General features: G+C 38.1%; 54 protein-coding genes and 4 pseudogenes (1 of these 58 running past the window's edge). 44 read left to right on the forward strand and 14 right to left on the reverse strand.

The features are described 5' to 3' along the window. The 3 genes and pseudogenes from HMPREF3249_RS04595 to gorA all read right to left on the reverse strand — a co-directional run. The coding region (locus HMPREF3249_RS04595) for a restriction endonuclease subunit S (protein ID WP_306807727.1) at positions 1 to 583 on the reverse strand (583 nt) is incomplete at its 3' end. 266 nt (positions 584 to 849) lie between these two features. Next, a pseudogene (locus HMPREF3249_RS09755) lies at positions 850 to 993 on the reverse strand (cell envelope); the annotation flags it as partial. 342 nt (positions 994 to 1,335) lie between these two features. Continuing rightward, complete coding sequence (gene gorA, locus HMPREF3249_RS04610; RefSeq protein WP_049533697.1) at positions 1,336 to 2,685, reverse strand: glutathione-disulfide reductase; 1,350 nt, start codon at positions 2,683 to 2,685, stop codon at positions 1,336 to 1,338. Between the two features lie 259 nt (positions 2,686 to 2,944). Between gorA and HMPREF3249_RS04615 the strand changes: the two genes are divergently transcribed. From HMPREF3249_RS04615 to HMPREF3249_RS04625, 3 genes are read left to right on the forward strand one after another with little or no spacing between them, the layout of a single operon-like run. Continuing rightward, positions 2,945 to 4,099: an efflux RND transporter periplasmic adaptor subunit gene (locus HMPREF3249_RS04615; RefSeq protein WP_003029240.1), complete on the forward strand. Its 1,155-nt coding sequence runs from the start codon at positions 2,945 to 2,947 to the stop codon at positions 4,097 to 4,099. Further along, the gene (locus HMPREF3249_RS04620; protein ID WP_003029243.1) at positions 4,083 to 4,775 is read left to right on the forward strand and encodes an ABC transporter ATP-binding protein; all 693 of its coding nucleotides are present in this window, start codon (positions 4,083 to 4,085) and stop codon (positions 4,773 to 4,775) included. The genes HMPREF3249_RS04615 and HMPREF3249_RS04620 overlap by 17 nt, the downstream gene beginning before the upstream one ends. Next, positions 4,775 to 6,052 carry an ABC transporter permease gene (locus HMPREF3249_RS04625; protein ID WP_059220836.1) on the forward strand — a complete coding sequence of 426 codons (1,278 nt, stop codon included), beginning with the start codon at positions 4,775 to 4,777 and terminating at the stop codon, positions 6,050 to 6,052. The genes HMPREF3249_RS04620 and HMPREF3249_RS04625 overlap by 1 nt, the downstream gene beginning before the upstream one ends. Before the next feature lie 105 nt (positions 6,053 to 6,157). On the opposite strand, the gene HMPREF3249_RS04630 is transcribed toward HMPREF3249_RS04625, so the two are convergent. Then, entirely contained in the window at positions 6,158 to 6,328 is a 171-nt protein-coding gene (locus HMPREF3249_RS04630; RefSeq protein ID WP_003024081.1) for a DUF3042 family protein, read from the reverse strand. A 77-nt stretch (positions 6,329 to 6,405) separates the two neighbouring features. Between HMPREF3249_RS04630 and miaA the strand changes: the two genes are divergently transcribed. The 9 genes from miaA to recJ all read left to right on the forward strand — a co-directional run bounded on the left by miaA (position 6,406) and on the right by recJ (position 14,963). Next, the gene (gene miaA, locus HMPREF3249_RS04635; RefSeq protein WP_049533706.1) at positions 6,406 to 7,290 is read left to right on the forward strand and encodes a tRNA (adenosine(37)-N6)-dimethylallyltransferase MiaA; all 885 of its coding nucleotides are present in this window, start codon (positions 6,406 to 6,408) and stop codon (positions 7,288 to 7,290) included. Further along, positions 7,283 to 8,521, forward strand: a complete 1,239-nt coding sequence (hflX, locus tag HMPREF3249_RS04640) for a GTPase HflX (RefSeq protein WP_049533707.1) — start codon at positions 7,283 to 7,285, stop codon at positions 8,519 to 8,521. The genes miaA and hflX overlap by 8 nt, the downstream gene beginning before the upstream one ends. After that, positions 8,514 to 9,143, forward strand: coding sequence for an HIT family protein (locus tag HMPREF3249_RS04645; RefSeq protein ID WP_049533709.1), 630 nt, complete (start codon positions 8,514 to 8,516; stop codon positions 9,141 to 9,143). Before hflX ends, HMPREF3249_RS04645 begins: the two co-directional genes overlap by 8 nt. Positions 9,144 to 9,153: 10 nt before the next feature. After that, entirely contained in the window at positions 9,154 to 10,083 is a 930-nt protein-coding gene (rnz, locus tag HMPREF3249_RS04650) for a ribonuclease Z (RefSeq protein ID WP_059220834.1), read from the forward strand. A 35-nt stretch (positions 10,084 to 10,118) separates the two neighbouring features. Further along, entirely contained in the window at positions 10,119 to 10,727 is a 609-nt protein-coding gene (locus HMPREF3249_RS04655; RefSeq protein ID WP_049533711.1) for a histidine phosphatase family protein, read from the forward strand. A 9-nt stretch (positions 10,728 to 10,736) separates the two neighbouring features. Then, on the forward strand, positions 10,737 to 11,492 hold the full coding sequence (locus HMPREF3249_RS04660; RefSeq protein ID WP_059220832.1) for an SDR family NAD(P)-dependent oxidoreductase: 756 nt from the start codon (positions 10,737 to 10,739) through the stop codon (positions 11,490 to 11,492). A gap of 9 nt (positions 11,493 to 11,501) precedes the next feature. Continuing rightward, entirely contained in the window at positions 11,502 to 12,239 is a 738-nt protein-coding gene (locus tag HMPREF3249_RS04665; protein ID WP_059220830.1) for a class I SAM-dependent methyltransferase, read from the forward strand. Beyond that, complete coding sequence (locus tag HMPREF3249_RS04670) at positions 12,217 to 12,633, forward strand: GNAT family N-acetyltransferase (protein WP_059220828.1); 417 nt, start codon at positions 12,217 to 12,219, stop codon at positions 12,631 to 12,633. The genes HMPREF3249_RS04665 and HMPREF3249_RS04670 overlap by 23 nt, the downstream gene beginning before the upstream one ends. Positions 12,634 to 12,728: 95 nt before the next feature. Beyond that, a complete protein-coding gene (gene recJ, locus HMPREF3249_RS04675; protein WP_059220826.1) occupies positions 12,729 to 14,963 on the forward strand; it encodes a single-stranded-DNA-specific exonuclease RecJ in 2,235 nt (744 codons plus the stop codon). A 136-nt stretch (positions 14,964 to 15,099) separates the two neighbouring features. Here recJ and HMPREF3249_RS04680 read toward each other — a convergent pair whose 3' ends face one another. From HMPREF3249_RS04680 to HMPREF3249_RS04690, 3 genes are read right to left on the reverse strand one after another with little or no spacing between them, the layout of a single operon-like run. Continuing rightward, positions 15,100 to 15,897, reverse strand: a complete 798-nt coding sequence (locus tag HMPREF3249_RS04680; protein WP_049533723.1) for a hypothetical protein — start codon at positions 15,895 to 15,897, stop codon at positions 15,100 to 15,102. A gap of 17 nt (positions 15,898 to 15,914) precedes the next feature. Next, positions 15,915 to 16,610: an ABC transporter ATP-binding protein gene (locus HMPREF3249_RS04685; protein WP_003042057.1), complete on the reverse strand. Its 696-nt coding sequence runs from the start codon at positions 16,608 to 16,610 to the stop codon at positions 15,915 to 15,917. A 3-nt stretch (positions 16,611 to 16,613) separates the two neighbouring features. Further along, positions 16,614 to 16,979, reverse strand: a complete 366-nt coding sequence (locus tag HMPREF3249_RS04690) for a GntR family transcriptional regulator (RefSeq protein WP_003029270.1) — start codon at positions 16,977 to 16,979, stop codon at positions 16,614 to 16,616. Between the two features lie 155 nt (positions 16,980 to 17,134). On the opposite strand from HMPREF3249_RS04690, the gene HMPREF3249_RS04695 reads away from it, so the two are divergent. The 7 genes and pseudogenes from HMPREF3249_RS04695 to HMPREF3249_RS04725 all read left to right on the forward strand — a co-directional run bounded on the left by HMPREF3249_RS04695 (position 17,135) and on the right by HMPREF3249_RS04725 (position 25,870). Beyond that, the gene (locus tag HMPREF3249_RS04695; RefSeq protein WP_070867499.1) at positions 17,135 to 20,236 is read left to right on the forward strand and encodes a DNA polymerase III subunit alpha; all 3,102 of its coding nucleotides are present in this window, start codon (positions 17,135 to 17,137) and stop codon (positions 20,234 to 20,236) included. Positions 20,237 to 20,318: 82 nt separating this feature from the next. Beyond that, on the forward strand, positions 20,319 to 21,329 hold the full coding sequence (gene pfkA / locus HMPREF3249_RS04700) for a 6-phosphofructokinase (RefSeq protein ID WP_003042339.1): 1,011 nt from the start codon (positions 20,319 to 20,321) through the stop codon (positions 21,327 to 21,329). Between the two features lie 58 nt (positions 21,330 to 21,387). After that, entirely contained in the window at positions 21,388 to 22,890 is a 1,503-nt protein-coding gene (pyk, locus tag HMPREF3249_RS04705) for a pyruvate kinase (RefSeq protein WP_003024114.1), read from the forward strand. Positions 22,891 to 23,045: 155 nt separating this feature from the next. Then, positions 23,046 to 23,603: a signal peptidase I gene (gene lepB / locus HMPREF3249_RS04710; protein ID WP_003042836.1), complete on the forward strand. Its 558-nt coding sequence runs from the start codon at positions 23,046 to 23,048 to the stop codon at positions 23,601 to 23,603. Between the two features lie 142 nt (positions 23,604 to 23,745). After that, positions 23,746 to 24,387: an amino acid ABC transporter permease gene (locus HMPREF3249_RS04715; RefSeq protein WP_049533853.1), complete on the forward strand. Its 642-nt coding sequence runs from the start codon at positions 23,746 to 23,748 to the stop codon at positions 24,385 to 24,387. A 9-nt stretch (positions 24,388 to 24,396) separates the two neighbouring features. Beyond that, positions 24,397 to 25,026 carry an amino acid ABC transporter ATP-binding protein gene (locus tag HMPREF3249_RS04720; RefSeq protein ID WP_003029281.1) on the forward strand — a complete coding sequence of 210 codons (630 nt, stop codon included), beginning with the start codon at positions 24,397 to 24,399 and terminating at the stop codon, positions 25,024 to 25,026. A gap of 9 nt (positions 25,027 to 25,035) precedes the next feature. Further along, positions 25,036 to 25,870: pseudogene (locus HMPREF3249_RS04725) on the forward strand (amino acid ABC transporter substrate-binding protein). Between the two features lie 260 nt (positions 25,871 to 26,130). Here the strand turns inward: HMPREF3249_RS04725 and HMPREF3249_RS04730 are convergent. Continuing rightward, positions 26,131 to 27,333 carry a cation diffusion facilitator family transporter gene (locus HMPREF3249_RS04730; protein WP_022525000.1) on the reverse strand — a complete coding sequence of 401 codons (1,203 nt, stop codon included), beginning with the start codon at positions 27,331 to 27,333 and terminating at the stop codon, positions 26,131 to 26,133. Positions 27,334 to 27,485: 152 nt separating this feature from the next. Between HMPREF3249_RS04730 and pcrA the strand changes: the two genes are divergently transcribed. From pcrA to radC, 21 genes and pseudogenes are all read left to right on the forward strand, one after another. After that, entirely contained in the window at positions 27,486 to 29,768 is a 2,283-nt protein-coding gene (pcrA, locus tag HMPREF3249_RS04735) for a DNA helicase PcrA (RefSeq protein ID WP_049533733.1), read from the forward strand. 28 nt (positions 29,769 to 29,796) lie between these two features. Further along, positions 29,797 to 30,195 carry an NUDIX hydrolase gene (locus tag HMPREF3249_RS04740; protein WP_059220819.1) on the forward strand — a complete coding sequence of 133 codons (399 nt, stop codon included), beginning with the start codon at positions 29,797 to 29,799 and terminating at the stop codon, positions 30,193 to 30,195. Between the two features lie 24 nt (positions 30,196 to 30,219). Further along, positions 30,220 to 31,119, forward strand: a pseudogene (locus HMPREF3249_RS04745) (helix-turn-helix transcriptional regulator). Between the two features lie 265 nt (positions 31,120 to 31,384). Further along, entirely contained in the window at positions 31,385 to 33,154 is a 1,770-nt protein-coding gene (locus tag HMPREF3249_RS04750; protein ID WP_059220818.1) for an ABC transporter ATP-binding protein, read from the forward strand. Continuing rightward, positions 33,147 to 34,886, forward strand: coding sequence for an ABC transporter ATP-binding protein (locus tag HMPREF3249_RS04755; protein WP_059220816.1), 1,740 nt, complete (start codon positions 33,147 to 33,149; stop codon positions 34,884 to 34,886). The genes HMPREF3249_RS04750 and HMPREF3249_RS04755 overlap by 8 nt, the downstream gene beginning before the upstream one ends. 124 nt (positions 34,887 to 35,010) lie before the next feature. Then, positions 35,011 to 36,282: a DUF2130 domain-containing protein gene (locus HMPREF3249_RS04760; protein WP_059220814.1), complete on the forward strand. Its 1,272-nt coding sequence runs from the start codon at positions 35,011 to 35,013 to the stop codon at positions 36,280 to 36,282. Positions 36,283 to 36,295: 13 nt separating this feature from the next. Beyond that, on the forward strand, positions 36,296 to 39,478 hold the full coding sequence (locus tag HMPREF3249_RS04765; RefSeq protein WP_059220812.1) for an SIR2 family protein: 3,183 nt from the start codon (positions 36,296 to 36,298) through the stop codon (positions 39,476 to 39,478). A 115-nt stretch (positions 39,479 to 39,593) separates the two neighbouring features. Continuing rightward, positions 39,594 to 39,741 (forward strand): annotated as a pseudogene (locus HMPREF3249_RS09545) (GNAT family N-acetyltransferase); the annotation flags it as partial. 43 nt (positions 39,742 to 39,784) lie between these two features. After that, on the forward strand, positions 39,785 to 40,663 hold the full coding sequence (gene truB / locus HMPREF3249_RS04770) for a tRNA pseudouridine(55) synthase TruB (RefSeq protein WP_003042441.1): 879 nt from the start codon (positions 39,785 to 39,787) through the stop codon (positions 40,661 to 40,663). Between the two features lie 25 nt (positions 40,664 to 40,688). Further along, positions 40,689 to 41,621, forward strand: a complete 933-nt coding sequence (locus tag HMPREF3249_RS04775) for a bifunctional riboflavin kinase/FAD synthetase (RefSeq protein ID WP_049533855.1) — start codon at positions 40,689 to 40,691, stop codon at positions 41,619 to 41,621. A gap of 121 nt (positions 41,622 to 41,742) precedes the next feature. Beyond that, positions 41,743 to 42,144, forward strand: a complete 402-nt coding sequence (locus HMPREF3249_RS04780; RefSeq protein WP_003042028.1) for a Spx/MgsR family RNA polymerase-binding regulatory protein — start codon at positions 41,743 to 41,745, stop codon at positions 42,142 to 42,144. A gap of 1 nt (position 42,145) precedes the next feature. Then, entirely contained in the window at positions 42,146 to 42,430 is a 285-nt protein-coding gene (locus tag HMPREF3249_RS04785) for a UPF0223 family protein (protein WP_003029307.1), read from the forward strand. Then, positions 42,414 to 43,187 (forward strand): inositol monophosphatase family protein, encoded by a 774-nt coding sequence (locus tag HMPREF3249_RS04790; RefSeq protein WP_059220810.1) that lies wholly within the window; start codon positions 42,414 to 42,416, stop codon positions 43,185 to 43,187. The genes HMPREF3249_RS04785 and HMPREF3249_RS04790 overlap by 17 nt, the downstream gene beginning before the upstream one ends. Further along, on the forward strand, positions 43,188 to 44,492 hold the full coding sequence (locus HMPREF3249_RS04795; RefSeq protein ID WP_049533746.1) for an RsmF rRNA methyltransferase first C-terminal domain-containing protein: 1,305 nt from the start codon (positions 43,188 to 43,190) through the stop codon (positions 44,490 to 44,492). It begins immediately after the preceding gene. A 105-nt stretch (positions 44,493 to 44,597) separates the two neighbouring features. Then, a complete protein-coding gene (locus tag HMPREF3249_RS04800; protein ID WP_003029312.1) occupies positions 44,598 to 45,464 on the forward strand; it encodes a phosphate ABC transporter substrate-binding protein PstS family protein in 867 nt (288 codons plus the stop codon). Between the two features lie 21 nt (positions 45,465 to 45,485). Next, positions 45,486 to 46,397: a phosphate ABC transporter permease subunit PstC gene (gene pstC, locus HMPREF3249_RS04805; protein ID WP_003042518.1), complete on the forward strand. Its 912-nt coding sequence runs from the start codon at positions 45,486 to 45,488 to the stop codon at positions 46,395 to 46,397. After that, on the forward strand, positions 46,387 to 47,271 hold the full coding sequence (gene pstA / locus HMPREF3249_RS04810) for a phosphate ABC transporter permease PstA (protein WP_059220808.1): 885 nt from the start codon (positions 46,387 to 46,389) through the stop codon (positions 47,269 to 47,271). Before pstC ends, pstA begins: the two co-directional genes overlap by 11 nt. A gap of 11 nt (positions 47,272 to 47,282) precedes the next feature. Then, positions 47,283 to 48,086, forward strand: a complete 804-nt coding sequence (gene pstB / locus HMPREF3249_RS04815) for a phosphate ABC transporter ATP-binding protein PstB (protein WP_003029316.1) — start codon at positions 47,283 to 47,285, stop codon at positions 48,084 to 48,086. Between the two features lie 42 nt (positions 48,087 to 48,128). Next, entirely contained in the window at positions 48,129 to 48,887 is a 759-nt protein-coding gene (gene pstB, locus HMPREF3249_RS04820) for a phosphate ABC transporter ATP-binding protein PstB (RefSeq protein WP_003029320.1), read from the forward strand. A gap of 163 nt (positions 48,888 to 49,050) precedes the next feature. Beyond that, positions 49,051 to 49,704 carry a phosphate signaling complex protein PhoU gene (phoU, locus tag HMPREF3249_RS04825; protein ID WP_003029323.1) on the forward strand — a complete coding sequence of 218 codons (654 nt, stop codon included), beginning with the start codon at positions 49,051 to 49,053 and terminating at the stop codon, positions 49,702 to 49,704. Between the two features lie 86 nt (positions 49,705 to 49,790). Further along, entirely contained in the window at positions 49,791 to 50,471 is a 681-nt protein-coding gene (gene radC / locus HMPREF3249_RS04830; protein ID WP_003024167.1) for a RadC family protein, read from the forward strand. Here the strand turns inward: radC and HMPREF3249_RS04835 are convergent. The 6 genes from HMPREF3249_RS04835 to HMPREF3249_RS04860 form a co-directional block, all read right to left on the reverse strand. Then, positions 50,468 to 51,160 (reverse strand): gamma-glutamyl-gamma-aminobutyrate hydrolase family protein, encoded by a 693-nt coding sequence (locus HMPREF3249_RS04835; protein ID WP_059220806.1) that lies wholly within the window; start codon positions 51,158 to 51,160, stop codon positions 50,468 to 50,470. The two genes, radC and HMPREF3249_RS04835, sit on opposite strands and share 4 nt — an antisense overlap. Before the next feature lie 27 nt (positions 51,161 to 51,187). Next, positions 51,188 to 51,832 carry a redox-sensing transcriptional repressor Rex gene (locus HMPREF3249_RS04840; RefSeq protein WP_003029327.1) on the reverse strand — a complete coding sequence of 215 codons (645 nt, stop codon included), beginning with the start codon at positions 51,830 to 51,832 and terminating at the stop codon, positions 51,188 to 51,190. Positions 51,833 to 52,004: 172 nt separating this feature from the next. Beyond that, the gene (locus HMPREF3249_RS04845; RefSeq protein ID WP_003029329.1) at positions 52,005 to 52,352 is read right to left on the reverse strand and encodes a DUF1831 domain-containing protein; all 348 of its coding nucleotides are present in this window, start codon (positions 52,350 to 52,352) and stop codon (positions 52,005 to 52,007) included. A 5-nt stretch (positions 52,353 to 52,357) separates the two neighbouring features. After that, positions 52,358 to 53,473, reverse strand: a complete 1,116-nt coding sequence (locus HMPREF3249_RS04850; RefSeq protein WP_049533755.1) for a cysteine desulfurase family protein — start codon at positions 53,471 to 53,473, stop codon at positions 52,358 to 52,360. A gap of 9 nt (positions 53,474 to 53,482) precedes the next feature. Beyond that, on the reverse strand, positions 53,483 to 54,442 hold the full coding sequence (locus HMPREF3249_RS04855; protein WP_049533856.1) for a ribose-phosphate diphosphokinase: 960 nt from the start codon (positions 54,440 to 54,442) through the stop codon (positions 53,483 to 53,485). Positions 54,443 to 54,525: 83 nt separating this feature from the next. After that, positions 54,526 to 55,086, reverse strand: a complete 561-nt coding sequence (locus tag HMPREF3249_RS04860; RefSeq protein WP_049533757.1) for a CYTH domain-containing protein — start codon at positions 55,084 to 55,086, stop codon at positions 54,526 to 54,528. A 95-nt stretch (positions 55,087 to 55,181) separates the two neighbouring features. Between HMPREF3249_RS04860 and HMPREF3249_RS04865 the strand changes: the two genes are divergently transcribed. The 4 genes in view from HMPREF3249_RS04865 to pta are tightly spaced (at most 10 nt apart) and all read left to right on the forward strand, a layout consistent with a single transcriptional unit that may run on beyond the window. Then, the gene (locus HMPREF3249_RS04865; protein WP_049533759.1) at positions 55,182 to 55,853 is read left to right on the forward strand and encodes a GTP diphosphokinase; all 672 of its coding nucleotides are present in this window, start codon (positions 55,182 to 55,184) and stop codon (positions 55,851 to 55,853) included. Next, positions 55,837 to 56,655: an NAD kinase gene (locus HMPREF3249_RS04870; protein WP_003029339.1), complete on the forward strand. Its 819-nt coding sequence runs from the start codon at positions 55,837 to 55,839 to the stop codon at positions 56,653 to 56,655. The genes HMPREF3249_RS04865 and HMPREF3249_RS04870 overlap by 17 nt, the downstream gene beginning before the upstream one ends. Further along, entirely contained in the window at positions 56,652 to 57,542 is an 891-nt protein-coding gene (locus tag HMPREF3249_RS04875) for an RluA family pseudouridine synthase (protein WP_059220803.1), read from the forward strand. The genes HMPREF3249_RS04870 and HMPREF3249_RS04875 overlap by 4 nt, the downstream gene beginning before the upstream one ends. Before the next feature lie 10 nt (positions 57,543 to 57,552). Continuing rightward, positions 57,553 to 57,671, forward strand: the start of a protein-coding gene (gene pta, locus HMPREF3249_RS04880) for a phosphate acetyltransferase (protein WP_049533763.1). Its footprint extends 859 nt past the window's final position; 119 of the gene's 978 nt are visible here — the first part of the coding sequence; it begins with the start codon at positions 57,553 to 57,555; the stop codon falls past the right edge of the window.

The raw sequence follows: 57,671 nt of genomic DNA on the forward strand, positions 1-57,671 counted from the left end.
CTTCTACTATGCGTTGTTGTTCGGTAAGTGGGGGTAATAACATAGGAACTTCATATTTTAAAAATTTTATTGAAGCTAAATTTTTTATCGCTGAGCCTATAGAATGCCTTTTTACTGTATTAATCAAACTCATAAACATCCATTTAAAATATTGTGAATCTATTATGTCTGGATTTAACGTAAGTTTTAATAATGCTTGATTTATAACTCCATCATAGTAATTTGAAGGTATTTGAAAGATTTCTCCGATAGTACCTGCACAAGATATCAAAATATCTCCTGCTTTTATTGAAAAATTTTTTAAACGTAGATAGTCACTCTCTTTTAACCAATAATCTCCATAATCTATAGTTTTTCTTATAGCATTGCCTTGTTCATAAACCTTATATGTATTTTCTCCTTTCGGAACAAACATTGACTTTGTTATAGAGCTACCAAAAGGACCTCTTTTTATTGAGCCATCCTCTAATGCACAGATATCTGGTAAATAAACTATAGTCCATCCTTTAGGTATATTATGTTTAAACTCTTTTATACTTCCATCGGCAAACTTCTCATAAGGTTTCTTATGCGCTTCGAATATGTAAAAAGGCGTACAAAATACGCCTTATAGAGAACGGGAATGAAATAGATTTACCATTGGTAGGATTGCAGATGGTTTATTTTTTAATTTTTAACCTCCAACCGAATATCCAAAACCTCCACTTTTTCCGCCTGTAGTTGCTCATTCCAAAATTCAATATCTTCAGGATTTTCCGTTTGGCAACCTCGACAGAAATATTCTTCCGCTCGTTCAGGATTTAAAAATCGACAAGCGTAAACAAAATGGTCGCCGTCTTCATTTATCGGGATAATTGCCTCAAACGTATCTTTCGAAAAAATATTTACAGATGTGTAATTTTGGAGTTCACCAAAGTTAGTGAGCTTGTAGATTTCAATTTGAGGCAGCTTGTTTTCTTGCTCGATATTGTTTTCGAAATTGAATTTTTCCATATTAACTCCTTTAATTTTATTTTTCAGGTCTGATGATAACTCTAAGTCGTAAAAGAGTCAAGGGGAACTTTCGAAAAAAAATAAATAGCGACCGAAATCGCTATTTAGGGGTTATAGGTATGTTTCATTTTGACTGCTACTTGACTGGGGACGGGGGTGGGACTACGAACTAAAAATTTTCGATTTTTAGTTCTGTCCCACTCCCTAGCGGATAAAATGAAAGAATAAGTTATGGAATGAGAAAAAGTTATCGTGTAAACTAAAATAGTCAGAAGCGCTGGTTGCAATTCTGACTATTGAGATAAAGTTGGAAAAATTCGGGGAGTAAGATATTTATGACGCTCAACGCATGGTGACAAATTCTTCTGATCCGGTTGGGTGAATGGCAACAGTCGCATCAAAATCTGCTTTGGTAGCTCCCATTTTAATAGCAACGGCAAAACCTTGAATCATCTCATCAACGCCGTAGCCAATAGCGTGAAGACCAATGACTTTCTCATCTGGTCCAGCTGTAATGAGTTTGAACTTAGCTTGTTGTCGGTGTTGGGTGACAGCTGAATACATGGAAGCAAAGCTAGAAGTGTAAATATGGATATTTTCTGTTCCATATTGTTGGATTGCTTGCTCTTCGGTCAAGCCAACGGTTCCAATCGCTGGATGAGAGAAGACAACAGTTGGAATATTAGAATAATCCATTTTAGCTTCAGTTTTTCCATTAAATAAGCGTTCGGCTAAGGTACGACCTGCTTTGATAGCGACAGGGGTTAATTCTTTTTCGCCTGTAACATCTCCTAGAGCATAAATCCCCGGTGTTGCTGTATTTTGAAATTCGTCAACTGCTATAAAGCCACGAGAATTTAGGGTAATACCAGCCGCCTCTAAATTCAACCCTTTGGTGTTTGCAGTTCGCCCAGTTGCCCAGATGACGTGTTGAGCGGTGTGGCTCGTTCCGTCCTCAAAGGTAATGCGAATCGCTCCGTTTTCAAGTTTTTCAAGCTTTTCTGGTATTTTGTGAGTATGTAGAGTAGGACCTGATTTCTTCATTTCTTCCACAAGACCATCAATGATATAAGAATCAAAGCTGCGGAGAGGACGATCTCGACGAACGAAAAGGTCTGTTTTTACACCCAGAGCATGAAGGAGTCCGGCTAGTTCAACTGCGATATAGCCGGCACCGAGAATGGCAACGGATTGAGGGAGTTCTTCCCATGCAAAAACATCGTCAGAGGTTTCGCCGAATTCTGCTCCAGATACTGCTGGAATATGAGGGTGAGCACCAGTTGCGATGACAATGTGCTTGGCTTGGATAAGCTCGCCGTTGACTTCAACCGTATGATGGTCTATGAATTTAGCGCGACCTTCAATCAGCTCGACGCCATTTCGATTGAAACTATTATTGTAAGAATTGCGGGCACGATCAATATAGGCTTCGCGATTTTTCCGAAGCATCTTAAAGTCAAACTGCTGATTATCCGAAGTAAAACCATAGTCTGGTCCGTAATCTTGAATGGCTTCAGCGATTTGGGCACCATACCACATGATTTTTTTAGGAACACAGCCGACGTTGACACAGGTGCCTCCTAATTTCTTTTCTTCAATAACGGCAGCTTTTGCACCGTGTTCTCCAGCACGATTCATGGTTGCAATTCCTCCGCTACCGCCCCCAATAGCAATGATGTCAAATGTTCTCATACGAGTCTCCTTTTATCTATAGTATGAAATCATTGTAACGTTTTTGGAAAATGATTGCAAAAATCTGCTACAAAAATTGATAAAAGGCTTGATTATTCAATTGTATTATTGTATTATATATTTAATACAATATGAAATAACTAGAAAGAAGGTAGATGGATGTTAAAAGAGTAAAGGATTTCTTATAGATGTTATTTTATTTTTAATCGTATGTGTTATAATATAAAAAATAGACCGTTTTCATCAGGAGGAGAAAGAGATGAAAAAATTGAAAAAGTGGCAGTTGTACAGCTTGATTGGTGTAACTGTAGTTGTCGTTTTAGGAGCGATAGGTACCATGTTATTGTTTAATGGTAATAGTACTGCTGATAAAGATAAAGAAGAAACGATTCAAGTGCAGAAAGCAAAAGAAGGGTCAGTTGCTTCATCTGCTTTGCTGTCAGGAAATGTTGCGGCTAACAATGAGCAATATGTCTACTATGACGGGACAAAGGGCGATTTGGATAATGTTCTTGTAAATGTTGGAGATCAAGTTACAGCCGGACAAGCCTTAGTTCAATACAAGAGTGTTGAAGCACAAGCTACATATGATACTGCTGTTCGTGCTTTAAACAAGATTGATCGCCAAATTTATGATTTGAAAACGTATGGAACAACTGTTGATGTGACGGGTGATGAAGCGGCAGATAATAAAACAACTGCGTCTGCACAACGTTCGGTGGATTCTCAATTAAACGATTTGCAGGACAGTCGCGCAGATGCTGTGGACAATGTCAATAAAGCACAGGCATTACTAGATGCAACGACTGTCACCAGTACAAATAATGGGACTGTAGTAGAAGTCAATCGTGATGTTTCTAAGTCTACGACAGGTACTAATCAAACACTCGTTCATATTGTCAATAACGGCAACCTTCAAGTGAAGGGCGAATTATCAGAGTATAATCTGGCAAATCTTTCAGTCGGGCAAGAAGTGACGATTACGTCCAAGGTCTATCCAGATAAGAAATGGACTGGGAAAATCAGCTATATCTCAAATTATCCAAAAGACAGTCAAAATGCAGCGGCAGCTGGTGCAGGCACTGTAAATTCAGGAGCAAAATACCCTTATACAGTAGATATTACAAGCGAAATTGGTGATTTGAAGCAAGGATTTTCCGTCAATGTTGAAGTAAAAAACAATACAAGAGGGATTTTAGTGCCGGTCAGCAGTGTTGTTTCTGAAAATAATAAAAACTATGTTTGGACATTAGAAAAAGGAACTGCAAAAAAAGTGCAAGTAACACTGGGAAATGCAGATGCTAAAAATCAAGAAATCTCATCTGGTTTGACAAAAGATAGTAAAGTTATCACCAATCCAACAGATAGCTTGAAAGACGGTCAAGAGGTGAAATCGTATGAAGAAACTCATTGATTTAAAAAATGTTAGCAAAAGTTATCGCAATGGAGATCAGGAGCTTCAAGTTTTGAAAGATGTTCATTTAGAAGTTGAAGAAGGTGAATTTGTTGCGATTATGGGGCCTTCTGGCTCAGGAAAGTCAACCTTGATGAATATCATTGGTATGTTGGATCGCCCAACGAGTGGTGAATATTACTTGGAAGGTGAAGAAGTTGCCAAGCTCAGTGAGAAAAAGCTAGCCAAAGTGCGTAATCAGCAGATTGGCTTCGTTTTCCAACAATTCTTCCTCTTGTCAAAATTAAATGCTCTTCAAAATGTAGAACTTCCTTTGATTTATGCAGGGGTTTCTCAATCCAAACGGAAAGCTTTAGCAGAGCAATATCTTAAAAAAGTTGAGTTGGAAAAGCGGATGCACCATTTGCCGTCAGAACTTTCTGGTGGTCAAAAGCAGCGGGTGGCTATTGCGCGTGCCTTGGTCAATCATCCCTCCATTATCTTAGCAGATGAGCCGACGGGAGCCTTGGATACCAAGACGGGTGAGCAAATTATGGAATTGCTGACGGAGCTAAATCGTGAAGGAAAAACCATTATCATGGTCACTCATGAGCCTGAGATTGCAGCCTTTGCAAAACGACAAATCGTTATTCGAGACGGTGTCATCTCATCAGACAGTAAGAAAGGAGAAGCATGATGCAGAATTGGAAATTTGCAATCAACTCCATTATGGGGCATAAAATGCGCTCTTTCTTAACGATGTTGGGCATTATCATTGGTGTTATGTCTGTTGTTGTTATTGTGGCTCTAGGAAGTGGTATGTCCAATGCCTTCACAGATGTTCTAGGTGGTGCCCAGCAAGATGTTTCCTTATTTTACTCACACAAGAGAAGTAAAAACGGTGACGGTGTTATGACGTATCAAGAGATGCGTGATGATGCCGAAAGTGGAAATGGTGATGAGACAGTTTCGACAGAAGAAGAGCCTCAAATCCAAGAAGTTTGGGTCAAGCAAGCGGTTAATGATATTAGCGGAATTGACAATTATTATGTTACAAATAACACAACCGCTACAGTAAATTATGGTAAGAAGAAGGCGGATAATATTCCTATAACGGGTATCAATTCCACTTACTTTACGGTAAAGAAATACCAAATCGTTGCAGGACGTACATTGAAATCAAATGATTATCAAACATTTGCAAGAGTTGTATTACTGGATACGAAACTAGCTGATATTCTTTTTGGAGGTGCAGATAAGGCGCTCAATCAGATTGTCCAGCTGGGATCTAATAATTACCGTGTAATTGGGGTTTATAAAGATCCGAATGAAACGCGAAATCGCTTAGCCAATATGAACAACGGAAATTTATTAATGGCTAACACTCAGTTAGCAGCTGAATACAATGTTGCTGAGATTATGAATGTCGTGGTACATGTTAAAAAATTAGATGATGTGCTGAAAGACGGAAGCGCAGCTGCGCGCTTGATGACAAAATTGTCTGGTGTGATAGAAGGCGAGTACCAGATGTTTGATCAAGCCAGTCAATTGGCTGCTATCCAAAGTCAGGTTGCCATTGTGCAAGTGGTTTTTGGAGCGATTGCCGGGATAGCACTTCTCGTTGGTGGTATTGGTGTTATGAATATTATGCTTGTATCAGTGACAGAACGAACCCGTGAAATCGGTCTTCGAAAAGCCCTTGGAGCAACCCGTGGCAATATCTTGATGCAATTTGTCATTGAGTCAATGGTGTTGACAGCGATTGGCGGTTTGATTGGGCTTGCTTTAGCAGCTCTTATCGTGGCATCTATCGGTCATAGTTTGGATGCATTTTTCGGAGCTCCACCTACCATTACGACTGTGTCTGCTGTCGGAAGTGTGCTTTTTTCTGCAACTATCGGAATTGTTTTCGGTATTTTGCCAGCTAATAAGGCTTCTAAATTGGATCCAATCGAATCCTTGCGTTATGAATAAAAAACTGACCGTTGCAGTATGAGAAAAAACGTGTAAAAAACTCCAACAGATACTCATTTTTCTAGTGAGTTATCTATTGGAGTTTTTATATGAAATGAATGGTTTTTAGTGTGATACACGTTTGCGAGCTGCTTTTTTACGGTTTTCTTCGATGAAAGCTGCTTTCTTTTCTTCAGGTTCAATCACTTTTTTCTTGAATGTATAAACTGCACCTGCAACAGCAGCAACAGTACCAGCTACGCCAGTTACAACACCTTTAACAAATCCTTTAGCCATGAGATTTCTCCTTTTCTGAACTTTATTTATGTTATAATATATAGTAACGAAAAATTAAATTTTTTTCAAGGGAAAAGATGAAAACCAAGATAATTGTAATTGTAGGACCAACTGCTGTCGGAAAAACAGCTCTCAGTATAGACCTCGCAAAACGTTTCAATGGTGAGATTATTAGCGGTGATAGTCAGCAAGTGTATAGAAAACTGAACATCGGAACGGCTAAAGTTACTCCAGATGAGCAGGAGGGGATTCCTCATTATTTGATAGATGTTCGGGAAGTGACCGAGTCTTATTCAGCCTTTGACTTTGTAAAAGAAGCCGAGGCTGCTGTTGAGATGATTGTAGCAAAAGGAAAACTGCCGATTATTGCAGGCGGAACGGGGCTTTACATTCAAAGTTTGCTGGAGGGCTATCATCTGGGCGGTTCAGCTTCTTATGAGGAGATTTTAGCTTATCGAGCTGAACTAGATACCTTGGCTGATGAGGAATTATTTGGCAAAATAGCAGAGCTGGGCATCAAAATTCCCCAGATTAACCGCAGGCGGGCTATGCGAGCGCTGGAAATTGCTCATTTGGGGAATGAACTTGAAAACAAACAGCCTGACTATGAAGCCCTGCTGATTTGTCTGGACGATGACCGAGAAGTTCTCTATGAGCGTATCAATCAGCGAGTGGATCTAATGTTAAAGGCTAGACTTTTAGAAGAGGCGAAGTGGCTTTATGACAACTATCCACATGTCCAAGCCAGCAAAGGAATTGGCTACAAAGAACTTTTCCCCTACTTTGCTGGGGAGTTGACCTTAGAGGAAGCTATCAATAAACTTAAACAAAATACTCGCCGCTTTGCTAAACGTCAGCTAACTTGGTTCAGAAATCGCATGAATGCTACTTTTTATCAGGTTTCAGAGCCGAATGTCAAAGAGCGGATTATGCAGGATATAGAGGAATTTTTGAATGATTGAAACAGAAAAACAGCAGGAACGAGTCATCCTCATCGGAGTAGAATTGCAGGGAATAGAAAACTTCTCTATGTCTATGGAAGAATTAGCCAGTTTAGCAAAGACTGCTGGCGCTCAGGTGGTTTCCTCTTACACTCAGAAACGAGAGAAGTATGACAGCAAGATTTTTGTTGGTGCTGGAAAATTAGAAGAAATCAAGCGTATGGTAGAAGCAGATGAGATTTCAACTGTCATTGTTAATAATCGTCTGACACCTCGCCAGAATATCAATTTGGAAGAAATTTTAGGGATCAAGGTTATTGACCGCATGCAATTGATTTTGGATATTTTTGCTATGCGGGCTAGAAGTCATGAAGGAAAACTTCAAGTTCACTTGGCTCAACTCAAATATCTCTTGCCTCGCTTGGTCGGGCAGGGGATTATGCTCAGCCGTCAGGCTGGGGGAATTGGTTCCCGCGGTCCTGGTGAAAGTCAGTTGGAACTCAATCGTCGTAGTGTTCGCAATCAGATTCATGATATTGAGCGCCAACTCAAAATTGTAGAGAAAAACCGCGCAACTGTACGGGAGAAACGTCTGGACTCTAGTGTTTTTAAAATCGGTCTGATTGGTTATACCAATGCTGGGAAGTCTACCATAATGAATGTCTTGACGAACAAGAATCAATATGAAGCGGACGAGCTTTTTGCCACTCTAGATGCGACAACAAAAAGCGTCAATTTGATAGGTAGGCTGAATGTGACACTGACAGATACAGTTGGTTTTATTCAGGATTTGCCAACGGAATTGGTATCTAGCTTCAAGTCTACTCTAGAAGAGAGTAAAAATGTGGACCTTTTGGTTCATGTGATTGACGCTAGCGACCCTAACCACGAGGAACATGAAAAAACGGTCTTGGCTATTATGAAGGACTTGGATATGTTAGACATTCCTCGCTTGACCCTCTATAATAAAGCGGACAAAGCAGAGAACTTTACTCCAACTTTAACTCCCTATGTCCTGATTTCGGCGAAAAAGGAAAATAGCAGAGCAGTCTTGCAGGAGGCCCTGCTGAATAAGATGAGAGAACTCTTTGTCCCTTTTTGGATCAAGGTTAGCCCTAGCAAGGCTTATAAGTTACATGAATTGGAAAGTCTATCAATCATTGATAAGAGAGAATATCTGGAAGAAAGTGAAACACTTTCTGGCTACATAGCAGAAAAGAATAAATGGAGACTAGAAGAATTTTATGACTGATTATATCAATTTAGCGCTTAAATATGGCGGTTTTACGAGCTTAGACCGTGTTTACCTAGAAAAGGTTTTGGACAAGTTGTCTGATTCGCAAAAAATGACTTTTATCACACCGCCACCTAGCGTTATCAATGCGTATTTTTCGGAACTCTATCAAAAAAAGAGTCCGGAAGCTGCAATGGATTATTTTTTAGAATTAAGTAAAGAATTAGCCCTTTTTAATGACCACCCTAGTTTTGATGAGGAAAAACCTTTTATCCGCCTGAATCTTTCAGGTAAGTCTTATGGTTTTTGCTTTGAAAATGAGGATGAAATTGGCTTGATTTTCTCGGAACATCCAGAGGAAATTGAGTCTAATTTGCTTTTTGAAATTGCTCAGATTTTTCCCCACTATTTGGTTTATGAAGAAGAAAATGTCATTCGGATGATGCCAGCAATTCCTGAAGAAGTAGTCCAAAATCAGCCGCTCTCTGCTCTGACAGATCTTTATAAGCTAGCAGATGGTCGCCTGAAACTGGAAGGGTACAATCAGGAAGAGCTGATTCAGTTGGCTCAAGACTATGCTGGTCAGCTTTATTATCGTTCTAAGAATCGCTCTGCGATGATTTATATTAAAGAAAAATAGAAAGAAAAATATGCAACTACAATTTTTAGGTACAGGAGCAGGTCAGCCGTCTAAGGCTCGCAATGTATCCAGTCTGGTTTTGAAATTATTGGATGAAATCAACGAAATCTGGATGTTTGATTGTGGCGAAGGAACTCAGAATCGTATTTTAGAGACGACAATTCGTCCCAGAAAGATTAGAAAGATTTTTATCACTCATTTGCATGGGGATCATATTTTTGGTCTGCCGGGTTTTCTCTCCAGTCGAGCATTTCAAGCTAATGAAGAGCAGACTGATATTGAAATTTATGGACCAGTTGGCATCAAAAGTTTTGTCATGACAAGTCTGCGTGTGTCAGGGTCTCGCCTGCCTTATCGGATTCATTTTCACGAATTTGACGAAAAACACTTAGGAAAAATTTTAGAAACCGATAAATTTACAGTTTATGCAGAGAAACTAGATCATAGCATTTTTTGTGTGGGTTATCGCATTATGCAGAAAGATTTGGAAGGTACGTTGGATGCAGAGAAGTTAAAAGCTGCGGGGCTTCCTTTTGGGCCTCTCTTTGGTAAGGTAAAAAATGGAGAGGATGTAGTGCTAGAAGACGGAACAAAGATTATAGCAGCGGATTACATTTCAGCTCCACGACCTGGGAAAATCATCACTATTCTAGGAGATACGCGTAAAACGAATGCTAGCGTGCGACTGGCTGTCAATGCAGATGTTTTGGTGCACGAGTCTACTTATGGTAAAGGGGACGAAAAAATTGCTAAAAATCACGGGCATTCTACTAATATGCAGGCAGCAGAAATTGCTAGAGAAGCTGGTGTCAAGCGCCTCCTTCTCAATCATATTAGCGCACGCTTTCTATCAAAAGATATAGGTCAAATGCGCAGAGATGCCAGTTCCATTTTTAAAAACGTTCACTTGGTCAAGGATTTAGAAGAAGTTGAACTATAAAATTTTAGTGAGAATTAGCTAGAGGAAAGGAATTCATGAATCTATTATTTGTCAGACATGGGAAAGATTCTGATCAACACAGAGGCGGCTGGAGTCAGCTCGATTTGCTTCCTGAGGGAAAAAGGAAAGCAAAAATGTTAGCGGATTACTTAGAGCGACACAAAGAAGACTACCATTTTACGAAAATTATTACGAGTGATTTAAAAAGAGCTGAGACAACTGCAATAATTTTAGCAAAGGCACTTCAGCTACCGTTGGAAAAAGAAAGCAACTTACGAGAAACGAATAATGGTGACTTGGCAGGAATGTTAAATAGCGAGGCTGATCAAAAATTTCCTCATCTTTATTTTAGAAGTCTTGCAATGGACGAGCATTATCCAAATGGAGAAAGTCCGAGAGAATTTTATCAACGGATAAAAACTTGGTTTGAACTTTTTTTGAAGGAAAATCATAACTCAGATGAGATGCAAATTGTGGTCACACATGGTGGAGTAATCAACATTATCTATCATTTAGTGAACCAAATAGAATGGACGAATAAAAGCAATCTATTTCACGTCAAACATTGCAGCATTAGTATATTGAATACAAAAACGCTTGTTTTTGAGGTTGAAAACCAAACGGATTTTTTAGAAGAAAAATAAGGAGAACACATGCGAACAATCGTTATTACAGGGGCTAGTGGCGGTGTGGCTCAGGAAATGGTGAAGTTGTTGCCAAATGACCAGCTGATTTTAGTGGGACGCAGTCAAGAAAAATTAATAAAACTTTATTCAAATCATGCGCATTGCGAATTCGTTGAGTTGGATATTACAGATTACAAAGCTTTAGAAGCTTTTAATGAAGAAATTTACCAGAAGTATGCTCAGGTGGATGTTCTAGTCAACAATGCTGGTTACGGGATTTTTGAGGAATTTGACAAGATTAGCAACGAGGATATTCATGCCATGTTTGAAGTCAATACGTTTGCTCTTATGAATCTGTCTCGTCTCTTCGGAGAGCGAATGAAGCAAGCGGGTCATGGGCATATTGTCAATCTTGTTAGTACAGCTGGGCTGATTGCCAGCGCCAAATCCAGTCTTTACTCAGCTACCAAGTTTGCTGGAATTGGTTTCTCCAACGCCCTGCGCTTAGAGCTCATGCCTTACAATGTCTATGTGACTACGGTTAATCCGGGACCAATTAAGACGGCTTTCTTTGACAAAGCTGATCCTGACGGCAGTTATGTTAAGGCAGTTGATAAGTATATTTTAGAAGCAGATGTCGTCGCTAAGCAAATTGTGGACAATTTTGGGAAAAAGAAGCGGGAGCTGACGATGCCTTTTGCCCTGAAAGCAGCCCACAAACTTTACACACTTTTTCCAAATATTGGTGACAAACTAGCTAGTAAAATGTTTAATTATAAATAGGAGAAATTTATGGATGTGACAGCTTACAAGGCATTTGTAAATCAACCATGGGGCAAGCTTTATTATGAGATTCTCTTTGCTCAGCTAGCCCATATAAAAAACAAGAAAGTACTGGATTTCGGTAGTGGTTTTGGTCTGGTAGCAGATTTTTTAGCACAAAACAATCAGGTAACAGCCATAGAGCCAAATGGCGAAATGATTGCAGAGCGGAAGCAGAATTTTCATTATCATCAACTACAAGGCAGTCTGGAATTGTTGAAGGAAATTCCAAGTGCTCGTTTTGACCTGATCGTTTGCCACAATGTTCTGGAGTATGTGGATGAGCCAGCTCTTTACCTAGCTGAATTTAGCAGATTGCTGAAAAAAGGCGGACAGATTTCTCTCATCAAGCACAATGAAGTGGGGCGAATCATGCAGACTGTTGTGTTTGCAAATGATACAAATTTAGCATTGGATTTATTATCAGGTAAGTCCTATCAATCACATACAATGGGGCAAGCAACCTATTATGAAATAGCAGACGTATTACAAAAAGCTGACACTGAACTGACTGTTCAGGACTATCAAGGAATCCGAATTTTCTATGGTCTGCAAGACAATGCAGTGAAGACTGCTAATGACTGGCGGGAAAAGATGCTGGAGGTAGAGCTTGTAGTTTGCCAACAGTCTCCTTATCGAGATATTGCGGCTTTTCAGCATATTTGGCTACAAAAAGGAGGCAAGAATGATTCGTTATTTTGCAAATAGACAAATTACAATTGAAGACTTACTTCCACTTTATCAATCTGTTAGCTGGACCAACTATACAGAACGGTCAGATATGTTAGAACAAGCATTTCAGCACTCACTATTTACTGTATCAGCCTATGATGGGGAACAGTTAGTTGGTCTCCTTCGAGCAGTCGGAGACGGATTTTCTAGTGTTTTCATTCAGGACTTGTTAGTTTTTTCGTCTTATCAGCACCAAGGTATCGGTCGAGAATTGGTTCGACAAACGCTGGAGACATTTGCAGATGTTTATCAGATTCAGCTAGTAACAGAGCAGTCAGACAAAAATTTAGCCTTTTATCGCTCTTTAGGATTTCGGGAACTGTCGGATTTGAATTGCACGGGTTTGATTTATAGAGGTAAAAGCTATTAGATAAATGCTTGTGTATAAAATTGGAGGTTTGGGCTAGTGAAAGCTAGTCTTTTCGTGTTATAATAGACTTTATATTGCAACAGAAAGATAAAAGCATGATTACATCAAAATATGATTGGCAGATTGCCACAAATTTTTCAGATGAGAGCTTTATTAAAAAAGCTAAAAAACTTGGCTTGGAGGCTTCGGTAGCTAATCTGGTTTATCAGAGAGGAATCCAGACAGAAGAAGCGCTGCGAGATTTTCTAGAGCCTAGTTTGGACCAGCTGCATGATCCTTATGAATTACATGATATGGATAAGGCAGTGACGCGCATTCGTCAAGCAATTGAAAATTATGAGCAGATCTTGATTTATGGAGATTATGATGCGGATGGCATGACTTCGGCTTCTATTGTTAAAGAAGCACTAGAACAACTTGGAGCAGAGTGTCAGGTCTATTTGCCCAATCGATTTACAGACGGTTATGGTCCTAACGCGAGTGTTTACAAGTATTTTATTGAAAATCAGGGAATTTCACTCATCGTTACAGTGGATAATGGAGTTGCAGGACATGAAGCAATCGAACTAGCTCAGTCTATGGGAGTGGATGTCATTGTGACGGATCACCATTCTATGCCAGAGGTACTTCCTGATGCTTATGCAATTATTCACCCAGAACATCCGGAAGCTGATTATCCTTTTCAGCATTTAGCTGGCTGCGGTGTAGCTTTTAAGCTAGCAACCGCGCTTTTAGAAGAAGTGCAAGTAGAGTTGCTAGATTTAGTCGCTATCGGAACTATTGCGGATATGGTCAGCTTGACAGGTGAAAATCGCATTCTGGTCAAATATGGGCTAAGTGTCCTCAAAAACACTCAACGAATCGGCTTACAGGAGCTTTTTAAGATTGCAGGTATTCAGGAAAATGAAGTGGATGAAGAAACAGTTGGTTTTCAAATAGCCCCTAGGCTCAATGCTCTAGGTCGACTTGATGATCCAAATCCTGCTATTGAACTTCTGACGGGCTTTGATGAGGAAGAAGCGCGTGACATTGCCCTTATGATTAACCAGAAAAATGAAGAGCGCAAAGAAATTGTTCAGAAGATCTATGATGAAGCCAAGACCATGGTTGATCTCAATAAACCTGTTCAGGTTCTAGCCGGTGAAGGTTGGAATCCAGGTGTTTTGGGAATTGTGGCAGGACGGCTTTTGGAAGAATTACACCAGCCGGTCATCGTCTTGAATATTGAAAATGATTTGGCAAAAGGCAGCGCCCGCAGCATTGAAGCAGTTGATATTTTTGAAGCGTTAGACCCTCATCGAGATTTATTTGTGGCTTTTGGTGGGCATGCAGGGGCAGCTGGGATGACTCTAGAGGCCAGCAAGTTAGAAGCACTCAGTCAGGTTTTGGTAGCATATATTGAAGATAATCAAGTGGATTTGTCCACTAAGAATGAGCTCTTTTTGGATGAGGAATTATCCTTGCCAGATTTGACACTAGAGCCCCTCAAAAACTTTGAAAAGTTAGCTCCTTTTGGCATGGACAATAAAAAGCCTGTTTTTTATTTGAAAGATTTTAAGGTTGAAAATGCCCACACCATGGGGGCGGGAAATACTCACCTTAAGCTGAAAATTTCTCAGGCTGACGCAGTTTTTGAGGTAGTAGCTTTTGGTCTAGGTAATCTTGCAACAGAATTTTCCCAAACTAAAAACTTAGAGCTGGCGGTTACTCTGTCGGTCAATAAATGGAATGGTCAAACTAGTCTCCAGCTTATGCTGGTGGATGCTAGGGTCAATGGGATTCAGCTCTTTAATATCCGAGGTAAAAATGCTCCTTTGCCTGAAAATGTGCCCGTCCTGCGTTTTTCAGAAGAAATGCCTAATTTGGAAAAGAGCAGAGCAGTTGTGGTGTATGACTTGCCTGAACGCCTAAATCAGCTCAAAGTAATCATTCAGCAAGGACATTTTGAAGCAATTTACTTTAAAAATGAGATTGCTCAGCCCTATTATCTGACAGGTTTCGGAACGAGAGACCAGTTTGCAAAACTCTATAAAACAATTTATCAATTTCCAGAGTTTGACATTCGTTATAAGCTCAAAGAACTAGCTGTTTATCTCAAGATTGACCCAATTCTACTCATCAAGATGATTCAGATATTTGAAGAGCTGGACTTTGTGACAATTCAAGATGGAGTGATGCAAGTAAACAAAAAAGCAGAAAAAAAGGCTATTGAAAACAGCCATATTTATCAAGAACTGAAGAAAACAGTCAAAGAGCAGGAGCTTATGGCTCTGGGAACGGTGCAGGAAATTTATGATTATCTGATAGAAAAAGATGAATTTTCAAACTAAATTTTAGATGAACTATTTATTGGTCTCGCACCGAAGGCTGCGAGACGGACTGAAAGTCGCATAATAAAAAAGTCATGAGTAAGATGGATCTCATGACTTTATTGTTTATATAAGTATTACTATCAGCTTGTGTTACCTACTGCAAATTCACTTTATTTTTGAGGATATAATACGTTCCGGCATAGTAGATAAGCCCTAAAAGAAGATAGGCTATGACTCCGCTCAAACTACCTAAAGAAGTTGAAAGTGATGGGAAGGCTGAAACATATAGATTAGCAGCGATAATCAGAGCAAATTGAATTCCAAAATAGGCTAGAAAGGCTATAGCAGCGCGGTGGTCTTGGAAAAGTTGACCGATAGAGATAGAAAGATAAATCAATAGGATATTTGGAATGAGAACTACAAGATAGTATCCAAATGATTTCAATAGTTCACCAGCAAATTCCCAAAAATGCTTGCCGAGTAATTGCACAAATGTTCCCATTTCAAATTGTGTATGAAAAGCAGTTCCCACAATAAGGGCAATGATGAAAAAACTAAGAAATAATGCAAGTGTGCTAAGAATCGTCCATATAACAGCACCGAGCAATTTTGAGAGAATAATTTGATGCTCATTAACTGGTAAAGTGAGCGTTAGATATCCTTCTCTTTCATAAACACTATTTTTAAAACGACGAATAATCAGAAAGAGTGTTGAAATTGCAAGTGCCACAAGGAGACCTGAGAAAATCAGCATTGTAAAACCGAAGAAAGTACTTGTCATACTCCCTGCTTCATTAGTAGAAGACTGCAAACGGTCGAAAAAGTTCCTTCCATTTGCAAAATGTCTTAGCCAAAGTCCAATACTAATAGATAGAAAGAGTACGATTCCGTATAAACCTAAATACCACTTGTTCACATTTTTAAATTCGTATTTTAATAAATTCCAAAACATAGTCAATCTCCTTTGTTCTAAGCCTTAAATTCTTGACGGAAGAGCTGGTCAATAGATTCACCAGACTCATAGCGAATATCATCTACATTCCCTTGTCGAACAATCTTGCCATTATCAATAAAGATGATTTCATCTAGGATTGGTTCAATATCTGAAATCAAATGTGTTGAAATGAGAACAGAAGCGCTAGGTGAGTAATTGTTGATAATCGTCTTTAGAATGTAGTCTCGCGCTGCTGGGTCAACCCCTCCAATAGGTTCATCCAGAACATACAGTTTGGCTTGGCGGCTCATGACTAAAATCAGCTGAACTTTTTCCTTGTTTCCTTTAGACAATTTTTTGAATGCCAGATTTTCGTCAATATGAAGATCTTGCAAGAGTGCCTGTGCACGCTCTATTTCAAAGTCTGCATAGAAAGATTGAAAATACTGCAAAGCATCTTTGACTTTCATATTTTCATTTAGGTAAGTCGTATCTGGTAAATAAGATACGATTTTCTTGGTTTCTGAAGACGGTTGAAGTCCATTGATGAGGATTTTTCCGTCATTGGGTTGAAGCAGTCCATTGATTAGTTTTATCATGGTTGTTTTTCCAGAGCCATTTGGACCAAGTAAGCCGATAATTTTTCCGGCTTCAATTTCAAAATTGATGTGTTCTAAAGCGGGTGTGCTGCCGTATGATTTTGAGACATTTTCAAATGCAAGTAATACCATTTCCTAAACTCCTTTTATATAATCTGCAATGATAGTTGGTAGTTCTTCTTTGTGATAGCCAAAGCGAGTCATATTGTTTACAAAATTTTTCACTTCCTCCTCAGAAAGTTTTTGTCTTGCTTGTAAAATCAAGTCGCGATTATCTGTGACGAAACGTCCTGATGTTCGTTGAGAATAGACAAATCCTTCTTTTTCCAAGTCAGATAAAGCACGCTGGATTGTATTGGGATTGACCCCCGCTTCAGCAGCCAATTCTCTGACGGCAGGTAGCTTTTCGCCAGCTTGCAGTTGATTGGAGATGATTTGTAATTTTATCCTGTCCATGATTTGTAAATAAATGGGCAGATTATTATCAAAAGTCCAACTCATGATTTCTCCTTTCTTCTGTATCTTTGTACTAATTAAATAATACAGTGTTTTTTAAAAAATAGCAAGCCTTTAGAAAAAACTTCTATTATTTTTTCTTTAGCAAGCAAGCCAGAAATTTAGTATAATAGAAAAAAGAAGAATCAAAGGAGGATGCCGTGGTTGCTCAATTAGATACCAAAACTGTTTATACATTTATGGATAGTTTGATTTCTATAAAAAAATATGTAGAAACAGCTAAAAATTTAGGCTATCAAACTCTAGGGATAATGGACATTGACAATCTCTATGGAGTTTATCATTTCATGGAAACGGCGATCGAGCAAGGAATTCAGCCGCTTTTAGGCGTGGAAATGACCTTGGATTACGCTGGACTTCCTCTTAATCTTCGCTTTCTAGCTCTTGATAGTCAAGGGTATCGCAATTTAATGAAACTTTCTACTTTAAAAATGATAGGAAAAAGCAAGTGGGAAGAATTTCAGCATTTATTGGAAGGAATAGCGGTTATTGTGCCTGTGTTTGAGGGCATTGAAGCCTTAGACTTGGGACGAGAGTTTTATATTGGCGTATTTTCTGACACTCCTAAGCAGGCGTTTCCTCATCCAACCTTGCCTTTGCAGACAGTTCGCTATTTTGATACAGGGGATTTAGAAACCTTGCAAATGCTATGTGCCATTCGTGAAAATAGTAGCTTGCGGGAAGTTGGAAATTTGCCAAATCACGACTACCTCTTATCACCTGAGCAATTCACACAATCCTTTCAAGAAAATTATCCAGAAAGTCTGGATAATTTAAAGCAGCTAGTTGCAGGCATTCATTATGAAATCAATACAGAGTTAAAATTACCGCGCTTTAATCCAGAACAATCAGCGGTAAAGGAACTACGAGAACGGGCAGAAGCAGGCTTGGAGAAAAAAGGGCTGAATGGTTCGATTTATAAAGAACGATTGCAGCAAGAGCTGTCTGTCATCCACCAAATGGGTTTTGACGACTACTTTTTGATTGTCTGGGATTTATTGCGCTTTGGTCGCAGTCAGGGATATTATATGGGCATGGGACGTGGTTCTGCCGTTGGAAGCCTAGTTGCCTATGCGCTAGAGATTACAGGGATTGATCCTGTCGAAAAGGGCCTCCTTTTTGAGCGTTTTTTAAATGTGGAACGTTATACTATGCCCGATATTGATATTGACATTCCTGATGTCTATCGTCCAGAATTTATCCGCTATGTCCGCGATCGCTATGGAACCATGCATGCAGCTCAAATCGTGACCTATTCGACCTTTGGAGCTAAGCAAGCGATTCGTGATGTTTTTAAACGCTACGGTGTTCCAGAGTATGAATTGACCAATATTACCCGTAAAATTAGTTTCCGTGATAATCTGACATCTGCTTATGAAAAAAATATGTCTTTCCGCCAAATTATCAACAGTAAGCTGGAATATCAAAAAGCTTTTGAAATTGCGAAAAAAATCGAAGGAAATCCTCGTCAAACTTCTATCCATGCAGCAGGTGTCGTGATGAGTGACAATGACCTGACAGATCACATTCCGCTTAAATATGGGGAAGATATGTATATCACGCAATACGATGCGCATGGTGTTGAGAGTAACGGTCTGCTCAAGATGGATTTCCTTGGCTTGCGCAATCTAACCTTTGTCCAACGAATGAAAGAAGCAGCCTTGGAGAAATACGGTGTCGCTATTGATATTGCAAAGATTAACTTAGAAGACACAGCAACCTTACAGCTTTTTGCTGCTGGCAGAACTAAAGGGATTTTTCAATTTGAGCAAGCAGGTGCCATTAACCTTTTGAAACGAGTGCAGCCAGCTCGATTTGAAGAAGTGGTTGCAACAACCTCACTCAATCGTCCAGGAGCTAGTGACTATATAGATAATTTTGTCAGAAGAAAGCATGGACAAGAAAAAGTAGAAATGCTGGACTCAAGTTTGGAAGACATCTTGGCGCCAACTTACGGCATTATGCTCTATCAAGAGCAAGTAATGCAAGTAGCGCAACGGTTTGGGGGCTTTTCACTGGGGAAGGCTGACATTTTACGTCGTGCTATGGGGAAGAAAAATGTTGCCGAAATGCACAAAATGGAAGCAGAGTTTGTCACAGGAGCTCTCGAACTTGGGCATTCTGAAACTAAAGCAAAAGAAGTATTTGCAGTTATGGAAAAGTTTGCAGGTTATGGCTTCAACCGTAGTCACGCTTATGCCTATTCTGCACTTGCTTTTCAGTTGGCTTATTTTAAGGCACATTATCCTGATATTTTCTTTGATATTATGCTGAATTATTCAAGCAGTGATTACATCACAGATGCGCTAGAATTCGACTTCCAAGTTGCTTCTTTAAATATCAATAACATTCCTTATAGAGATAAGTTTCAAGACAAGCAGATTTATTTAGGGTTAAAAAATATCAAAGGCTTACCACGTGATGTTGCTTATTGGATTATTGAAAATCGTCCTTTTTCAAATGTAGAAGACTTCGTTTTGAAGTTGCCAACGCAATATCATAAGGTTCAGTTACTAACTCCTTTAGTGCAAGTTGGTTTATTTGATGTATTTGAAAAAAATCGTCAAAAAATCCTGCAAAATCTTCCGAATTTATTTGTCTTTGCGGATGAGCTGGGTAGTCTTTTTGCAGATACAAATTATAGCTGGACAGAAGCAGAGGATTATACAGAAGCAGAAAAATTTGAGTTAGAAAAAGAAATTATCGGTATCGGTTTGAGCGAGCATCCCTTGGTAAAACTTGCAAAATCTGCTACTCAAGCCTTTACCCCTATTCAAGACTTGGTTGAAAACAATCATGCAACGATTTTAGTAGAGATTTTGTCCATTCGTGTTATCCGTACCAAAACGGGTGAAAATATGGCCTTCTTACAAGTGAGTGATGCTAAAAGAAAAATGGAGGTAACAGTCTTTCCAGATGCTTTTAAACAGTTCAGCAAAGGTTTGCATGAAAAAGGTTTCTATTATCTGACTGGTCGGGTTCAAAAACGCGAGGAGCGTTTGCAGTTAATTTTAAATGATTTGCAGGAAGCTATCACCGAACGTTTTTGGATACAAGTAGAAGATCATGAAAGCGATGCAGCAATATCTGCTATTTTACGACAATTTCGAGGAGATATTCCGGTTGTTCTTCGATATGAAAATGAAAGAAAAACAGTAGCAATTACTCAATATCGTGTTCAAAAATCAGAGAAATTACAAGAAGAATTGAAAAAAATAACCATGAAAACGATTTATCAATAAAAAATTAGGAAAAAAGAAGAATTTTGGTTTTGATTGTGGTATAATCAAGGGTGAATGTAAAAAGAAAAAGGAGCACAAACGAATGAAACGTATTGCTGTTTTGACTAGTGGTGGTGATGCCCCTGGTATGAATGCTGCTATCCGTGCAGTTGTTCGTAAAGCAATTTCAGAAGGAATGGAAGTTTACGGTATCTATGACGGTTATGCCGGTATGGTTGCTGGTGAGATCTATCCACTTGATGCTGCATCAGTTGGAGATATTATTTCACGTGGTGGTACTTTCCTTCACTCAGCTCGTTATCCAGAATTTGCCCAATTAGAAGGACAATTAAAAGGGATTGAGCAACTTAAAAAACATGGTATTGAAGGAGTCGTAGTTATCGGTGGTGATGGTTCTTACCATGGTGCTATGCGTTTGACAGAACATGGTTTTCCAGCTGTCGGACTTCCTGGTACGATTGACAATGATATTGTTGGTACAGACTTTACAATCGGCTTTGATACTGCTGTAACAACTGCAATGGACGCCATTGATAAGATTCGTGACACATCATCTAGTCACCGTCGTACTTTTGTTGTTGAAGTCATGGGACGCAATGCTGGAGACATCGCTCTCTGGGCTGGTATTGCTACAGGAGCCGATGAAATCATCGTTCCCGAAGAAGGATTCAAGATTGAAGATATCGTCGCTAGCATTAAACGTGGCTATGAAGAAGGTAAGAAACATAACATTATCGTTCTGGCAGAAGGTGTCATGTCGGCGAATGAGTTTGGCAAGAAATTGAAAGAAGCTGGTGATGTGAGTGACCTCCGTGTGACCGAACTTGGACATATTCAACGTGGTGGCTCACCAACTGCACGTGACCGTGTTCTTGCTTCACGTATGGGTGCTCATGCTGTTAGCCTTCTTAAAAAGGGCATTGGTGGTGTTGCAGTTGGTATTCGCAACGAACAAATGGTTGAAAATCCAATCCTCGGTACAGCAGAAGAAGGTGCTTTGTTTAGTTTAACTGAAGACGGCAAGATTATTGTTAATAATCCACACAAAGCTGATCTTGATCTCGCTAAATTAAACCGTAGCATTTCAATGTAATTTTAATTTGTTATCCTGGTCATAAAGACCATTAAATAAAAAGGAGTTTTCATATATCATGAATAAACGTGTAAAAATCGTTGCAACTTTAGGTCCTGCGGTAGAAATCCGTGGTGGTAAAAGATTCGGTGAAGACGGATATTGGGGCGAAAAACTTGACGTTGAAGCTTCAGCGCAAAATATCGCTAAATTGATCGAAGCTGGAGCTAACACTTTCCGTTTCAACTTCTCACATGGTGACCACGCAGAGCAAGGTGACCGTATGGCTACTGTTCATCGTGCTGAAGAAATTGCTGGTCAAAAAGTTGGTTACCTTCTTGACACTAAAGGTCCTGAAATCCGTACAGAATTATTTGAAGGCGATGCTAAAGAATATTCTTACAAAACAGGTGAAAAAATCCGTGTTGCAACTAAACAAGGTATCAAATCAACTCGCGAAGTTATTGCTTTGAACGTAGCAGGTGCACTTGATATCTATGACGATGTTGAAGTTGGAAAACAAGTTCTTGTTGATGACGGTAAACTTGGTCTTCGCGTTATTGCAAAAGATCCTGCTACACGTGAATTTGAAGTAGAAGTTGAAAACGACGGTATTATCGCTAAACAAAAAGGTGTTAATATTCCAAATACAAAAATTCCTTTCCCAGCACTTGCTGAACGTGACAATGACGATATTCGTTTTGGTCTTGAACAAGGAATCAACTTTATCGCTATTTCATTCGTACGTACTGCAAAAGACGTCAACGAAGTTCGCGCAATCTGTGAAGAAACTGGTAATGGACATGTGAAATTGTTCGCTAAAATCGAAAACCAACAAGGTATCGAAAACTTGGATGAAATCCTTGAAGTAGCGGACGGTATCATGATTGCTCGTGGTGATATGGGTATTGAAGTACCATTTGAAATGGTTCCAGTTTACCAAAAAATGATTATCACAAAAGTCAATGCAGCTGGTAAAATTGCGATCACAGCAACAAACATGCTTGAAACAATGACTGAAAAACCACGTGCGACTCGTTCAGAAGTATCAGACGTATTTAACGCTGTTATTGATGGAACAGATGCGACAATGCTTTCAGGTGAATCTGCAAATGGTAAATACCCACTTGAATCTGTAACAACAATGGCTACAATTGATAAAAACGCTCAAACTCTATTGAACGAGTATGGACGCTTGTCATCAGTTGACTACGCACGTAGTTCTAAAACAGAAGTTGTGGCTTCAGCTGTTAAAGATGCTACAAACTCAATGGACATCAAATTGGTCGTAACAATGACTGAATCAGGAAATACAGCTCGTTTGATTTCTAAGTATCGTCCAGATGCTGATATCTTGGCAATTACATTCGATGAATTGACACAACGTTCATTGATGTTGAACTGGGGTGTTATTCCAGTAGTAACTGAAAAACCTGCATCTACTGATGATATGTTTGAAGTTGCTGAAAAAGTTGCTCTTGAAAGTGGTCTTGTAGAATCTGGCGACAATATTGTGATTGTAGCTGGTGTGCCAGTCGGAACTGGTGGAACAAACACAATGCGTATCCGTACAGTACGGTAATCTATCTCATTCAGAAAAAACTAGTCTATCAATCCAACGATTATCTGATTGATAGGCTTTTTAGTTGCAAATGGGAGCAGAGATAACAGTTGACTTTCCTACCTTTGTTTATTTTCTGAAAACATGATATAATGAGTAGAAGAAGAGGAGAGACTATGGTTAAAAGAGATTTAATTAGGAATGTTATTTTTTTATCTATTGTTGTGGTAATCATTGCTTGTTTGCGAATTTTTATTTTTACACCATACAGGATTACTGTAAAAGATGCGAATCATTTTTTACAAGATAAAGATGTTGTTGTTGCCAATAAAAACGAAGAAATCAAAAGAGATGATTTTGTCTTGTACGAGGTGAAGGGAAAAGAGCATGTCGGACGTGTCATTGGTCTAGGAAATGACTCCGTTGTTTATATGGATGATGTTCTTTACTTAAATAATAAAATCAAGTCAGAAGATTATTTAACGAAGGCTAAGGAAGAATACTTAGCAAAAGCTACTAGTACAGGTTATTTCACTCATGATTTCACCATTCAGACATTAACTAAATCGAATGCAAATAAAATTCCAGCGCAGTCATATCTGATTCTGAATGATAATCGGCAAGATATGGAAGATAGTCGGAAGTTTGGCTTGATTACAGAGAAACAAATTAAAGGAGTTATCTCATTTAGAGTACTCCCGTTTAATCAATTTGGATTTATTAAAACAAAGTAGTTCAACTATTTTGTTTTTTTATTCTTTGGAAAATGAAGTTTTTGCGATATTTAGTAAAAATTTATGGATATATTTGCAAAAAGATGTTGAAAATATAAAAATTTTTGATATAATGATAAATATTTATTTAGGAGGTGTACGCATGAACTATATTTTTGAAGTTTTGCCAAGCTTATTGAATGGCGCATTGGTGACTTTGCAAGTATTTGTTTTAGTCTTAGTTTTATCCATACCACTTGGAATTGTGATTTCCTTTTTAATGCAGATCCACTTTAAGCTGCTTCATTGGCTTATAAATATTTATATTTGGATTATGCGCGGTACACCTCTCTTGCTACAACTGATTTTTATTTATTATGTTTTGCCAAGCATTGGTGTGCGTTTGGATCGGCTTCCAGCGGCTATCATAGCATTCACGCTAAATTATGCTGCTTATTTCGCCGAAATTTTCCGTGGTGGGATTTTATCTATTCCAGCAGGGCAATATGAGGCGGCTAAGGTTTTGAAGTTTACACCATTTCAAACGATACGGTTTATTATTTTACCGCAAGTTGTCAAAGTGGTGCTTCCGAGTGTCTTTAATGAAGTGATGACGTTGGTAAAAGATACATCCCTTGTTTATGCGCTTGGTGTTTCCGACTTAATCTTGGCTAGTCGGACTGCAGCCAATCGTGATGCGAGTTTAGCACCGATGTTTATAGCAGGGGCTATTTACCTTGTCTTGATTGGTCTTGTGACGATTGTATCGAAGCAAGTTGAAAAGAGATATAGTTATTATAAGTAGGAGGCGCTTATGTTAGAATTAAAGAATATTAGCAAACGTTTTGGCGAAAAGCAAATTATTTCCGACTTGAATTTAAAGGTGCCAGAAAAGCAAATCCTTGCCATTGTAGGACCGTCTGGCGGCGGGAAAACGACATTATTGCGGATGTTGGCTGGCTTGGAAACAATTGATTCGGGTGACATTATTTATAATGGAGAAGAGCTGCCCTTGGATGAACTTGAAAAACGTAATTTATTGGGATTTGTGTTTCAAGATTTTCAGCTATTTCCACATTTAACGGTTCTTGAGAATTTAACTTTATCACCCATTAAAACAAAAAATGTCGCAAAAGAGGATGCAGAAAAGAAAGCAATTAGCTTATTGAACCGATTGGGGTTAGCAGAACATGTAAATGCTTATCCTTATTCTTTATCAGGTGGTCAAAAACAACGTGTAGCATTAGCTCGTGCGATGATGATTGACCCAGAAATTATCGGTTATGATGAGCCAACTTCCGCATTGGACCCGGAATTGCGTCTTGAAGTTGAAAAGTTGATTCTTCAGAATCGTGAGCTAGGAATGACGCAAATTGTAGTGACCCATGATTTGCAGTTTGCGGAAAATATCGCAGATACGATTCTTAAAGTTCAGCCTAAATAGGAGGAGAATATGAAGATAAAACGTTATGTTCTTGCGATCTGTGGTTTGATTCTCTTTTTGCTCCTTACAGCTTGTAGCAACGTTAGCACCCCTAAAGTAGATAATTGGTCAAAATACCAACAAAAAAAAGAGCATTACTATTGGTTTTGACAATACATTTGTTCCTATGGGATTTGAACAAAAAAATGGTCAATATGTTGGTTTTGATATTGATTTGGCAAATGCTGTCTTTAAAGAATATGGGATAAAAGTGAATTGGCAGCCGATTGATTGGGACATGAAAGAAACTGAGCTCACAAATGGAACGATTGATCTTATCTGGAATGGGTATTCGGCAACTGATGAGCGACGAAAGAAAGTACAGTTCACCATTCCTTATATGAAAAATGAACAAGTACTGGTTACTAAAAAATCATCGAACATTGCAAAAACAGCTGACATGAAGGATAAAATTCTTGGTGCTCAGACGGGTTCTTCGGGTTACGATGAGTTTGAAGCTCATCCGGAGCTTTTGAAGAATCTAGTTAAAAATCACAAAGCTGCTCAATATCAAAGTTTTACAGAGGCGTTGATTGATTTGCAAAATAGCCGGATTGATGGATTGTTGATTGACCGAGTTTATGCCAATTATTATTTAAAAGAAGAGGGGATTTTGCAGGATTATTATGTTTTCCCAGCCGGATTTGATAGTGAATCATTTGCAGTTGGCGCTAGAAAAACGGATAAGCAGCTCGTTGAAAATATAAACCAAGCATTTAAAAAATTATATCAAACAGGTCAATTTCAAAAAATAGCAGACAAGTGGTTTGGTGAGGATATTGTGGCAGATGAAGTCAAAAAATGAGAGAACATCTGATTGTTGCCCCAATCACCCACAGAAGAAGTAAAGACAAAACCCAAAGTTTTCGCTAGGAGTATCATCTTAGTGAGGGCTTGGGGTTTGATGATTTATTGATTGTGAGAAATGAGGGCCAAATTAGTTTGCTTTACTGATAAATTCCTAAAAATTATAGGCTGAGAATACTTTTATCTCAGCCTTATTTTTATAGCAAAATTCCTTATTAGCCTTGTGGGAGCGAGATAAGAAAGTCGGTTTCTATGGCATTACGACTGTTGTTCGCTCTCGTTTTTTCGTGTTTCCTGATGGAAAATATTCTGCCATGTTTCGTGACGACGCCAAAGGCTGGTATGAATAATCCCGTCTTCTTCGTAGCAAATTAGTTTGGTTTTTTGGCTGATAGAAGTTAATTGGAAATTTCTGATAGGAGATTGTTTTCCTTTTTCGATTTGAAATTCCTCTTTGTTCATTTGGCAGCCATCCTGAGAAATGTACACAAATTCAGGTGCTAGTAAATCCTCTAATTGGCTTCCCTGATCAACCAATTGCTCTCTCATAAAGAGCTTTCGATAAACATTGTCCAATATTTCATCTTCGGGGATAGGAGCAGGCTCAATGTGGATGTCAATATCAAATACACCAAAGCGCTCTTTGAGCATATTTTCAACCTGATCGGCAATTTCGTGGCTTTCATAGACAGACAAGTCGGGATTCATTTCTAAAATGAGGTCAAGATAGATGTTGCTACCGTAGGTTCGCCCTCTTTGAGATTTAACACGGGAAATTTTAGGAATTTCTAAAATGGCTTCTTTGTATTCTTTTAAAAGATTTTCATCAAAGCCGTCTGATAGACTAAAAGAAGATTCCATGAAAATTTCATAAGCCGTTTTAAGGATGAAAAAGGTAATGACGATAGCGACCAGTTTATCTACAATCGGGAAATTGAAGGCGCTTGCGATGATTGCAATGGTTGTACCAAGCGAAGTAATAGCATCAGATAAATTGTCTTTGGCAGCTGCGTCGAGTGCTTTAGACTGAGCTTTTTTTGCTAAGGCTTTATTGTAAAAATACACTCCTGTCATGACCAAAGCGGAAATAATCCCGACGATGGCGCCTAAGGGATCGATAGTCGTTTCTTGGTTAGAGATGATTTTTTGAACGGTATCAATTAAAACATCAAATCCGACAAAAAACATGATAAGAGAAGTGATAAGGCTAGCTAAATCTTCAATTTTCCAGTGACCAAATTTGTGGTCCGTGTCAGCTGGCTTGCGTGCCATACGAAGTCCTATTAAAACGGCAATATTAGCAACAATATCTGAAACATTATTAAAACCATCGGCTGTCAAACTGGAGGATTGTAAGACAGATCCGGCAATGATTTTAGCAATGGATAAAACGATATAGGCTAGAATGGCTAAGATAGCACCACGCTCTGCGAGTTTAAGATTCTTTGCTGGATTATTCATGCGTTTTCCTTTCAGAATGTTTATTATAACGCTTTTTAAATGATTTTTCAAACTTTTATGAGGAAGAACTAAAGCAAAGATTTTCTTTTCTAGTTTAGCTTATGAGTGATTTTTGTTATAATAGAATCATTGACTTTGAAAGAGGAAAAAAGATGAATCCCTTATTAACTGGTATGAATGACCGTCAGGCGGAGGCAGTTCAAACAACGGAAGGACCTTTACTGATTATGGCAGGAGCTGGGTCTGGGAAAACCCGTGTTTTAACTCACCGTATTGCTTATTTGATTGATGAAAAGTTAGTCAATCCTTGGAATATCTTAGCGATTACCTTTACCAATAAAGCAGCTCGTGAGATGAAGGAGCGTGCTTACACTCTCAATCCAGCGACAGAGGATTGCTTGATTGCGACTTTTCACTCAATGTGCGTGCAGATTTTGCGTCGGGAAGCTGACCATATCGGCTATAACCGCAATTTTACGATTGTCGATCCTGGCGAGCAGCGAACTTTGATGAAACGAATACTTAAAACGCTCAATTTAGATCCTAAAAAGTGGAATGAACGATCTATTTTAGGGACGATTTCCAATGCGAAAAATGATTTGATTGATGAAGTGGCCTATGCAGCTTTAGCAGGAGACATGTACACAGAGATTGTAGCGAAATGCTATGAAATGTATCAAAAGGAACTCCGCCAGTCGGAGGCGATGGATTTTGATGACTTAATCATGCTGACCTTGCGGCTTTTTGATAAAAATCCAGATGTGTTGACTTATTACCAGCAGCGTTATCAATACATCCATGTGGACGAGTATCAAGATACGAACCACGCTCAGTACCAACTAGTTAAACTGTTAGCTTCACGCTTTAAAAATATTTGTGTGGTTGGAGATGCCGACCAGTCTATTTATGGCTGGCGAGGTGCTGATATGCAGAATATCTTGGACTTTGAAAAGGATTATCCTGAAGCTAAAGTTGTTCTTCTGGAGGAAAATTATCGCTCAACTAAGACCATTCTGCAAGCTGCTAATGATGTTATCAAAAACAACCGCAACCGCCGTCCAAAGAATCTCTGGACACAAAATGCTGATGGTGAAAATATTGTTTATTATCGGGCTAATGATGAGCAAGACGAAGCTCTCTTTGTAGCTAAAACCATTGATGAGCTATCTAGCACATCTGACTATGTCTATCGGGATTTTGCTGTTCTTTATCGAACTAACGCCCAATCTCGGAATATTGAGGAAGCTCTTCTAAAAGCTAATATTCCTTACACTATGGTGGGGGGGACTAAGTTTTATAGTCGTAAGGAAATTCGAGATGTCATCAGCTATCTTAATCTCATCGCTAATACTAGCGACAACATCAGTTTTGAGCGTGTTGTGAATGAGCCTAAACGGGGTGTCGGACCGGGTACAGTGGAGAAAATTCGTAATTTTGCAGCTGGTCAAGAGATGTCTCTTTTGGATGCTTCTTCACAGATTATGCTCTCACCTGTTAAGGGGAAAGCTGCTCAGGCTGTTTTTGACTTTGCCAATCTCATTTTGAATCTGCGCGAGCAATTGGACGAGTTGACCGTGACAGAAGTGGTAGAGCTGGTGCTTGAAAAGACTGGTTACACCGAGCAATTAGTAGCTCAAGCTACGCTGGAAAGTCAGGCTCGGATTGAAAATATCGAAGAATTTCTTTCTGTTACTAAGAATTTTGACGAAAATCCAGAAAATGATACTGAAGAGACTGGTTTAGACAGACTTAGCCGTTTTCTCAATGATTTGGCTTTGATTGCGGATACAGATGATGGCGATCAGGAAAGCTCAGAAGTGACACTTATGACGCTACATGCTGCCAAGGGATTAGAGTTTCCAGTGGTTTTCATTATCGGTATGGAAGAAAATGTCTTCCCACTTAGTCGTGCGGCAGAAGATGAAGATGAGCTAGAGGAAGAGCGCCGATTAGCCTATGTCGGAATTACTCGTGCTGAAAAAGTCTTGTTCCTAACCAATGCAAACTCGCGCCTGCTATACGGAAAAACCAATTACAATCGTCCAACTCGTTTTCTCAATGAAATTAACTCAAGCTTGCTAGATTATCAAGGCTTGGCTCGACCTGCTAATACATCCTTTAAAGCTTCCTATGTGAATGGCAAAGCTGTTCAGTTTGGTCAAGGAATGAGTCTCGCTCAAGCATTGCAGGAACGCAAGCGGCAAGCTGCACCGAGCAGCATTTCCTCGCGCCAGTTGCCATTTGGTAAGAATGTAGCTGCTAATCAGCCGACTATTGATTGGGCTATCGGTGATATTGCTCACCATAAAAAATGGGGGGACGGAACGGTATTGGAAGTGTCAGGCAGTGGCAGTAGCCAAGAATTGAAAATCAATTTCCCAGAGGTTGGATTAAAGAAACTGTTGGCAAGTGTTGCGCCGATTGAGAAGAAGTGAAATCTAAATTTTAAATGGGACTACTGCGATGAAATATTCTATTGAAGCCTGGATTTATGACCCGATTGCTAAGGAAATTTTGCTCTTAAAAGTTAAAACTGAACAACGTTCTTTCTGGCAACCGATTACTGGTGGTATTGAAAGTGATGAAAGTCCTGAAATAGCTTGTATTCGTGAGATTTTTGAAGAAACTGGACTGGAAATCGAGCTAACAAAACTGTTGCAAGTCGGTCATCACACAGTTGTTATTGATGAAGACTTGACCATTTTTAAAACACTTTTTCTTGTGGAAACAAAGCAAAAAGATATTCATATTTCTGATGAGCACATTGATTTTATGTGGACAGAAGTTAAAAAGGTGCCTGATATATTGTACTGGCAGAGCAATCAAGAGACTTTTCAAAAGATTTTAGAGAAATTGAGATAAGGTGTTCATGGAAAGGCACGGTCTATGACAGAGAGTAGATTATTTAGAATAGTGTATGTTCTTTTAGAAAGAGATAATGTTACAGCGAAGGAGCTGGCAGAACAATTTGAAGTATCTGTTAGAACGATTTATCGAGATGTTGACCGACTTAGCAGTGCGGGCATTCCAATCTACACCATGCAAGGCAGAGATGGAGGCATTCGACTGACGGAGGATTTTGTACTAAATAGTTCTTTGCTTAATCAATCAGAAAAAGAGCAACTGTTGGTTGCTTTACAAGGATTAGGGGTTACGGGTCTTCTGCATGAAAACGAGCTTTTGACCAAACTATCGGCTTTATTTAAATTGAACCAACCAAACTGGATAGAAGTAGATTTTACCAGCTGGTCCAATAGCAAGAAATATGAAGAGCTATTTCAGAATTTGAAAAATGCAATCATCAGTAAGCAAGTGATTTCCTTTTCGTATGTTAGCAACAAAGAAGAGTGTACCCAGCGTCAAGTAAAACCAGTTCGCCTGCTTTTTAAAGGATAATCATGGTATCTTCATGCATTTTGCTTAGTACGAAATGATTTTCGTTATTTTAAACTTTCTCGCATAAGCGAGCTAAAGCTTTTACCACAACATTTTGCAGATAACTTTGACAATGTGAGCTTGGAAAAAGAAGCGCGATTAGAAGAGGTCGTACGAGTCAAGCTGAAATTTAATAAAAAAGCTGCTTTCAGAGTATATGATGAACTGGATTGTCCAGTCAAATAAGATGAGCAAGGAAACTTGTACGCAGAGATAGAAATTCCGAATGACTATAGTCTGTACTGCTATATTCTTTCTTTTGGAGACAATGTGGAAGTGCTGGAGCCAACAAAGATTCGTGAGCAAATAACAGAAATGATTGAACGTATGGCACAAAAATATAAAAACTGATAGCAGTGTCTATTTTTTCAAGCTACATTTGACTTTATTTCCAACCTCGAAAGGTTCCCCAAACCTTTCGAGCTGTGTGGAGGTGGGATAGAAATCAGGTTTCTACGAAACTACTGATTTCTGTCTCACTTTTTTATTTTTGTTTGACATTAGAATTGTCAGAATTTATAATATAAGTATAAATTAAATGACAGCATTGTCAGCATATCATGAATTGTTTGACTAGGGTTCTTTATTCGTTTTTTAGGAGAAAGAAGGGATTTGTATGAAGAAAAAGTCGGTTGTATCTTGGATACTGGAATTTGTCTCTCTTCACAAATTTTATTTTATTGTTAGTCTTGTTTTTGCCTTTTTATCTGTTTTGTGTGGATTTTTGCCTTATTTTTTTGTGGGTAATATCATCAATCAGCTTTTACAAGGCAATCGAGATTGGAATTTTTATGTCCTTCAGTCCATTTGGATAGGACTGGCATGGATAGCACATTGGGGATTTCACGGGATTTCGACACTCTTGTCTCACACAGCAACTTTTAAGATTTTAGCAGAAATGCGCTATCGTTTGACAGAGAAATTGGCCAAATTGCCTCTGGGAACGGTTTTAAGTCAATCTTCTGGAACTTACAAAAATATCATTGTTGAGCGAGTGGATGCCACAGAAGTAACCTTGGCGCACTTAATTCCTGAGTTTACATCTGGGCTATTTGGTCCCTTTATTATCTTAATTGCCATGTTGGTGATTGATTGGCGCCTAACTTTGCTTTCGCTACTGACAATCCCGATTGTTATCTTAGCTTATGGGAATATGCTACGCAAGAGCGAAGGTGATTTTGAAAATACAGTAGAGAAAACGAAGAAGCTCAATGATACAGCAGTAGAATACATCAATGGGATTGAAGTCATCAAGGTTTTTGGAAAAGAGAAATTTTCTTACGATAAATTTGTCAAGGCTGTCAAAGAAGGAGCTGATTGCTTTATTGAATGGATGCGCAAGTGCGTAGTTGAAATGGGCATTGTTACAGCTTTCTTACCGTCCGGCTTGCTTTTCTTACTCCCTTTTGGAACTCTCTTTTACCTTCAAGGTAGCCTAACAGCTAGCAACTTTATTTTACTGATCATTCTGTCTCTTAGTCTTTTGACGCCGTTTATTTTAGTGGCTTCCTATATGGATGATCTACGGAAAATTGCGACAATCTTTGGTGAAGTGATTGTTATTTTGGAAAAACCTGATTTGCCTCGTCCAACAGAATTAACGGACATTCCAAAGGGAACAGAACTTCAAATGACAGATGTTAGTTTTGGTTATTCAGATGAGGAAGAAGTATTGCATAGTATTTCCTTAACGATTGAGCCTGATACAGTAACTGCTCTTGTCGGTCCCTCTGGCTCAGGGAAATCTACGATTGCTAAACTTCTAGCTTCTTTCTGGGATGTTAGTTCTGGTAGTATTACCTTTGGTGGCGTGGACATTCGAAACCTACCTCTTGATTATTACAGTCGTCAGATTGCCTATGTCACACAGGATAATTACCTTTTTGATGGAACGATTATGGAAAATATCCGTATGGGTAATTCCGCTGCTTCAGACGAAGACGTGATAGAGATTGCTCGCAAATGTGGCTGTTATGATTTCATTATGAAGTTGGAAAATGGGTTTGAAACGCGCGTTGGTACTGGCGGCGGTCATTTATCTGGTGGAGAACGGCAGCGAATTGCGATTGCACGAGCTATGCTGAAAGATGCACCGGTTATCATTTTGGATGAAGCAACGGCTTATACTGACCCCGAAAATGAAGCTCTCATTCAGTCTAGTATTGCTCGTTTGATTGAAGGCCGTACACTCCTTGTCATTGCTCATCGTCTTTCAACGATTGCAAGTGCAGATCAGATTGTTGTGGTCAATGACGGGCGTATTGAAGCAAAAGGAAAACATGCAGATTTGCAGAAGACTTGTCCGCTTTATGCTTCTATGTGGCAGGCTCATCTTGCAGTAAAGGATAGCGATCAAATGACAGAAGGAGGATTGGCAGATGCTTAGTACATTGAAAAAATTCTTTGATTTTTGTACAGAAGAAGATCGCAAGAAATTCTACACTTCTGTTTGTTTAGGGGTTCTAAAAGCTTTCATTATTGCTTTTCGGATTCCAGCTATTGGGTTGGTTGTTATGGCTATCATTAACAATGATGTTTCTATGCAGACTGTATGGCTCTCTCTCGGAATTATGCTCTTGTCTGTTATTCTTAACATTTGGATTAGCTTGAAAATTACAATGTTGCAGACAGAAGCGGGCTATCATACATGTACTCATAAGCGGATTGAAATTGCTGAACACATGCGCTACCTGCCAATGGGGTATTTTAATCAAAATAGTCTGGGACAAATCACCAGCGTTACAACCAATACACTTGAAAGTCTAGCAGATGTTGCTACTCGGGTTGTCATGATGACGTTGGAAGGATTCCTAACAGCAGGAACTATTACGGTTCTTGTATTTATCTACGATTGGAAAATTGGTTTGATTTTGTTGGCAGGCTTGATACTGTTTCTCTTGCCAAATGGATTGATGCGTTGGCAAGCTGGAAATGTGTCAGAAGCTAAACAACAAGCTGATACAGATTTGGTAGCAGTTGTGCTAGAATACAGTCAAGGGATAGCGGAAGTAAAGAACTATAATATTGTTCAATCATCGGCTAAAAAACTATCGCGTGCTATTGAGAATAAAAGGCATTTAGATACAAAGCTGACTTGGGTTACCTCGCCTTATATCGCTCTGCAAGGGATGATTACCAAGCTGACTGGAACGATTATGGGGCTGTTCTCCATTTACTTTTACCTGCAAGGAAGTATGAGTCTTTTGATTTGTATCATGATGCTCATCAGTGCTTTTATGATTTACGAAAGTCTGGACGGAGTTGGTAGTTTTTCTTCTCTTCTTCGCATTGTTGATTTATCGGTTGATATGGTCAATAAAGTTTTGTCGATTATACCAATGGATATTAGCGGAAAAGATTTGCAGCCAAAAACCAGCAATATCAAGCTGGATCATGTCAGTTTCTCCTATGAGAGTAAGAAAATTATTGATGATGTATCGTTGGACATTCCAGAAAAGACAACGACAGCTCTGGTAGGGCCTTCTGGTTCTGGAAAGACAACTCTTTGCAATCTCATTGCCCGTTTCTGGGATGTAGAGAGTGGCAGCATCAGCTTAGATGGTCATGATGTAAAAGAATACAGCTATGACAGCCTTATTCGTAATTTCAGTTTTGTTTTTCAAACAGTTTATCTGTTTGAAGATACCATTGAAAATAACATTAAATTTGGAAAACCAGATGCCAGTCATGAAGAAGTTGTAGCTGCTGCGAAAAAAGCTGCTTGTCATGACTTTATCCTGTCTTTGCCAGAGGGTTATCAGACCAAGATTGGTGAAGGCGGAGCCAGTCTCTCAGGCGGGGAGCGGCAGCGGATTTCCATTGCTCGTGCCATTATCAAGGAAGCTCCAATTATTATTTTGGACGAAGCAACTGCTAATGTCGACCCAGAAAATGAAGAAGCGCTTATGCAAGCCATTCATTCTTTAACAAAGAATAAAACCATTATTATGATTGCTCATCGGCTAAAAACAGTAGAGCATGCCGATCAAATTATTGTTCTTAATCAAGGTCGTATAGTTGAGCAAGGCAAGCACCAAGAATTGCTTGCCAAACGAGGTTTATATAGCCGATTTATTCAGGAAAGACGCAGTGCTGCCAGCTGGCGGATACAGGCTTAATTTACAAACAAAAAGATTGTTGTTCATGTGCAACGGTCTTTTTATATTTAAGCTGTTAATTTAAAATAACCATAAGAAATGGTATAATAAGATGTTATAGAGAACAATCAATGAAGAGGTATCCATGAACGAAATCAAATGCCCCAACTGCGGGGAAGTTTTTACAGTTAATGATAGCCAGTACAGTGAGCTTTTGTCGCAGGTTCGAACTGCAGAGTTTGACAAGGAGATTCATGCTCGGATTGAGCAGGCGTTAGCTCTGGAAAAACAAAAGGCACAGAATGAGCAACAGCAGGTCTTAAGTCAGAAAGAGTCTGAAATCCAGGAACTCAAGGCGACTATTTCCAATTTTGAATCACAAAAGGAGCTGATAAAAAAGGATACGGAGCAGGCTCTGTCTGAAAAACTCATCAATAAAGACAAGGAGTTGCTGGGCTTGCGGTCGCAACTGGATCGTATGAAGCTGGAACACCAAAATGAGCTGCAAGCTTCGTTGACAAATATTGAAAAAGAACGCGACCAAATCCAAAATCAGCTTTTATTGCAAGAGAAAGAAAATGAATTATCCCTTGCATCTGTTAAACAAAATTACGAAGCTCAGCTAAAGGCGGCCAATGAACAAGTAGAATTTTACAAGAACTTTAAAGCACAACAATCTACTAAAGCGATTGGAGAGAGTTTAGAGCATTACGCTGAAAGCGAATTTAACAAGGTTCGCAGTTTTGCCTTTCCAAATGCTTACTTTGAGAAAGATAATCAGGTTTCTGCACGAGGCTCCAAAGGGGATTTCATTTTTCGTGAGGAAGATGAAAACGGAGTAGAAATCATTTCTATTATGTTTGAGATGAAAAATGAAGCAGATGGTACTGAGAAAAAGCATAAAAACGCTGATTTTTACAAAGAATTGGACAAGGACCGCAGGGAAAAGAAATGTGAGTATGCTGTTTTGGTGAGTATGCTGGAAGCAGACAATGACTATTTCAACACTGGCATTGTTGATGTTAGCCATGAGTATGAAAAAATGTATGTGGTTCGTCCTCAATTTTTTATCCAGCTCATTGGACTTTTACGCAATGCAGCGCTCAATTCTCTTAAATACAAGCAGGAGTTGGCTCTGGTTCGGGAGCAAAATATTGACATTACTCACTTTGAGGATGATTTAGAAACCTTTAAAGTAGCGTTTGCGAAGAATTACAACTCAGCTTCTAAGAATTTCAATAAGGCAATCGAAGAGATTGACAAAGCTATTAAGCGAATGGAAGCAGTTAAACAGGCGCTTCAGACATCAGATAATCAACTGCGCTTGGCCAACAACAAACTTGATGACGTGTCTGTCAAAAAATTAACCCGTAAAAATCCAACCATGAAAGCTAAATTTGAAGCTTTGAAGGAGTAGATTTATAAAAATTATGAAAGATAATGATACTGAATATAAAAAATTGGTAAAAGATTTAGGTGAAGCAATAAGACAACAAAAATTAGTTATTTTTGTTGGCGCAGGAGTCTCTATTTCTCAAGGGTATCCGAACTGGAATAATTATATTGAACATCTTATTAAATACTGGCAAGGGCAGATTTTGGCTGAAAGTAGCGAGAAAAATCTTGGTAGAGAGCATCATTTGATTTTTGATTTAATTAGTAAATCTGATATTAGCAATAAACGCAAAGTTGATCTAGTTAACTATGAATTAAAAAAAGTTTTTGGTGAAGATTTTGAAAAAAGGCGATTAGATTTTGAAAGAGGATATTTCAAAAATCTGCTTCCTTATTCAATGGTTAATCCAATATTAGAATCTTTAGCAAGTTTAGATGCAATATTTATAACTTCAAATTATGATTATGAAATTGAAAATCATACTAAACGTTTAAAGAATACTGTAGTAACAATCAATGATTTAAACGAATTTCAGTATAAGAAAAATGGTAAGTTACAATTTGGAGACGTTCTGCACATTCATGGTACTCCTGATTGTGATGTAGACTACTTTGTTAGTTCGTCAGCAGATTATTCAAAAACATATTTGAAGGCTAGGGAAAACTTTGATAGTTTAGTAAAATGGTTTAAAAATACAAAACCAACTGTACTATTTATTGGTGCTGGACTTGAAGAGGATGAAATCTTATCATTGCTTCATGAGGGGAGTAAAAATTATGCATTAATGAAGTCAGAAAATACAGGCAATTCAAAAGTTGATGAACGCTATAAAAACATTGTTGAAGAATTTTTTAATTTTGAAAATCATACTCAGATTATATGGTTTGGAGATAAATTTGAGGATTTACCGATTTTTATAGAGAAATTGGTTTCAGATATAAATGAAGAACTGGGAGTGCATGAATTTCATAGTGAGTGGAATAAACTTTTAAATCCTTCGAGAGAACAAAAGAAATACAATCAATCGTTGGATAATATTTCTACTGATTCTCATTATCTATTTTCTCTTATCAATAAAGTTATTGAAATTAATAATAATGATCTAAACAATTTATTATTAAAAGGTATTCTCCAAGGAGAAACGCTGAAGAAAATCAAAACTAATTCATTTCCAGTATTTTGGAAATTTATTGCTAAAAGCACCGAAAAGCTAACTGCTAATGAATGGAAAACAATTTATGGCATCCTTATCCAAGGAAATCAAAGATATTTCATGGATGATATGTACGAGGTCTATCTTCAGGTGATAGAACAAAAAATATTTTCCAATGAAGAAGTAAATGAACTCAGAAAAATTTTAGCAAGAGATAGAGATGTTATTAATTCTAGTTTCAATCAAGATAGGACACTACTAGGTTACTGGTTTGTAAATACTTTTGAATATAGCGATGTCTATTTATATACAGAAGATGATCAGGAAATAGAAGTTAATTTAAATTCAGATTGTGTTAAAAAATTGAATCAAATACTAAGTTCTTCTCAGCATTTTAACTATTATTCAATAACTGAACTTTTAAAAGAAGGTAATAATATTAAGTTATTTTATAACCTTTTGAAATCTAGGAGATTGCTGATTGAAGGAAAAGATTTTATAGAAAGTGTTTCTGAGGAACTGTTAAAGAATCGGTTGGTTCAAAAAATATTAGTTCGAATTGATTACGAGACTGATTTGAACCTAGATTTAGTAAATAAATTAATAGATTCTATTAATTTTTCTGACATTCACTTTGGAGAAGAATTAAATACATTTGTTGAGAAACGCAGAAGTATTATTGAGTCTAAAAATATAGAAATGCCAGAAAAGCTTTATCGAAACATGATATCCCCAATGGAAGGAGGCTTTGTTTCACAGTTTTCATTTTTAACTCAAGAAGACATTGCAGAGTATGATGAACCTAAATTGTTAGATATTTTAGTAAATACAACGGATAGAGAAAGACGTGCGTCATTCTTAGAAGAAGAAACTGTTTTTGAAACTGAAAACTTCTTAATGAGTATCTTAAAAGCTTCAAATGAATTATCTGAAAAAATTTCTAAATTGTTGGAAAATCATGTTGAAGATTTGTATATAAAGTATAAGCGGCTTTATGTAGAGATTGCTATTTCACCGGAAATCTCGAATGAGCTAAGAAATGCAATCAAAAGAGAATGTTTAGAACGATTTGAAAAAGAATCGTTTAATAGTAATGATGAAAAATTCTTTAATTACTTTGTAACTCAGAAAAATAATGAAAAAACGATTTTTAAAAAATTACTTACTGTTGACCCAAATAAACTATCAACTTTGAGAGATGATAGCGGGCATCTAGATATGCTTCATTTTATAAATAGTGAACTGGGATCATACTTGCAATGTTTGGTATCCCTAATTGTTAATCATTCAGAATATAGTCCTAAAATTATTCAGAAAGTCGATGAGCTTGAAGATTCAAGTTATAAAGAAATTGCACAAGGCGTCCTTATCAGTGAGTACGACGTTAAAGAAATTGATGTAACATACCATACTTTTTTAGGGTATGCATATTATCATTCCACAGTGACCTCAGAAGCTGCTGAAATTTTTACAGATGTTATTAAAAAACTTCTAAAAGAAAAAATTGAAGATAATCAAATTCTAAATAAAGTCTATATGATTGCTTTGGAGTGCATCGACCCAATCAAAGAGCATCTTGAATTATCAAAGAATAATTATGGCATTATGATCAACACTATCTTTATGGAGAAATATGAATTTAAATATTATAAACAGTGGTTACAAGAATTATTTAGACATGATTCAACAGTAAACTATTTAGAAACAATTTCTAATTTGTTGTACCGAGATAACGTTAATAAAGATAGATTAATTCAGTTTATTATGGAATTCAAAAATTTTGTATCAAGCTATAAATTTAAACTGTCTTTGCATAGAATAAAATATAAGTTGAATCAAGAAGACATGGGAGATTTCCCTCTGATAAAAAGTTATTTTTTGTTGCTATTAGAGAATAATAAGTTAGAGAATGATTTATATTATTTAGAAACGATAAAAGGCATATTCCCTTTATTGTCTTCAAAAGAAAGAATGAATGTATTACAAAATATTAGAGAACAAAAAAATTGTACACCTCTTGAAATTGAAGAAATTCAAAAAATAATTAACAATTTGAACTCATGAGTATATCTTTGAAACCAAAAAATACTTGGTGTATTTAAGAGAAAACTGACCCGCAAAAATCCAACCATGAAAGCTAAGTTTGAGGCGTTGAAGAACGACTAGGAGGAAAGAAACTATGCAGATACGACAAGTAACCTTGAAAGACATAGAAGCCTTGCTCCCCCTCTATGAAGATTTAGGCTATCCGACGACTGCTTCAAGTCTGACTAGATGTTTAGATACAGCTTCATTATGGCTCTTGTGGTGCTGAAAAAAACAAGGAATTTAATCAACTACTAATAGAATTTTTAGCAGAATAAGGAATCAATGAACGGAATTATCAATTTAAAAAAAGAAGCTGGAATGACCTCGCATGATGCGGTTTTTAAACTGCGTAAAATTTTAGGAACTAAAAAAATCGGTCATGGTGGTACTTTGGACCCAGATGTGGTGGGTGTCTTGCCCATTGCAGTCGGAAAGGCAACGCGATTAGTAGAATTTATGCAGGATGAAGGCAAAATCTATGAGGGAGAAGTTACTTTAGGTTTTTCGACAACGACAGAGGATGCCAGTGGAGAACAGGTGGCTTTCAGTCCTGTGACGGAAATGTTGGATGAAAAATTAGTGGATCAAGTCATTGCCAGTATGGTTGGAGAACAGACCCAAGTGCCCCCTATGTACTCGGCTGTCAAGGTCAATGGACGAAAACTCTATGAGTATGCTCGAGCTGGGGAGGTAGTAGAGCGACCAAAGCGTCAGGTGATAATTTACAACTTTGAGCGGACAGGAGCTATTGTCTATGAAAGTGACTTGGCACGTTTTCCTTTTCGAGTTAAATGCAGCAAGGGAACCTATGTGCGAACATTGGCAGTTGATTTAGGAGCGAAGTTGAATTATGCTTCCCACATGTCTAAACTAACTCGCACTGCTGCGGCTGGCATGGATTTGAAAGAAGCTTTGACTTTAGTAGAAATTGACGAGAAGGTGAACAAAGGCGACTTTTCATTTTTGCAGCCCATTGAATTTGGCATAGGAGATTTACCTAAGGTAAACCTTACGGAAGAGCAGGTTGAAGAAGTGCGATTTGGACGCTTTATTCATATAGATACCAAGGCAGAACAGGTGGCTGGCTTTTATCAAGGGAAATTACAAGCCATTTTAGAAAAGCGCGACAAAGAATATAAACCTAGAAAAGTATTTCTTTAAAATTTTGTGATAAAATAGTTAAGTGATGAAAACGATTAGAATAAAAAATGAAAAAGACATTCAGCAAATTGAACACACAGTATTAGTGCTAGGGTATTTTGACGGGTTACATAAAGGACATCAAGCTTTGTTTGCTGAAGCGAGAAAAATGGCAGCAGAAAAGCATTTGAAGATTGCAGTGCTGACATTTCCAGAATCTCCCAAATTGGCCTTTGTACGCTACCAGCCTTCTTTAATGCTTCATTTGACTAGTCCAGAAGATCGCTTGCAGCAAATGGAAAATCTTGGTGTAGACTACCTTTATTTGATTGATTTCACCAGCCAGTTTGCTCGTAATACGGCTGAACAATTTTTTACAAAATACATCTCACGTTTGAAAGCAGAAGCAGTCATTGCGGGATTTGATTACCATTTTGGTTCAGATCGAGGCAATGCAGAAGATTTGGAGAAACTATTTGACGGACAAGTTATCGTAGTTCCTTCTGTAAATTTCAATGGAGAAAAAGTTAGTTCAACTCGCATTCGAGAAACAGTACTAGCAGGAAATGTAGCAGAAAGCAATCAATTGTTAGGCTATTCGTTATCCACTAGAGGAATTGTCGTTCATGGCAATGCAAGAGGGCGAACGATTGGCTATCCAACAGCAAATCTTGCTCCGCTAGATCGGGTTATTTTACCAGCCGATGGTGTCTATGTGGTTGATGTAGAACACGATGGAAAGATGTATCGCGGGATGGCTAGCGTCGGCAAAAATGTCACTTTTGAAGGAGATGAACTTCGTTTTGAAGCTAATATTTTTGATTTTTCACAAGATATTTACGGTGATACTATTCGTATTTTTTGGTTGGATAAAATCCGAGATATGGTAAAATTCGATAATGTGGACAAACTAGTCAAACAACTGCAGGCTGATGAGGAAATCGCAAGATATTGGACACCTAAAAACGCAAACCACTAAATCATGTAGTAAGCTTCTTATTTTTCCTAAAAAAATAGGAGAAAATTTGTAAAAATACCTAGTAATCTTACATAAAATTTAGTATAATGATAACAGTTACAAATAATAAGAAGAGAAATGCATGGTTACACTATTTTTATCACCGAGTTGTACAAGTTGTCGCAAGGCGCGTGCATGGCTATCCAATCATGAAGTTCCTTTTGAGGAGCACAATATCATGACGAGCCCTTTATCTGCACCCGAATTACAACATATTCTTTCTCTGACGGAGAATGGAACAGACGACATTATTTCAACTCGTTCAAAAATTTTTCAAAAATTAAATTTGGATGTTGAAAATTTATCAATTTCTGAATTGCTTCGTTTAATTGAGGAAAATCCAAGCCTTTTGCGTCGCCCGATTATTCTGGAAGACAAGCGAATGCAAATTGGATTTAACGAAGATGAAATCCGTGCGTTTTTGCCTCGCGGATATCGAAAACAGGAATTGCGCGATGCAACTTTAAGAGCTGAGATTGAATAATATGAATAAAAACTATCGTTACCCACTAGACATATCGTGGAGCACTGAAGAGCTTGCTTCAGTGCTTTCTTTTTTGAATGATGTTGAGCAGGCTTATGAAGAAAAAATAACAGCAGAAGAAATACTATCATCTTACAAACTCTTCAAAAAAATTGTTCCAAGCAAAGCTGAAGAAAAGCGGATTGGACGTGAATTTGAAATAGCAAGTGGCTATTCCTTATATCGAGCTGTTCAAGCTGCAAAACAAAAGGAGAAAGGAATGTTTTCTCTTGGAAAAGAAATTTAATTTTGCCAAACAAATTGTACTGAATGCGGCTTCTTATATCAAAGAGCATTTGAATGATCAGTTGCAAATTGAGACTAAGTCCAGTCCGACTGATTTAGTAACTCAAATGGACAAAGAAGTTCAAGATAATTTAGTAACCTGGATTTTAGAAGCTTATCCTGCGGATCACATTTTAGCTGAGGAGAATGGTTTACGACATTCTATTTCAGATGGCAATGTTTGGGTCATTGATCCTATTGACGGCACGAATAATTTTGTGGCACAAAAAGCAGATTTTGCTGTTGTTCTGGCTTATTTTGAAAATGGCATTGGTCAATTTGGTATTATTTATGATGTGATAGGAGATAAGTTGTACCACGGTGGTGGGCAATTTGATGTCTATTGCAATGAGCAGAAATTGCCACCTTACCAAGATCGCCCTTTAAATCAATTTTTAATAGCTTCAAATGCTGGGATTTTTGAGCGCAATGATTGGGGAATTGCTGATTTGGCGAAAGAAACTTTAGGAGTTCGAGTGTATGGAAGTGCTGCAATCAGCTTTAGTAAGGTTTTGTCAGGTCAACTGTTGACCTATATTTCCTATATTTGGCCTTGGGATTATGCTGCTGCTTCCATTATGGGAGATAAATTAGGATATACGACAGTGACATTTGATGGTAAGCAGCCTGATTTTGAAAGTCATCAGGGGATTATGATGATTCCAATGATGAAATTGGACGAAATTAAAACATACATATATCGAAAGCGAGAGGATTAGATGCATTTTCCAAAAGGGTTTAAAGAAAAATACTACAATCTTTTGGGAGAGGAGGCTCCCTCTTTTTTTCTAACTTTCGATGAGGAGCCAGTTTCCGCTTTCCGAGTCAATCCATTAAAAGAGCAGCAAAAAACTTTTCCAAAACCTATTCCTGATACGAACTGGGGTCATTATGGCAAAGTTTCTGGAAAATCAATAGAGCATATCACAGGATTAGTCTATTCACAAGAACCTGCTGCACAAATGGTTGCCCAGGCTGCAGCACCACAACAGAATATGAAAGTACTTGATTTGGCAGCAGCGCCGGGTGGAAAATCCACTCACCTATTGTCATACTTGAATAATACAGGTATTCTTGTTTCCAATGAAATCAATCCAAAACGTTCTAAAGTGTTAGTAGAAAATATTGAGCGTTTTGGAGCGAGAAATATTGTGGTGACGAATGAGTCAGCTGGCAGATTAAGCCAGATCTTTCAGGGCTATTTTGATATGATTGTCTTAGATGCACCATGTTCTGGTGAAGGAATGTTTAGAAAGCAGCCAGAAGCAACGGAGTATTGGAGCGAGACTTATCCTGCTCAATGTGCACAGCTTCAACGTGAGATACTAGCGGATACTTTGAAAATGTTGACAACTGGTGGTGAACTGATTTACTCTACTTGCACTTGGGCACCAGAAGAAAACGAGGAAATCGTTGACTGGCTGTTAGAAAACTATTCCCTTGAATTGGTTGAAATTTCAAAAATCAATGGTATGGTGGCTGGTATTCACTTTTCGGAAACTGCACGCATGTATCCTCATCGTTTTAAGGGTGAAGGACAATTTGTTGCAAAATTTCGTTTTTATGGTGAGCAGTCAGCTAAAAAAATAAAAGCCAAAAAGAGCAATCTGACATCGGAGCAGAAGACGTTGTGGCAGGAATTTCAAAAACAACATTTGGCTTTAGAGTTAAATGGCGATTTACAGACTTTTGGAGATCATTTATATCTATTGCCACTAGGTCTTCCAGATCTATCGAAACTCAAAATTGCCAGAAATGGCTTGCACCTAGGTGTTTTTAAGAAAAAACGATTTGAACCGAGTTTTGCTTTGGGACTGGCTTTAAAACCAAGTGAAGTAAAGCACATAATTGAAATTGATGAAGAGCAGTTTAAAAAGTACGTTGCTGGGGAGACAGTCAATCTCAATCAGAACCCTGCAAATGGTTGGTATCAAGTTGTTATCCAAGGTAATGGTTTAGGGTTTGCAAAAGTGACTGGAAATATTCTGAAAAATTATTTTCCAAAAGGCCTGAGATTTCAATAAAGAATCTTTCCAAATATCTAAAGATATGTTATAGTGAGATTAGATGTGAAAAGATTAGGGAAATCTTAGAATGAAAATGCTTTCACATCTGAAAAGGAGTTTCATGTGATTAAACACAAAAAAATACTTTGGGCAGTCACTCTCGTGATTTGCAGCATCGGTCTTTCAGCTTGTTCTTCCTGGATTAACCGCGGTGAGGCGATAACAGCAGTTGGCTCAACAGCTCTACAACCGTTGGTTGAAGCAGTCGTGGACAAATACACCGAAGAAAATCCGAAAAAAATTGTCAATGTGCAAGGTGGAGGATCGGGAACAGGATTATCACAAGTCCAATCTGGTGCAGTAGATATTGGAAATAGCGATTTATTTGCAGAAGAAAAAGACGGAATCAAGGCTAAAACTTTGGTGGATCACCAAGTTGCTGTAGCGGGTACTGCGATTATTGCAAATAAAGGAATTAAAGTAAACAACTTAACCACAGAGCAGCTACGTAAAATTTTTACCGGAGAATACACCAATTGGAAGCAAGTTGGTGGTCAAGATTTGGAAATTACCATCATCAACCGTGCCGTTGGTTCTGGTAGTCGAGCAGTTTTTGATAGTGTTATTATGAATGGCAAAGAAGCTAAGCAAGCGCAAGAGCAAGATTCTAACGGAATGGTCAAAACGATTGTTTCGCAAACTCCAGGTGCCATTTCTTATTTAGCTTTTTCTTATGTTGATACTAGTGTGAAAAGATTAAACTTGAATGGTTATAAGCCAACGAAGAAGAATGTGACGACGAACAACTGGCCTATTTGGTCTTATGAGCATATGTATACTAAGGGAGAACCTAACAAATTAGCTAAAAAGTTTCTAGAGTATATGATGACAGCAGAAGTCCAAAATAATATTGTTGGTAAAATGGGCTACATTCCGATTAACGATATGAAGGTTACTCGTAGTCTTGACGGAACTATCAGCTCAAAGTAAAAGAAAGAATTTAGGAATAACATGAACGAAGTAGCAAAAAAAATGCTGACAAAGTCAAAAAACTCTCGTTTAGAAACATTTGGAAAAACCATTACTTTTCTTTGCATGAGTTTAATTGTTTTTGTCGTCGCAATGATTTTATTATTTGTAGCGGAGAAAGGACTTTCGACTTTCTTTGTTAATAAAGTAAACATCTTCAGTTTTCTTTTTGGAATAAGGTGGAATCCATCCGGTAAGGAATTCGGTGCTTTACCAATGATTTTGGGCTCTTTCCTCGTAACTCTCCTATCAGCTTTATTGGCAACACCATTTGCAATTGGAGCAGCTGTTTTTATGACGGAGGTTTCCCCTAAAGGCTCAAAAATTCTGCAACCAGCGATTGAACTTCTAGTCGGAATTCCATCAGTTGTGTATGGATTTATTGGATTACAGGTAGTTGTTCCCTTTGTTCGCAGTATCTTTGGTGGAACAGGTTTTGGAATCTTGTCAGGGATTTTTGTTCTCTTTGTCATGATTTTACCAACGGTGACCTTTATGACAACAGATAGCCTGCGTGCTGTACCGCGGCATTATCGAGAAGCTAGTATGGCAATGGGAGCGACTCGTTGGCAAACGATTTGGCGTGTGACGCTAAAAGCAGCTCGCTCAGGTATTTTTACAGCTATTGTCTTTGGAATGGCTCGTGCCTTTGGTGAAGCTTTGGCGATTCAAATGGTTGTCGGGAATTCAGCGGTTATCCCAACTTCTCTGACAACACCTGCTGCAACCTTGACTTCTATTTTAACAATGGGAATCGGAAATACCGTTATGGGAACTGTTAATAATAACGTTCTGTGGTCGCTTGCTCTGGTTCTGCTTTTGATGAGTTTAGCCTTCAATACTGTGATTAAATTGATTACAAAGGAAAGAGGTAAGAAGAACTATGCACGCTAAAAAAATGGATAAATTAGCAACAGGCGTCCTCTATACCATTGCAGGAATCATTGTTGCTATTCTCGCTTCCTTGATTTTGTATATCTTAGTAAGGGGCTTACCTCATGTTTCGTGGAAATTCTTGACTGGTCAATCGTCTTCATACCAAGCGGGTGGAGGAATTGGAATTCAGCTTTATAACTCATTGTTTTTGTTAGTTATTACCTTGATTATTTCCATTCCTTTATCAATGGGAGCAGGAATTTACTTATCTGAATATGCGAAGAAAGGCCTGGTAACAGATTTTGTCAGAACTTGTATTGAAATTTTATCATCTTTGCCTTCCGTTGTTGTCGGTCTCTTTGGATATTTGATTTTTGTTATTCAATTCCAATATGGTTTTTCAATCATTTCTGGTGCTCTGGCTTTAACTGTATTTAATTTGCCACAGATGACACGTAGTGTAGAAGATAGCTTACAGCATGTGCATCACACACAGCGTGAAGCTGGACTTGCTCTTGGCATTTCTCGCTGGGAAACGATTGTCCATGTCGTCGTTCCAGAAGCATTACCAAGTATTGTGACGGGGATTGTCCTAGCTTCTGGTCGTATTTTTGGGGAAGCTGCTGCGCTTATCTATACAGCAGGTCAGTCTGCCCCAGCACTTGACTGGTCAAATTGGAATATTTTCAGTGTAACTAGTCCAATTTCTGTTTTTCGTCAAGCTGAAACTTTGGCTGTTCATATTTGGAAAGTCAATAGTGAAGGAACGATTCCCGATGCAGTAGAAGTGTCAGCTGGGTCAGCAGCAGTGCTTCTTATCTTTATTTTAATCTTTAACCTTGGAGCTCGTAAGCTCGGAAGTTACCTGCATAAGAAATTAACATCTGCCTAAAAGGAGAAGAAATGACAGAATATAACTGGAATGAAAAACATATTGTTACTTTTCCTGAGGAAGAGGTTGTTTTATCAACGAAGGATTTGCACGTTTACTATGGTAAAAACGAATCCATTAAAGGGGTTGATATGCAGTTCAAGAAAAATAAGATTACAGCTCTTATCGGGCCTTCAGGTTCTGGTAAATCAACCTATCTTCGCAGCTTGAATCGGATGAATGATACGATTGACATTGCTAAGGTTACTGGTGAGATCTGGTATGAAGGAATTGATATTAACCGTCCAGATATCAATGTCTATGAAATGCGGAAACATATCGGAATGGTCTTTCAAAGACCAAATCCTTTTGCCAAATCTGTTTACCGCAACATCACCTTTGCGCATGAACGTGCCGGTGTTAAGGATAAGAAAATCTTAGATGAAATTGTAGAAACATCTCTAAAACAAGCGGCTCTGTGGGAACAAGTAAAGGATGACCTTCATAAATCTGCTTTGATGTTATCAGGCGGTCAGCAGCAACGTCTCTGCATTGCCAGAGCCATTTCCGTGAAGCCAGAAATACTTCTAATGGATGAACCTGCTTCTGCACTTGATCCAATTGCAACCGCGCAGTTAGAAGAAACGATGTTAGAGTTGAAGAAGAACTATACGATTATCATCGTGACCCACAGCATGCAGCAGGCGGCACGTGCTAGTGACTATACCGGTTTCTTCTATCTTGGTGATTTAATTGAATATGATGAAACAGCCAATGTTTTCCAAAATGCTAAGTTGCAGTCTACGAATGACTATGTTTCTGGTCATTTTGGCTAAGAAAATTGCTGATTAATTAGAATTAATTAAAGGACTATCAGAATGACAGAACCTATTTTACAAATCAAGGACTTGTCGGTTTATTATAATAAAAAGAAAGCTCTCAATAGTGTATCATTAGATATACTACCGCAGGAGATTACCGCTTTGATTGGTCCTTCTGGATCAGGAAAATCAACCCTTTTAAAGGCAATCAATCGCATGGGAGATTTAAATCCAGAGGTGACAACGACAGGCACTGTAATTTATAATGGGCACAATATTTACAGCCCACGGACAGATACGGTGGAGCTTCGCAAAGAAATTGGAATGGTTTTTCAACAGCCCAATCCATTTCCAATGACGATTTATGAAAATGTTGTTTATGGTTTGCGGATCAATGGTGTTAAGGACAAAGAAGTGTTAGATGAAGTTGTTGAAACTTCACTAAAGGGAGCATCCATTTGGGATGAAGTAAAAGATCGTTTACATGACTCAGCGATTGGCTTGTCAGGCGGTCAGCAACAACGTGTTTGTGTGGCTCGCGTTTTAGCAACGAGTCCGAAAATCATTCTTTTAGATGAGCCAACGTCGGCACTTGATCCCATTTCTGCAGGAAAAATTGAAGAAACACTTCATGGGCTGAAAGATCAATATACAATGTTACTTGTGACCCGCTCAATGCAACAGGCTAGTCGTATTTCAGACAAGACTGCTTTCTTCCTAAATGGCGATTTGATTGAGTTTAATGCCACGAAAGAGATGTTCCTCAGTCCGATTCATAAGGAAACGGAAGATTATATCACAGGCAAGTTTGGTTAGAGATTGTAATTGGTCACTACAATATTATGGCTATTCCAATGTTTTGGCGACTACTGATTCTCTATATATTTATATATAAAATGCACATATACTTGTAGACAAGAATTATGTAAAAAGATGGATTTTCGTATAAAATTCTTTAGATCTTAGGAAAGGAAAATTTATGCTTAGAGTACAATTTGAAGAAGACTTAGCAAAACTCCATAACCAATTTTATGCAATGGGAAATGAAGTTTTGTCACAGATTAATCGCACAGTTCGTGCATTTGTGACCCACGACCGCGAATTAGCAAAAGAAGTAATCGAAAAAGACGCAGAAGTGAATGAATATGAAGTAAAGTTGGAGAAAAAATCTCTGGAAATCATTGCTTTGCAGCAGCCTGTTTCGCAAGACTTACGAACCGTTATTACAGTTTTGAAGGCTAGTAGTGATGTGGAAAGAATGGGCGACCACGCTGTTTCCATTGCACAGGCAACGATTCGCATGAAGGGAGAAGTTCGCATCCAGTCTGTTGAGGAAGAAATCAGCAAAATGGGACGCGATGTCAAAAATTTTGTGGAAGCAGCACTTGATCTTTACCTTAATGGCGATGTGGACAAGGCTTACGAAATAGCAGCTATGGATGAGAAAATCAATCAGTATTTTGATGATATTCGTGATTTAGCTACACAAGAAATTAAGGCAAATCCAGATTTGATTGTTACAGGTCGTGATTACTTCCAAGTTATTTCGTACTTAGAACGCATTGGTGATTACGCTAAAAATATCTGTGAATGGGTTGTTTACTTTGAAACAGGTAAAATTGTTGAAATGTAAATACTAACTTAAAAAATTTGAGAATCATTTCTCAGATTTTTTATTTTCCTCTTCTTTTTCCGAATAAGGATATGAGGAGGTTTTTTATGTATAGTATTTCATTTCAGGAAGATTCTTTGTTGCCAAGGGAACGTTTAGTCGCAGAAGGTGCAGAACAATTGAGCAATCAAGAATTGTTATCCATTCTTATCCGCACAGGCAATAAAAAAGAAACTGTTTTTCAAGTTTCTCAACGAATTTTATCAACTATTTCTAGTTTGAATGATTTGCGCAATATGACGCTACAAGAATTGCAATCAATCTCTGGAATTGGTCGTATCAAAGCTATTGAATTGCAAGCCATGATTGAATTAGGCCAGCGAGTCAGTAAGGCAGAATTGATTACGCAAGAGCAAATTTTAGGTAGTCAAAAGTTAGCGAAAAAAATGCAACAGGAATTGGGGCATAAGAAGCAGGAACACCTTGTAGCTTTATATTTGAATACTCAAAACAAAATTATTCATCAGCAGACGATTTTTATTGGTAGTGTGTCACGCAGTATTGCAGAACCACGAGAAATTCTGCATTATGCTGTGAAACACATGGCGACATCCATTATTTTGGTGCACAATCATCCATCAGGAGCTGTACTGCCAAGCAAAAATGACGATGAAGTGACCAAACATGTAAAAGAAGCGTGTGAGCTAATGGGCTTCATCTTACTGGATCATCTCATCGTCGCAGAGAAAGATTATTATAGTTATCGCGAAGAAACAGACTTGATTTAAAGTCTATTGACAACATAGTCAAATAGCATTCGATCTTTAGGGCGTGTTTCAAATAAGAATTCTGGATGCCACTGGACTCCCAGATAAGCGATTTCATCAGTTGTTGTAATGGCTTCAATGGTGTTGTCTTTCGGATCACGGGCAATGACTTCGACATTTTCTGCTAAATCTTTGATACTCTGATGATGGAAAGAGTTGATATGAGATACTTCGCCGTAAATTTTTTCCAAAACAGAATCGGATTTAGTGACTAGTTTTTGAGTAGTATATTCAGCAGAACTGTCTTGCCAATGGTGCTCAATATCTTGATAAAGAGTTCCGCCCATTGCAACATTAAACAATTGCGTACCGCGGCAAACGGTAAAAATTGGTTTTTGTTGCTGGATAGCTTCATGGATTAAGGCTAATTCAAACAAATCACGTTCCAAATAGTAATCATCACTGTCAATTGTTTTTTCTTCGCCATAGAATTGTGGTGATACATTTTGCCCACCCGTTAGGATAAGTTTGTCAATCATCTGGATGTAGCGCCGTGCCATATCTGCATCTCCAATCGGCAATATGATAGGAGTTCCACCAACTTCTTTTACGCCCTCTACAAATCCCTTAGCAGCATAACTCATGATGGCAAATTCATCTTCAGGGTTTGATCTTTCATTTCCAGTAATGCCGATAATAGGTTTCTTCATAAATAAATGTCTGCTCTTTCTAATTGCTTAATGCTCTTTTTTCATAAAATAAAGGAGTGTTTGTAGCTCACTTGTCAAATCAACATATTGAACGACAACATCTTTTGGAACGGTTAAGTGAACAGGAGAAAAACTGAGAATACCTTTTACACCAGCTTCCACAAGAACAGTTGCAACTTCCTGCGCTTTTGCACTAGGAACTGTTAAAATAGCTGTTTTAACATCCACACCTTTTAATTTGTTATTGATTTGTGAAATGCCATAAATAGGAATCCCGTCATTTGTAGTAGTCCCAACTTCAGGATGATCATCTGTATCAAATGCCATAACAATCTTCATTTTGTTCCGTTCGTGGAAACGGTAGTGGAGCAAAGCATGTCCCATGTTACCGATACCAACTAACATCACATTGGTAATGGAATTGTCATGAAGTAAGTCAGCAAAAAAATTCATGAGTTTTTTTACATCGTAACCATATCCACGACGACCTAATTCGCCAAAATAAGAAAAATCTCGACGGACAGTTGCAGAATCAATCCCGATCGCATCTGCGATTTGTTTTGAATTGGCTTTGTCAATTTTTTCGGAATTAAATCGTTTGAAAATCCGATAATACAGAGAGAGCCTTTTAGCAGTTGCGCGTGGAATGGTTGTATTATTTTCAGATTTCACAAAATCACATCCTTTCAAAGACTATTTTATAGAAAGTTTGTGAAAAAATCAACTTATTTGATAAAAATAGAAAAGGAGTAGGACAAAATCAAGAAAATCAAAGATTTTTGGCTTGTTTCCTACTCTTTATTGTTTTACTGATGATTTAAAAATGAGTTTTTAAGCTATTTGTTTATTGTTCTTGTTTAGTGAAAATACCACGTTCTACCAAGCTATCCATTAAGAAATAAAACTTTTCTTGAATGATGTGATTGTCTTCTGATTTAAAAATATTCACTAATCGAAGGCCAGATTTGTCTGTGATATTGATTTTCACACCTGAAAGGTCTTTATTGATAATGATTTTTAATAGAAAACCATCCCCGCTATTGGGAACATTTTCTAATAAGCGTGTTAATTCGTAATTTCCGACTTTTGTTTCGGCAAATGTGTTATCACGCAAAGTAAATTTTTTTACATTTTCTCCAAGAGAGTAACTGTAGGGGCAGTCTTTTAAGTGAATAGTGGTCTGAAAAGCCATCTATTTTATCCTCCTAAAATTTCTTTTAATGTTGTAGTAAATTGTCGAACTTCTTCTGAAGTATTTTGCTCCGAGAAACTAATGCGAATAGATTCCCTTAAGCGTTCTGAATCGCTACCATAAAAAGCTTTAAGCACATGACTTGGCTCAACCGTTCCGGCCGTACAAGCAGAGCCAGTTGAGATAGAGATTCCAGCCAAGTCTAAACGCATGAGCAATAAATCGTTAGCCTGATTTAGAAAGCCAAGATTTACGACATAGGGAAGTAGGTGTGAATCATTATTTATATAGTAATGGATTCCGTCAAGTTCAGAGAGAAGTTGATGTTTCAAACTTTCAACATGTTCCATGTTTTCTTGGTAGCAATTGAGGCTCTCTTTTAGAGCCGCAACCATACCGGCAATAGCCGCTAAATTCTCAGTTCCTGCACGTCTTTTATCCTCTTGATCTCCACCGTGTAAAAATTTGTCAAATTTTACATGATTGAAGTACAAGAAGCCGATGCCTTTTGGACCATGAAATTTATGAGCTGACGCACTCATAAAGTCAATTCCTAGCTCGTCAGGATAGACAGGTAATTTACCTATAACTTGCACAGCATCCACATGATAAGCAGCGGGATGATGTTTCACAATGTCAGCAATTTCTTTGACTGGAAGCAGGTAGCCAGTTTCATTATTGGCATACATGGTTGAGACAAGTATTGTATCTTCTCGAAGGGCTTCTTTTATCTGTTGAGCCGTAATCTCTCCATTTTTAGGTTGGATATAAGTGGCTTCAAAGCCAAATTTATCCACCAGATATTCAATCGTTTCAAGAACCGAATGATGCTCAATAGCAGTAGTAATAATGTGTTTTCCTTGATCTTGATGGGCTAAGGCATATCCTTTTATGGCTGTATTGTTACTTTCTGTCCCACCAGATGTAAAGATGATATGTTGACTATTAGTATGAAGCAGTTCAGCAAGCTCTTGTCGGACTTCGCGAAGAATTTTGCTAGCAGCTCTTCCGGGGCTATGAATGCTAGATGGATTGCCGAAGGTATTTTCCATAACCTGTGTCATAGCAGTAATAGCAGCTTTTGACATGGGAGTTGTTGCTGCATTATCGAAATAAATCAAGATTTCTCCTTATTTCTTTTTATTGTAAGCAAAGAGAGGACTAACTGGTTTTCTTTTATGAATACGAACGATTGCATCTCCGATTAGCTCACTTGCAGTAATGTATTGAACATTTTTTGGAGTTTTTTCTTTGGTTGCAACTGAGTCGGTTACTAGAATTTCTTTGATTGGGGCATTGTCTAACTTTTCAGCAGCTCCCTCAACAAATAAACCATGACTAGAAACTGCATAAATCTCTGTTGCACCCTCACGTTCAACGATTTTTGAAGCTTCCGCAAAGGTACGTCCGGTATTTAAGATATCATCAATGAGAATAGCTTTTTTGCCAGCAACATCTCCGATAATATATCCTTCGTTACGATGAGAATCGTCTTGTGCATAGTCAATAATCGCAATTGGAGCATCTAAATGTTCTGCTAAGCTTCTAGCACGTTTAACACCAGAGTTTTTGGGACTGACCACAACTACGTCCTCGCCAGACAAGCCTTTTTCGCAGTAATGTTTGGCAAAAAGAGGAACGGTGTAAAGATTATCAACAGGGATATCAAAGAAGCCTTGAACTTGGACAGCATGTAAATCTAGGGTTAGAACACGATCAACTCCTGCCTTTACTAGCATATTCGCTACGAGCTTGGCTGTAATTGGTTCGCGAGGAGCGGCTGTACGGTCTTGACGAGCATAGCCAAAATATGGCATCACAACATTGACAGAATTAGCGCTGGCGCGATTGCAAGCATCCACCATGATGAGAAGTTCCATCAAATGATTATTGACAGGAAAACTTGTTGATTGAATGATAAATACATCAAAGCCACGCACACTTTCCTCGATGTTTACTTGAATTTCTCCGTCCGAAAATTGACGTGATGAAAGTTTGCCAAGAGGCACACCAGCAGCTTTAGCGATTTTTTCGGCAATATCGTGATTGGAATTTAGTGCAAACAACTTCATCTGTGCTTTATCCGTCAGTATATCCATGATAACTTATTAAGACTCCTTTTGATTTCTACACTCCATTTTATCAAAAAATAAGTAAAATTTCAGCTTTTTATTCATAAGTTTTGAGCAAATCTTGCAACTTTAGGTTTTGCATATTTATAATGGATATGATGAGCTTGTAAAAAGTAGTCAAATTGTTCTTTACCCATTTCAGCATCTATCACTTCTAGCTCTAATTCGTAGTCTGTTTTGTCAAAATAATGATTCTCATCAAGTGCCATTAAGCCAATAGTGGTTTCTTTTCCATAGCGAATAGTTGTTAAGCTCCCCAGCACCTTTAGTTCATCGAGATTGATAGCAGCGTGAGTCAGCAGTATGCGTATTTCTCCTTCAGGTAGCACACATGTATTGATGAGTGTGTGACACTCTTCTAAAGTGAGAGATTGATTGTATTCCATATTACCGACCTGTTGTGGAATTTTCAAAGTTAATTCGGCACGATTTTCAAAAGCACGGACGCGTAGTGCCATTTTTGCATCTCGGATTGAAAAGTCGGCTGTGTCAATATAGTAGTTTGTCTGTTTGGTAGCTGTTATATCTGAAAACAGCGGTAACAGCTGTTGGTACTCATTTTTTGTCAGAAGTGTTTTGTATTCAATTTCCAGGTGATTCATTTCCCAATCCTTTTCTTTTGTTTGAAAGCGATTTATGTTATAATAAGTATTGTGTTTATTTTATAAAAAAATAAGTAAAATGACAAGGTGATAGTATGGAAGTAGGATGGGAAGAGTTCCTGGATCCTTATATTCAAGCGGTTGGTGAGTTGAAAATCAAACTGCGCGGGATTCGCAAACAATACCGAAAACAAAAGCAGCATTCTCCGATTGAATTTGTAACGGGGCGTGTAAAACCGATAGAAAGCATCAAAGAAAAAATGGCTTTGCGTGGAATTAAAGAAGAAAATCTGGCACAAGATATGCAAGATATAGCTGGTTTGCGCGTAATGGTCCAATTTGTGGATGATGTAGAAGAAGTTTTGGATGTTTTGCGAAAACGTCATGATATGCGGATTATTCAAGAGAGAGACTATATTAAAAATCGTAAAGCTAGTGGTTATCGCAGTTACCATGTTATTATTGAATACCCCGTTGATACCATCAATGGGAGCAAAACGATTTTAGCAGAAATTCAAATTCGTACTCTGTCCATGAATTTTTGGGCAACAATTGAACATTCGCTGAATTATAAATACAAAGGTGAGTTTCCAGATGAAATTAAGAAACGTTTGGAAATTACAGCAAAAATCGCCTATCAATTAGACGAAGAAATGGGAAAAATTCGTGATGATATTCAAGAGGCACAAGCTTTATTTGACCCAATTAGTCGCAAATTGAATGATGGCGTAGGAAATAGTGACGATACAGATGAAGAATACAGGTAAAAGAATAGGGATTATCAGTAATCGCAGACGGCAAAGTCAGGAAATTTGTCGCCAATTGAAACAGAAACTAAAACAAAATCACTTTATTTTGAATGATAATAATCCTGATATTGTCATTTCAATTGGTGGCGACGGGATGCTTTTGTCAGCATTTCACAATTATGAAGATCAGCTAGACAAAGTTCGCTTTGTTGGCGTTCACACAGGACATTTGGGCTTTTATACAGATTATCGAGATTTTGAGTTGGACAAACTAATCGATAATTTAAAATTAGACACAGGCGCAAAGGTGTCTTATCCGATTTTGAATGTGAAAATTTTCCACGGAAATAATGAGATTTGTATAAAACGTGCGTTGAACGAGGCGACGGTCAAGCGTTCTGGACGAACAATGGTCGCTGATATCATTATCAATCAAGTGCATTTTGAGCGCTTTCGTGGTGACGGCATTTCAGTATCAACTCCGACAGGAAGCACAGCTTACAATAAATCGTTGGGTGGAGCTGTTCTGCACCCAACCATCGAAGCTCTTCAGATTGCAGAAGTTGCAAGCTTGAACAATCGTGTGTTTCGGACCTTGGGCTCCTCAATTATTGTCCCTAAGAAAGATAAAATTGAAATTGTGCCGACTTGGAATGACCGACATGCGATTTCGATTGACAATCAAAATTTTATGATAAACAATATTTCTAAAATTGAATTTCAAATTGATCAACATAAGATTAACTTTCTTGCTACACCGAGTCATACGAGCTTCTGGAATCGTGTCAAAGATGCCTTTATTGGCGAGGTGGAGGAATGAGGTTTGAATTTATCGCAGATGAGCATGTGAAAGTCAAAACATTTCTAAAAAAACATGAAATTTCCAAAAGTTTGCTTGCAAAAATAAAGTTTTCTGGTGGGGATATTCAGGTAAACGGTAAAAAGCAAAATGCCATTTATTTGTTAGATATTGGCGACAAAGTTGCCGTCGATATTCCTGCAGAAGAAGGTTTTGGCAGTTTGCAAGCTGTAGAGAAAGATTTAGAAATTGTCTACGAAGATGAACATTTTCTGATTTTGAACAAGCCGGCAGGCGTAGCCAGTATTCCTAGCGTGAATCATTCCAATACAATGGCTAATTTTGTGAAGGCTTATTACATTGCGAATCATTATGAAAATCAGCAGATTCATATTGTGACTCGTTTAGACCGTGATACGAGTGGTCTGATGTTGTTTGCAAAGCACGGTTATGCTCATGCAAGATTGGACAAGCAGTTGCAAAAGAAAGTCATTGAGAAGCATTATTATGCTTTGGTCAAGGGTTCGGCACCGTTAAAGCCAGAAGGAGATATTATTGCTCCCATAGCGCGTGAAGGTAGTAGTATCATTACTCGCTGTGTAGCAAAAAATGGAAAATATGCTCATACGAGTTATAAAGTTTTAGCGCAGTATGATGACATTTATCTCGTGGATATTCACCTTCATACAGGACGGACACACCAGATTAGGGTTCATTTTTCTTATATTGGTTTTCCGCTCTTGGGAGATGATTTATATGGTGGGAGCATGACTGACGGAATAACGCGGCAAGCACTTCATTGTCATTCATTGCGTTTTTACAATCCATTCCATGAGGAAGTTGTGAATAAATCAAGTCCTCTTCCGAAAGATTTTCAAACAGTCATTCAAAAATTAAGCAATAAGTAAGGAGTAAAACATGAAAATTTTTGAAACAATTCGTGAAACATTGCAAGGCAAAGAAGTGAAGATTGTCTTACCAGAAGGTGAAGAACCACGTATTCTTCAAGCTACTAAACGTTTGGTAAGGGAAACAAG

The organism is Streptococcus sp. HMSC36C04, assembly GCF_001839535.1.
Classification (GTDB): Bacteria; Bacillota; Bacilli; order Lactobacillales; family Streptococcaceae; genus Streptococcus; species Streptococcus hominis.

Coding starts and splice junctions, on each gene's coding strand:
- gorA (WP_049533697.1), bottom strand. CDS start 2,685: ATGAGAACATTTGACATCATTGCTATTGGGGGCGGTAGCGGAGGAATT.
- HMPREF3249_RS04615 (WP_003029240.1), top strand. CDS start 2,945: ATGAAAAAATTGAAAAAGTGGCAGTTGTACAGCTTGATTGGTGTAACT.
- HMPREF3249_RS04620 (WP_003029243.1), top strand. CDS start 4,083: ATGAAGAAACTCATTGATTTAAAAAATGTTAGCAAAAGTTATCGCAAT.
- HMPREF3249_RS04625 (WP_059220836.1), top strand. CDS start 4,775: ATGCAGAATTGGAAATTTGCAATCAACTCCATTATGGGGCATAAAATG.
- HMPREF3249_RS04630 (WP_003024081.1), bottom strand. CDS start 6,328: ATGGCTAAAGGATTTGTTAAAGGTGTTGTAACTGGCGTAGCTGGTACT.
- miaA (WP_049533706.1), top strand. CDS start 6,406: ATGAAAACCAAGATAATTGTAATTGTAGGACCAACTGCTGTCGGAAAA.
- hflX (WP_049533707.1), top strand. CDS start 7,283: ATGATTGAAACAGAAAAACAGCAGGAACGAGTCATCCTCATCGGAGTA.
- HMPREF3249_RS04645 (WP_049533709.1), top strand. CDS start 8,514: ATGACTGATTATATCAATTTAGCGCTTAAATATGGCGGTTTTACGAGC.
- rnz (WP_059220834.1), top strand. CDS start 9,154: ATGCAACTACAATTTTTAGGTACAGGAGCAGGTCAGCCGTCTAAGGCT.
- HMPREF3249_RS04655 (WP_049533711.1), top strand. CDS start 10,119: ATGAATCTATTATTTGTCAGACATGGGAAAGATTCTGATCAACACAGA.
- HMPREF3249_RS04660 (WP_059220832.1), top strand. CDS start 10,737: ATGCGAACAATCGTTATTACAGGGGCTAGTGGCGGTGTGGCTCAGGAA.
- HMPREF3249_RS04665 (WP_059220830.1), top strand. CDS start 11,502: ATGGATGTGACAGCTTACAAGGCATTTGTAAATCAACCATGGGGCAAG.
- HMPREF3249_RS04670 (WP_059220828.1), top strand. CDS start 12,217: ATGATTCGTTATTTTGCAAATAGACAAATTACAATTGAAGACTTACTT.
- recJ (WP_059220826.1), top strand. CDS start 12,729: ATGATTACATCAAAATATGATTGGCAGATTGCCACAAATTTTTCAGAT.
- HMPREF3249_RS04680 (WP_049533723.1), bottom strand. CDS start 15,897: ATGTTTTGGAATTTATTAAAATACGAATTTAAAAATGTGAACAAGTGG.
- HMPREF3249_RS04685 (WP_003042057.1), bottom strand. CDS start 16,610: ATGGTATTACTTGCATTTGAAAATGTCTCAAAATCATACGGCAGCACA.
- HMPREF3249_RS04690 (WP_003029270.1), bottom strand. CDS start 16,979: ATGAGTTGGACTTTTGATAATAATCTGCCCATTTATTTACAAATCATG.
- pfkA (WP_003042339.1), top strand. CDS start 20,319: ATGAAACGTATTGCTGTTTTGACTAGTGGTGGTGATGCCCCTGGTATG.
- pyk (WP_003024114.1), top strand. CDS start 21,388: ATGAATAAACGTGTAAAAATCGTTGCAACTTTAGGTCCTGCGGTAGAA.
- lepB (WP_003042836.1), top strand. CDS start 23,046: ATGGTTAAAAGAGATTTAATTAGGAATGTTATTTTTTTATCTATTGTT.
- HMPREF3249_RS04715 (WP_049533853.1), top strand. CDS start 23,746: ATGAACTATATTTTTGAAGTTTTGCCAAGCTTATTGAATGGCGCATTG.
- HMPREF3249_RS04720 (WP_003029281.1), top strand. CDS start 24,397: ATGTTAGAATTAAAGAATATTAGCAAACGTTTTGGCGAAAAGCAAATT.
- HMPREF3249_RS04730 (WP_022525000.1), bottom strand. CDS start 27,333: ATGAATAATCCAGCAAAGAATCTTAAACTCGCAGAGCGTGGTGCTATC.
- pcrA (WP_049533733.1), top strand. CDS start 27,486: ATGAATCCCTTATTAACTGGTATGAATGACCGTCAGGCGGAGGCAGTT.
- HMPREF3249_RS04740 (WP_059220819.1), top strand. CDS start 29,797: ATGAAATATTCTATTGAAGCCTGGATTTATGACCCGATTGCTAAGGAA.
- HMPREF3249_RS04750 (WP_059220818.1), top strand. CDS start 31,385: ATGAAGAAAAAGTCGGTTGTATCTTGGATACTGGAATTTGTCTCTCTT.
- HMPREF3249_RS04755 (WP_059220816.1), top strand. CDS start 33,147: ATGCTTAGTACATTGAAAAAATTCTTTGATTTTTGTACAGAAGAAGAT.
- HMPREF3249_RS04760 (WP_059220814.1), top strand. CDS start 35,011: ATGAACGAAATCAAATGCCCCAACTGCGGGGAAGTTTTTACAGTTAAT.
- HMPREF3249_RS04765 (WP_059220812.1), top strand. CDS start 36,296: ATGAAAGATAATGATACTGAATATAAAAAATTGGTAAAAGATTTAGGT.
- truB (WP_003042441.1), top strand. CDS start 39,785: ATGAACGGAATTATCAATTTAAAAAAAGAAGCTGGAATGACCTCGCAT.
- HMPREF3249_RS04775 (WP_049533855.1), top strand. CDS start 40,689: ATGAAAACGATTAGAATAAAAAATGAAAAAGACATTCAGCAAATTGAA.
- HMPREF3249_RS04780 (WP_003042028.1), top strand. CDS start 41,743: ATGGTTACACTATTTTTATCACCGAGTTGTACAAGTTGTCGCAAGGCG.
- HMPREF3249_RS04785 (WP_003029307.1), top strand. CDS start 42,146: ATGAATAAAAACTATCGTTACCCACTAGACATATCGTGGAGCACTGAA.
- HMPREF3249_RS04795 (WP_049533746.1), top strand. CDS start 43,188: ATGCATTTTCCAAAAGGGTTTAAAGAAAAATACTACAATCTTTTGGGA.
- pstC (WP_003042518.1), top strand. CDS start 45,486: ATGAACGAAGTAGCAAAAAAAATGCTGACAAAGTCAAAAAACTCTCGT.
- pstA (WP_059220808.1), top strand. CDS start 46,387: ATGCACGCTAAAAAAATGGATAAATTAGCAACAGGCGTCCTCTATACC.
- pstB (WP_003029316.1), top strand. CDS start 47,283: ATGACAGAATATAACTGGAATGAAAAACATATTGTTACTTTTCCTGAG.
- pstB (WP_003029320.1), top strand. CDS start 48,129: ATGACAGAACCTATTTTACAAATCAAGGACTTGTCGGTTTATTATAAT.
- phoU (WP_003029323.1), top strand. CDS start 49,051: ATGCTTAGAGTACAATTTGAAGAAGACTTAGCAAAACTCCATAACCAA.
- radC (WP_003024167.1), top strand. CDS start 49,791: ATGTATAGTATTTCATTTCAGGAAGATTCTTTGTTGCCAAGGGAACGT.
- HMPREF3249_RS04835 (WP_059220806.1), bottom strand. CDS start 51,160: ATGAAGAAACCTATTATCGGCATTACTGGAAATGAAAGATCAAACCCT.
- HMPREF3249_RS04845 (WP_003029329.1), bottom strand. CDS start 52,352: ATGGCTTTTCAGACCACTATTCACTTAAAAGACTGCCCCTACAGTTAC.
- HMPREF3249_RS04860 (WP_049533757.1), bottom strand. CDS start 55,086: ATGAATCACCTGGAAATTGAATACAAAACACTTCTGACAAAAAATGAG.
- HMPREF3249_RS04865 (WP_049533759.1), top strand. CDS start 55,182: ATGGAAGTAGGATGGGAAGAGTTCCTGGATCCTTATATTCAAGCGGTT.
- HMPREF3249_RS04870 (WP_003029339.1), top strand. CDS start 55,837: ATGAAGAATACAGGTAAAAGAATAGGGATTATCAGTAATCGCAGACGG.
- HMPREF3249_RS04875 (WP_059220803.1), top strand. CDS start 56,652: ATGAGGTTTGAATTTATCGCAGATGAGCATGTGAAAGTCAAAACATTT.